The organism is Streptomyces sp. NPDC001410, assembly GCF_042895235.1.
In the GTDB taxonomy this organism is placed as follows: domain Bacteria; phylum Actinomycetota; class Actinomycetes; order Streptomycetales; family Streptomycetaceae; genus Streptomyces.
In genome coordinates, this window is record NZ_JBIAWE010000020.1 from 54,426 (window position 1) to 109,988 (window position 55,563).

The 55,563-nt window shown below is 71.7% G+C and carries 50 protein-coding genes (2 of these 50 running past the window's edge); 22 read left to right on the top strand and 28 right to left on the bottom strand.

Translation table 11 applies throughout. The features are described 5' to 3' along the window. Positions 1-527, top strand: partial view of a DUF2165 domain-containing protein gene (locus tag ACFY3C_RS35750; protein ID WP_390773775.1) — the 3' portion only. 10 nt of this gene lie to the left of the window's left edge; 527 of the gene's 537 nt are visible here — the last part of the coding sequence; its start codon lies beyond the left edge, outside the window; its stop codon occupies positions 525-527. Here ACFY3C_RS35750 and ACFY3C_RS35755 read toward each other — a convergent pair. From ACFY3C_RS35755 to ACFY3C_RS35765, 3 genes are read right to left on the bottom strand one after another with little or no spacing between them, the layout of a single operon-like run. Further along, positions 520-1,092 carry a hypothetical protein gene (locus tag ACFY3C_RS35755; protein WP_390773776.1) on the bottom strand — a complete coding sequence of 191 codons (573 nt, stop codon included), beginning with the start codon at positions 1,090-1,092 and terminating at the stop codon, positions 520-522. The two genes, ACFY3C_RS35750 and ACFY3C_RS35755, sit on opposite strands and share 8 nt — an antisense overlap. 60 nt (positions 1,093-1,152) lie before the next feature. After that, complete coding sequence (locus tag ACFY3C_RS35760; RefSeq protein WP_390773777.1) at positions 1,153-3,738, bottom strand: bifunctional FO biosynthesis protein CofGH; 2,586 nt, start codon at positions 3,736-3,738, stop codon at positions 1,153-1,155. Between the two features lie 40 nt (positions 3,739-3,778). Continuing rightward, on the bottom strand, positions 3,779-4,633 hold the full coding sequence (locus tag ACFY3C_RS35765) for an LLM class F420-dependent oxidoreductase (RefSeq protein WP_390773778.1): 855 nt from the start codon (positions 4,631-4,633) through the stop codon (positions 3,779-3,781). Positions 4,634-4,817: 184 nt separating this feature from the next. Here ACFY3C_RS35765 and ACFY3C_RS35770 point away from each other — a divergent pair, with 184 nt between their 5' ends. Continuing rightward, the gene (locus ACFY3C_RS35770; RefSeq protein ID WP_390773779.1) at positions 4,818-6,227 is read left to right on the top strand and encodes a CehA/McbA family metallohydrolase; all 1,410 of its coding nucleotides are present in this window, start codon (positions 4,818-4,820) and stop codon (positions 6,225-6,227) included. Here the strand turns inward: ACFY3C_RS35770 and ACFY3C_RS35775 are convergent. Beyond that, positions 6,220-6,732 (bottom strand): PadR family transcriptional regulator, encoded by a 513-nt coding sequence (locus ACFY3C_RS35775; protein ID WP_386573449.1) that lies wholly within the window; start codon positions 6,730-6,732, stop codon positions 6,220-6,222. The two genes, ACFY3C_RS35770 and ACFY3C_RS35775, sit on opposite strands and share 8 nt — an antisense overlap. Before the next feature lie 143 nt (positions 6,733-6,875). Here ACFY3C_RS35775 and ACFY3C_RS35780 point away from each other — a divergent pair, with 143 nt between their 5' ends. Continuing rightward, positions 6,876-7,436, top strand: a complete 561-nt coding sequence (locus ACFY3C_RS35780) for a hypothetical protein (RefSeq protein ID WP_386573450.1) — start codon at positions 6,876-6,878, stop codon at positions 7,434-7,436. Beyond that, on the top strand, positions 7,433-8,737 hold the full coding sequence (locus tag ACFY3C_RS35785) for a carotenoid oxygenase family protein (RefSeq protein ID WP_390773780.1): 1,305 nt from the start codon (positions 7,433-7,435) through the stop codon (positions 8,735-8,737). Before ACFY3C_RS35780 ends, ACFY3C_RS35785 begins: the two co-directional genes overlap by 4 nt. Here ACFY3C_RS35785 and ACFY3C_RS35790 read toward each other — a convergent pair. The 4 genes from ACFY3C_RS35790 to ACFY3C_RS35805 are packed head-to-tail and all read right to left on the bottom strand — an operon-like array spanning position 8,734 to position 11,651. Further along, the gene (locus ACFY3C_RS35790) at positions 8,734-9,159 is read right to left on the bottom strand and encodes a hypothetical protein (RefSeq protein WP_390773781.1); all 426 of its coding nucleotides are present in this window, start codon (positions 9,157-9,159) and stop codon (positions 8,734-8,736) included. The two genes, ACFY3C_RS35785 and ACFY3C_RS35790, sit on opposite strands and share 4 nt — an antisense overlap. A gap of 31 nt (positions 9,160-9,190) precedes the next feature. Beyond that, positions 9,191-9,676 carry a protease inhibitor I42 family protein gene (locus ACFY3C_RS35795; protein ID WP_390773782.1) on the bottom strand — a complete coding sequence of 162 codons (486 nt, stop codon included), beginning with the start codon at positions 9,674-9,676 and terminating at the stop codon, positions 9,191-9,193. A gap of 12 nt (positions 9,677-9,688) precedes the next feature. Continuing rightward, positions 9,689-11,266 carry a peptidoglycan-binding protein gene (locus ACFY3C_RS35800; RefSeq protein ID WP_386573454.1) on the bottom strand — a complete coding sequence of 526 codons (1,578 nt, stop codon included), beginning with the start codon at positions 11,264-11,266 and terminating at the stop codon, positions 9,689-9,691. Positions 11,267-11,276: 10 nt separating this feature from the next. After that, entirely contained in the window at positions 11,277-11,651 is a 375-nt protein-coding gene (locus ACFY3C_RS35805) for a hypothetical protein (RefSeq protein ID WP_386573456.1), read from the bottom strand. Positions 11,652-11,822: 171 nt separating this feature from the next. On the opposite strand from ACFY3C_RS35805, the gene ACFY3C_RS35810 reads away from it, so the two are divergent. Next, positions 11,823-12,221, top strand: coding sequence for a nitroreductase/quinone reductase family protein (locus tag ACFY3C_RS35810; RefSeq protein WP_390773783.1), 399 nt, complete (start codon positions 11,823-11,825; stop codon positions 12,219-12,221). A 6-nt stretch (positions 12,222-12,227) separates the two neighbouring features. On the opposite strand, the gene ACFY3C_RS35815 is transcribed toward ACFY3C_RS35810, so the two are convergent. From ACFY3C_RS35815 to ACFY3C_RS35840, 6 genes are all read right to left on the bottom strand, one after another. Then, positions 12,228-13,679 (bottom strand): aldehyde dehydrogenase family protein, encoded by a 1,452-nt coding sequence (locus ACFY3C_RS35815; protein WP_390773784.1) that lies wholly within the window; start codon positions 13,677-13,679, stop codon positions 12,228-12,230. Next, a complete protein-coding gene (locus ACFY3C_RS35820) occupies positions 13,676-15,406 on the bottom strand; it encodes an amidohydrolase family protein (protein WP_390773785.1) in 1,731 nt (576 codons plus the stop codon). The genes ACFY3C_RS35815 and ACFY3C_RS35820 overlap by 4 nt, the downstream gene beginning before the upstream one ends. 13 nt (positions 15,407-15,419) lie before the next feature. After that, complete coding sequence (locus ACFY3C_RS35825) at positions 15,420-16,538, bottom strand: LLM class flavin-dependent oxidoreductase (protein WP_390773786.1); 1,119 nt, start codon at positions 16,536-16,538, stop codon at positions 15,420-15,422. Between the two features lie 86 nt (positions 16,539-16,624). Beyond that, positions 16,625-17,395, bottom strand: coding sequence for an SDR family NAD(P)-dependent oxidoreductase (locus tag ACFY3C_RS35830; protein WP_390773787.1), 771 nt, complete (start codon positions 17,393-17,395; stop codon positions 16,625-16,627). Positions 17,396-17,413: 18 nt separating this feature from the next. Continuing rightward, entirely contained in the window at positions 17,414-18,331 is a 918-nt protein-coding gene (locus ACFY3C_RS35835; protein WP_386573864.1) for an LLM class F420-dependent oxidoreductase, read from the bottom strand. A 5-nt stretch (positions 18,332-18,336) separates the two neighbouring features. After that, complete coding sequence (locus ACFY3C_RS35840) at positions 18,337-19,587, bottom strand: amidohydrolase family protein (protein WP_390773788.1); 1,251 nt, start codon at positions 19,585-19,587, stop codon at positions 18,337-18,339. 189 nt (positions 19,588-19,776) lie between these two features. On the opposite strand from ACFY3C_RS35840, the gene ACFY3C_RS35845 reads away from it, so the two are divergent. The 3 genes from ACFY3C_RS35845 to ACFY3C_RS35855 all read left to right on the top strand — a co-directional run bounded on the left by ACFY3C_RS35845 (position 19,777) and on the right by ACFY3C_RS35855 (position 24,383). Next, a complete protein-coding gene (locus tag ACFY3C_RS35845) occupies positions 19,777-22,752 on the top strand; it encodes a BTAD domain-containing putative transcriptional regulator (RefSeq protein WP_390773789.1) in 2,976 nt (991 codons plus the stop codon). Between the two features lie 196 nt (positions 22,753-22,948). Continuing rightward, entirely contained in the window at positions 22,949-23,140 is a 192-nt protein-coding gene (locus ACFY3C_RS35850; protein ID WP_386573467.1) for a sigma-like protein, read from the top strand. A 307-nt stretch (positions 23,141-23,447) separates the two neighbouring features. Then, positions 23,448-24,383 (top strand): hypothetical protein, encoded by a 936-nt coding sequence (locus ACFY3C_RS35855; protein ID WP_390773790.1) that lies wholly within the window; start codon positions 23,448-23,450, stop codon positions 24,381-24,383. Positions 24,384-25,408: 1,025 nt separating this feature from the next. Here the strand turns inward: ACFY3C_RS35855 and ACFY3C_RS35860 are convergent. Next, complete coding sequence (locus ACFY3C_RS35860; RefSeq protein ID WP_390773791.1) at positions 25,409-27,028, bottom strand: FadD3 family acyl-CoA ligase; 1,620 nt, start codon at positions 27,026-27,028, stop codon at positions 25,409-25,411. An 84-nt stretch (positions 27,029-27,112) separates the two neighbouring features. Between ACFY3C_RS35860 and ACFY3C_RS35865 the strand changes: the two genes are divergently transcribed. From ACFY3C_RS35865 to ACFY3C_RS35875, 3 genes are read left to right on the top strand one after another with little or no spacing between them, the layout of a single operon-like run. Next, on the top strand, positions 27,113-28,276 hold the full coding sequence (locus ACFY3C_RS35865; protein ID WP_390773792.1) for a lipid-transfer protein: 1,164 nt from the start codon (positions 27,113-27,115) through the stop codon (positions 28,274-28,276). An 18-nt stretch (positions 28,277-28,294) separates the two neighbouring features. Then, positions 28,295-28,702, top strand: a complete 408-nt coding sequence (locus ACFY3C_RS35870) for a Zn-ribbon domain-containing OB-fold protein (protein WP_386573474.1) — start codon at positions 28,295-28,297, stop codon at positions 28,700-28,702. Beyond that, positions 28,699-29,472 (top strand): enoyl-CoA hydratase/isomerase family protein, encoded by a 774-nt coding sequence (locus tag ACFY3C_RS35875; RefSeq protein WP_390773793.1) that lies wholly within the window; start codon positions 28,699-28,701, stop codon positions 29,470-29,472. The genes ACFY3C_RS35870 and ACFY3C_RS35875 overlap by 4 nt, the downstream gene beginning before the upstream one ends. Here the strand turns inward: ACFY3C_RS35875 and ACFY3C_RS35880 are convergent. From ACFY3C_RS35880 to ACFY3C_RS35890, 3 genes are all read right to left on the bottom strand, one after another. Further along, positions 29,469-30,056 carry a hypothetical protein gene (locus ACFY3C_RS35880; RefSeq protein WP_386573478.1) on the bottom strand — a complete coding sequence of 196 codons (588 nt, stop codon included), beginning with the start codon at positions 30,054-30,056 and terminating at the stop codon, positions 29,469-29,471. The two genes, ACFY3C_RS35875 and ACFY3C_RS35880, sit on opposite strands and share 4 nt — an antisense overlap. Positions 30,057-30,132: 76 nt before the next feature. Next, on the bottom strand, positions 30,133-32,487 hold the full coding sequence (locus ACFY3C_RS35885) for a PQQ-binding-like beta-propeller repeat protein (RefSeq protein ID WP_390773794.1): 2,355 nt from the start codon (positions 32,485-32,487) through the stop codon (positions 30,133-30,135). A gap of 190 nt (positions 32,488-32,677) precedes the next feature. Continuing rightward, positions 32,678-33,400 (bottom strand): VOC family protein, encoded by a 723-nt coding sequence (locus ACFY3C_RS35890; protein WP_390773795.1) that lies wholly within the window; start codon positions 33,398-33,400, stop codon positions 32,678-32,680. Positions 33,401-33,534: 134 nt separating this feature from the next. Between ACFY3C_RS35890 and ACFY3C_RS35895 the strand changes: the two genes are divergently transcribed. After that, entirely contained in the window at positions 33,535-34,170 is a 636-nt protein-coding gene (locus ACFY3C_RS35895) for a TetR family transcriptional regulator (RefSeq protein WP_386573865.1), read from the top strand. Positions 34,171-34,217: 47 nt separating this feature from the next. Here the strand turns inward: ACFY3C_RS35895 and ACFY3C_RS35900 are convergent, their stop codons facing one another. From ACFY3C_RS35900 to ACFY3C_RS35910, 3 genes are all read right to left on the bottom strand, one after another. Next, entirely contained in the window at positions 34,218-38,348 is a 4,131-nt protein-coding gene (locus tag ACFY3C_RS35900; RefSeq protein WP_390773796.1) for a trypsin-like peptidase domain-containing protein, read from the bottom strand. A 3-nt stretch (positions 38,349-38,351) separates the two neighbouring features. Beyond that, positions 38,352-38,726, bottom strand: coding sequence for a CU044_2847 family protein (locus tag ACFY3C_RS35905; protein ID WP_390773797.1), 375 nt, complete (start codon positions 38,724-38,726; stop codon positions 38,352-38,354). Positions 38,727-38,858: 132 nt separating this feature from the next. Then, positions 38,859-39,320 carry an Lrp/AsnC family transcriptional regulator gene (locus ACFY3C_RS35910; protein ID WP_386573484.1) on the bottom strand — a complete coding sequence of 154 codons (462 nt, stop codon included), beginning with the start codon at positions 39,318-39,320 and terminating at the stop codon, positions 38,859-38,861. 82 nt (positions 39,321-39,402) lie between these two features. On the opposite strand from ACFY3C_RS35910, the gene ACFY3C_RS35915 reads away from it, so the two are divergent. Beyond that, positions 39,403-40,023 carry a LysE family translocator gene (locus ACFY3C_RS35915; RefSeq protein WP_386573485.1) on the top strand — a complete coding sequence of 207 codons (621 nt, stop codon included), beginning with the start codon at positions 39,403-39,405 and terminating at the stop codon, positions 40,021-40,023. Between the two features lie 3 nt (positions 40,024-40,026). Here the strand turns inward: ACFY3C_RS35915 and ACFY3C_RS35920 are convergent, their stop codons facing one another. Continuing rightward, positions 40,027-40,503, bottom strand: coding sequence for a nitroreductase family deazaflavin-dependent oxidoreductase (locus tag ACFY3C_RS35920; protein ID WP_386573486.1), 477 nt, complete (start codon positions 40,501-40,503; stop codon positions 40,027-40,029). Continuing rightward, the gene (locus ACFY3C_RS35925) at positions 40,503-41,687 is read right to left on the bottom strand and encodes an acyl-CoA dehydrogenase family protein (RefSeq protein ID WP_386573487.1); all 1,185 of its coding nucleotides are present in this window, start codon (positions 41,685-41,687) and stop codon (positions 40,503-40,505) included. Before ACFY3C_RS35925 ends, ACFY3C_RS35920 begins: the two co-directional genes overlap by 1 nt. A gap of 118 nt (positions 41,688-41,805) precedes the next feature. Between ACFY3C_RS35925 and ACFY3C_RS35930 the strand changes: the two genes are divergently transcribed. Then, positions 41,806-42,972 carry an acetyl-CoA acetyltransferase gene (locus tag ACFY3C_RS35930; protein WP_390773798.1) on the top strand — a complete coding sequence of 389 codons (1,167 nt, stop codon included), beginning with the start codon at positions 41,806-41,808 and terminating at the stop codon, positions 42,970-42,972. Positions 42,973-42,982: 10 nt separating this feature from the next. Here ACFY3C_RS35930 and ACFY3C_RS35935 read toward each other — a convergent pair whose 3' ends face one another. Then, positions 42,983-43,972, bottom strand: coding sequence for a CorA family divalent cation transporter (locus ACFY3C_RS35935; RefSeq protein ID WP_386573489.1), 990 nt, complete (start codon positions 43,970-43,972; stop codon positions 42,983-42,985). Positions 43,973-44,187: 215 nt separating this feature from the next. On the opposite strand from ACFY3C_RS35935, the gene ACFY3C_RS35940 reads away from it, so the two are divergent. Next, positions 44,188-44,865 carry a pyridoxal 5'-phosphate synthase gene (locus ACFY3C_RS35940; RefSeq protein ID WP_386573490.1) on the top strand — a complete coding sequence of 226 codons (678 nt, stop codon included), beginning with the start codon at positions 44,188-44,190 and terminating at the stop codon, positions 44,863-44,865. Between the two features lie 29 nt (positions 44,866-44,894). After that, positions 44,895-45,590 (top strand): hypothetical protein, encoded by a 696-nt coding sequence (locus tag ACFY3C_RS35945; protein ID WP_390773799.1) that lies wholly within the window; start codon positions 44,895-44,897, stop codon positions 45,588-45,590. A 21-nt stretch (positions 45,591-45,611) separates the two neighbouring features. On the opposite strand, the gene ACFY3C_RS35950 is transcribed toward ACFY3C_RS35945, so the two are convergent. The 3 genes from ACFY3C_RS35950 to ACFY3C_RS35960 are packed head-to-tail and all read right to left on the bottom strand — an operon-like array spanning position 45,612 to position 47,333. Beyond that, the gene (locus ACFY3C_RS35950; protein ID WP_390773800.1) at positions 45,612-46,475 is read right to left on the bottom strand and encodes a GNAT family N-acetyltransferase; all 864 of its coding nucleotides are present in this window, start codon (positions 46,473-46,475) and stop codon (positions 45,612-45,614) included. A 16-nt stretch (positions 46,476-46,491) separates the two neighbouring features. Next, entirely contained in the window at positions 46,492-46,887 is a 396-nt protein-coding gene (locus tag ACFY3C_RS35955) for a Zn-ribbon domain-containing OB-fold protein (RefSeq protein ID WP_390773801.1), read from the bottom strand. Continuing rightward, a complete protein-coding gene (locus ACFY3C_RS35960; RefSeq protein ID WP_386573494.1) occupies positions 46,887-47,333 on the bottom strand; it encodes a DoxX family membrane protein in 447 nt (148 codons plus the stop codon). Before ACFY3C_RS35960 ends, ACFY3C_RS35955 begins: the two co-directional genes overlap by 1 nt. Before the next feature lie 412 nt (positions 47,334-47,745). Between ACFY3C_RS35960 and ACFY3C_RS35965 the strand changes: the two genes are divergently transcribed. The 6 genes from ACFY3C_RS35965 (at position 47,746) to tgmC (ending at position 55,118) form a co-directional block, all read left to right on the top strand. Further along, entirely contained in the window at positions 47,746-48,933 is a 1,188-nt protein-coding gene (locus ACFY3C_RS35965) for a flavin-containing monooxygenase (RefSeq protein ID WP_390773802.1), read from the top strand. Between the two features lie 95 nt (positions 48,934-49,028). Continuing rightward, complete coding sequence (locus tag ACFY3C_RS35970) at positions 49,029-51,248, top strand: acetate--CoA ligase family protein (protein WP_390773803.1); 2,220 nt, start codon at positions 49,029-49,031, stop codon at positions 51,246-51,248. Continuing rightward, on the top strand, positions 51,245-52,039 hold the full coding sequence (locus tag ACFY3C_RS35975) for an enoyl-CoA hydratase/isomerase family protein (RefSeq protein WP_390773804.1): 795 nt from the start codon (positions 51,245-51,247) through the stop codon (positions 52,037-52,039). The genes ACFY3C_RS35970 and ACFY3C_RS35975 overlap by 4 nt, the downstream gene beginning before the upstream one ends. 32 nt (positions 52,040-52,071) lie before the next feature. Then, positions 52,072-52,713, top strand: a complete 642-nt coding sequence (locus ACFY3C_RS35980; RefSeq protein WP_390773805.1) for an HAD family hydrolase — start codon at positions 52,072-52,074, stop codon at positions 52,711-52,713. 105 nt (positions 52,714-52,818) lie between these two features. Continuing rightward, positions 52,819-53,916 (top strand): helix-turn-helix domain-containing protein, encoded by a 1,098-nt coding sequence (locus ACFY3C_RS35985; protein WP_390773806.1) that lies wholly within the window; start codon positions 52,819-52,821, stop codon positions 53,914-53,916. Beyond that, positions 53,913-55,118, top strand: a complete 1,206-nt coding sequence (gene tgmC, locus ACFY3C_RS35990; protein ID WP_390773807.1) for an ATP-grasp peptide maturase system methyltransferase — start codon at positions 53,913-53,915, stop codon at positions 55,116-55,118. The genes ACFY3C_RS35985 and tgmC overlap by 4 nt, the downstream gene beginning before the upstream one ends. 36 nt (positions 55,119-55,154) lie before the next feature. Here the strand turns inward: tgmC and ACFY3C_RS35995 are convergent, their stop codons facing one another. After that, positions 55,155-55,563, bottom strand: the final stretch of a protein-coding gene (locus tag ACFY3C_RS35995) for a hypothetical protein (protein WP_390773808.1). 521 nt of this gene lie beyond the right edge of the window; the window shows 409 of its 930 coding nt (coding positions 522-930); its start codon lies off the right edge, out of view — the gene reads right to left on this strand; its stop codon occupies positions 55,155-55,157.

Sequence of the window (55,563 nt, forward strand, 5' to 3'; positions counted from 1 at the left end):
CCCCCACCATCCCCACCACCGACACCAGCCGCACCTCTGGTAGCGCTGTCGCCCTGGCCGCCGGCGTGCTCACCGGCATACTCGCCCTCTACATCGCCCTGGTCGCCCTCGGGAACATCACCGACTTCGGGACGAACCAGCAGTTCGTGCGGCATGTGCTCGCGATGGACACGACCTTCAAGGACGACGACCTGATGTGGCGGGCGATCACCAGCACCGCGCTTCAGGACACCGCGTACGTCGCGATCATCGTGTGGGAGAGCGTCGCCGCGCTCGTCCTGATCTGGGGCACCTGGCTGTGGACGCGGCAGGATCACGACCGGGCCCGGCGCTGGTCCACCTACGGGCTGCTGATGCTGGTGCTGCTCTTCGGTGCCGGGTTCATCGCGATCGGCGGTGAGTGGTTCTCGATGTGGCAGTCGAAGACCTGGAACGGGCTGGACGCCGCCACCCGGGTGTTCCTGCTCAGCGGGGTCGCCTTGATCGTCAACCAGCTGCCGGGGGGTGGCCGGCGGGACGCTAGTTGACGACCGCCACCTTGGCGCCCTGCTCGCCGAAGGCCCACAGCGCGGCTCCGTCCTCCTTGTGGAGGCGGATGCCGCCCAGCTTCTGGCCGCTGGGCGCCGGCGGCGGCGAGGCGCCGTCGAGGGCGTTGGAGAAGGCTATGTTCACGCCCGACACCTTGGTGAAGTACATGACGTGCTCGATCTGGACCCCGTCCGAGCCCTTGAGGGACTGGATGCGCAGGGTGACCGAGTAGCGGCCGGGCTGCGGGTTCACCGTGCCCGGCCACACCGTGAACGTGCGGGTCGGCTTGCCGGTCGCGTCGACCAGCCAGACCCGCTTCTCACCGAGCGAGTAGACGATCCGGCGGCCCGTGCCGGACGCGTCCGGCAGGGTCGGCTCGGCCGGCGTCTTCGGTTTCGCGGGCGTGTGGGCGCCCGTCGACGCCGACGCCGACGCGCTGGGCTTGGCCGTCGCGGCCGTGGGACGCGGCCCGTGTTCCGCCTGCACGGCCAGGAAGACGACGGCCGCGGTCGCCCCGGCCGTCAGACCGGAGACCCAGGCCCACGAGGGCAGTCGGGCAGCCACGGGTACGCATCTCCTCCGCTACGGGTCCCCCTTCTCAGCACAGGGGTCGGATCATCGTACTCAGTCCAGGACGGGGAGCAGATCCGGCAGGTGCCCGTCGGAGGCCTCGGCCGCGCTCCGGCGCTCGTCCGAGACCGGCCCGTACAGCGTGGTGCGGGGCTTCGCCGGGCGGCCGGCCGCCTCGGCCACGGCCACCAGCTCCCTGATCGACTTGTACGAGCCGTACGACGAACCCGCCATGCGGGAGATCGTCTCCTCCATCAGCGTGCCGCCCAGGTCGTTCGCACCGGAGCGGAGCATCTCCGCCGCACCCTCCGCACCCAGTTTGACCCAACTTGTCTGGATATTGGGGATGTGGGGGTGGAGAAGGAGCCTTGCCATCGCCGTCACCGCGCGGTTGTCGCGCGTGGTCGGGCCGGGGCGTGCGATGCCCGCCAGGTACACCGGGGCGTTCGTGTGGATGAAGGGGAGCGTCACGAACTCCGTGAAGCCGCCCGTCCGCTGCTGGATCCCGGCCAGCGTGCGCAGATGCCCCAGCCAGTGCCGGGGCTGGTCCACGTGGCCGTACATCATCGTCGAGGAGGAGCGGATGCCCAGCTCGTGGGCCGTCGTGATCACCTCGATCCACGTGGCCGCCGGCAGCTTGCCCTTGGTCAGCACCCAGCGGACCTCGTCGTCCAGGATCTCCGCCGCAGTGCCGGGGATTGAGTCGAGACCGGCCTCCTTCGCGGCGGACAGCCACTCCCGGATCGACATGCCGGTGCGGGTCGCCCCGTTCACCACCTCCATCGGGGAGAAGGCATGCACATGCATGCCAGGGACCCGCTCCTTGACCGCCTTCGCGATGTCGAAGTACGCCGTGCCGGGCAGGTCGGGGTGGATGCCGCCCTGCATGCACACCTCGACCGCGCCCACGTCCCACGCCTGCTGGGCCCGGTCCGCCACCTGCTCCAGCGACAGCGTGTACGCGTCCGCGTCCGTCCTGCGCTGCGCGAAGGCACAGAAGCGGCAGCCCGTGTAACAGACGTTGGTGAAGTTGATGTTGCGGGTGACGATGTACGTCACGTCGTCGCCCACCGCCGACCGGCGCACGTCGTCCGCCACCCGGCACAGCGCGTCCAGCGCCGGGCCGTCCGCGTGGAACAGGGCCAGGGCCTCGGCGTCGGTCAGGCGGGTCGGGTCGTCGGCGGCCGTGCGCAGCGCCTGGCGTACGTCCGTGTCGATGCGCTCCGGCGCCATGCCGGGGACCGCCGCCTCACGCAGCGCCTCCCAGTCGCCGTACACCTCGTCGAAGTCGTCGCGCCGATCGGCCGTCCGGCCCTCGGTGTCGATCGTGCGGTGCAGCTCCGTGCGGCCGCTGGGCACGAAGACCTCCTCCGGCTCCTGCCACGGGCGCCCCTCGACCACCGCGTCCGGCAGCGCGAGGCCGGTCTCCGGGTCGGCCAGCGCGTCCACGTGCGGGCGCAGACGCGGGTCCAGCCAGGGCTCGCCGCGGCGGACGAACTCGGGGTACACACACAGGCGTTCGCGCAGCTCGAAGCCGGCGGCGCGGGAAAGCTCGGTGAGTTCCTCGATCAACGGCCAGGGGCGTTCCGGGTTGACGTGGTCGATGGTGAGCGGGGACACCCCGCCCCAGTCGTCGATCCCGGCGCCGATCAGCCGCTCGTACTCGGCGTCCACCAGGTTCGGCGGGGCCTGGAGGCAGGCGCTCGGGCCCATGATGTGCCGGGCCACCGCCACCGTGGCGACCAGCTCGTCCAGTTCGGCGTCCGGCATGCCGCGCATCGCCGTGTCCGGCTTGGCACGGAAGTTCTGGATGATCAGCTCCTGGATGCCGTGGTAGGCCCGCGACACCTTCCGCAGCGCGAACAGGGACTCCGCGCGCTCCTCGTACGTCTCGCCGATGCCGATCAGCAGGCCGGAGGTGAAGGGCACCGAGGAGCGGCCCGCGTCCTCCAGCACCCGCAGCCGTACGGCCGGTTCCTTGTCCGGGGAGCCGTAGTGCGGGCCGCCGGGCTCTGACCACAGCCGGGTCGCCGTCGTCTCCAGCATCATGCCCATGGAGGGGGCCACGGGCTTCAGCCGCTGGAAGTCCGTCCACGTCATCACGCCCGGGTTGAGGTGGGGCAGCAGGCCCGTCTCCTCCAGGATCCGGACCGAGATGGCGCGGACGTAGGCGATGGTGTCGTCGTAGCCGTGCGCGTCCAGCCACTCGCGCGCTTCCGGCCAGCGGTCCTCCGGCTTGTCGCCGAGGGTGATCAGGGCTTCCTTGCAGCCGAGGGCGGCACCCTTGCGGGCGACGTCGAGCACCTCGTCGGGGGACATGAACATCCCGTGGCCCGCCCGGCGCAGCTTGCCCGGGACGGTGACGAAGGTGCAGTAGTGACACTTGTCCCGGCACAGCCGGGTCAGGGGAATGAAGACGCTCTTCGAGTAGGTGATGACACCGGGCCGGCCCGCCGCCTGAAGGCCCGCGTCACGCACCCGGGCGGCGGACGCGGCGAGGTCGGTCAGAGCCTCGCCACGGGCCTGGAGGAGCACCGCCGCCTCGGAGACGTCGAGGGCGACGCCGTCCCGGGCACGTTTGAGGGCGCGACGCATGGAGTTCTCGGTCGGGCCGGTCCCGGAGGTCGCGGAAGTCGTCATTCCCTGAGCATACGTTCGGGCTGATCACGCCAGTGGGGACTCATCGCGGCTCCAGGAAGCTCGCGTACGCGTCGAGCACCCGCAGCACCTCCGCCTCGCCCGCCGGGGGCAGTTGGACGACCGTCTCCTCGATGCCCAGCTCCGCGTAGTGGGCGAGCTTGCCGGGGGTGGGGTGGACGGCGTACGGGACCACCTGGAGGGCGGCCGGGTCGCGGCCGGCGTCCGCCCAGACGGACCGCAGCACGGGCAGCGACTCGCTGAGCCCGCGGCCGCCGATCGGCAGCCAGCCGTCGGCGTACTCGGCGATGTGCGCGAACAGCTTGGGCCCCGCCGCCCCGCCGACGAGCGTGCGCGGGCCGACGACCGGCCCGCGCGGCTTCTGCGCCGGCTTGGGGAACGCGAAGCTCGCCCGCACGCTGCCGAACTCGCCCTCGTACCCCACCGGTTCCTCGGACCACAGCGCCCGCATCAGGCCCATCCGGTCCCGGACCAGCTCCCGGCGGCCGCGCCACTCGACACCGTGGTCGGCGGCCTCCTCGACGTTCCAGCCGAAGCCGAGGCCGAGGGTGAAGCGGCCGCCGCAGAGGTGATCGAGGGTGGCGATCTGCTTGGCCAGGCCGATCGGGTCGTGCTGGGCGACCAGCGTGATCCCCGTACCGAGGCCCAGCCGCTCGGTCACGGCCGCGGCCTGGCCCAGGGCGACGAAGGGGTCGAGGGTGCGGCCGTACTCGCGGGGGAGGTCGCCGCCGGCGGGGTAGGGGGTGGTCCGCTCTACGGGGATGTGGGTGTGCTCGGGCAGGTACAGCCCGGAGAAGCCGCGCTGCTCGAGTTCTTGGGCGAGACGGGTGGGGGTGACTGTCTCGTCGGTGAGGAAGATTGTCACGGCGATGCGCATGGGGCATCTGTATCGGGTGCTGTCCCATATGTCCATGCCGAGCGGTTGGGACTTTGGGCGCCTGTTGTGGGGGCTGGTTGGTCTTCGTTGGCGGGTGCGGGTGGGATGTGGCTTGTCGCGCCCACGCGGCGGAGCCGCAAATTGATACTGTCCCGCGCCCCTGGAGTTGGCTTACGTTGAGGGTGTGACGACGTTGCGCGGCACTATCGCTCCCGGCTCGCCTGATTACGTCTACCTTCCCTTCGAAGTGGGCCCCGGGATAAGGGAGTTGCACGTCTCCTACACCTACGATCGGCCCGCCGTTCCGGCCGGTACCCCTGGCAACGCCCTCGACATCGGCCTCTTCGACGTGCGCGGTGTCGGGCTGGGCGGGCGGGGCTTTCGGGGGTGGTCGGGCGGTGCCCGTACGGAGTTCTTCGTGCGGGCGGACGAGGCGACGCCGGGGTATCTACCCGGGCCGCTGCATCCCGGGACCTGGTACATCGCGCTCGGGCCGTACACGGTGGCGCCGCAGGGGCTGTCGTACGAGGTGACGGTCACCCAGGCGGAAGGGGAGCCCGGGGAGACGCCCCGGCCGGTCTATCCGCCGTCCCGGGCCCGGGCCCGGGGGCGGGGGCGGGGGCGGGCCTGGTATCGCGGTGACTGTCACCTTCACTCCTGGCACTCCGACGGGCGCCGCACCCCGGCCGAGATCGGGGCGCTGGCGCGGGCGGCGGGGCTGGACTTCATCAACAGTTCCGAGCACAACACGTCGTCCTCCCATGCCCATTGGGCCGACGTGGCGGGCGACGACCTGCTGGTCATGCTGGGCGAGGAGGTCACCACACGGAACGGGCACGTGCTGGCCCTCGGGACCGAGCCGGGCACGTTCGTGGACTGGCGGTACCGGGCCCGGGACGGGCGCTTCGGGCACTTCGCGCGGCAGGTCCGGGAGGCGGGCGGGCTGGTCGTACCGGCCCATCCGCACGCCACGTGCGTCGGGTGCGGCTGGCGGTTCGGGTTCGGGGAGGCGGACGCGGTCGAGGTGTGGAACGGGCCGTACACGCCCGACGACGAGGTGACCCTGGCCGCCTGGGACGCCCAGCTCGTCGCATGCGTACGGGAGGGACGGGAGGGACGGGAGTGGTTGCCGGCTATGGGCAACAGCGACGCCCACCGTGACCCGGACGCGGTCGGCATGCCCCAGACGGTCGTCCTCGCCGAGGACCTCACGCGGGCGGCGATCCAGCAGGGCCTGCGCGCGGGGCGTTCGTACGTGGCCGAGTCGCGGCACGTGACGCTCGCCTTCACCGCTGCAGGTGACGGCCGGGAGGCGGGTATCGGCGAGCGGCTCGGCGTGCCGGACGACACCCCGGTGGCCGTCCGCCTGGAGGTCTCCGGCGCCCCTCGCTGCTCCGTTCGCTTCGTCACCGACCAGGGCACGCTGTTCACCAGTGAGCCGCTGCCGGTGTCCGGGGAGGGAGTGGTCGAGTGGCGTACGACACCGGCGTACGCGGCCTACGTCCGGGCGGAGTTGCGCCACGAGACGGCGCTCGGTCCGCTGCCGGGGGCGATGGCCGCCTTCACCAACCCCGTCTTTCTCGGGGCTACTTGATCTGGGCGGCGGCCCACTCGGCCCACTCCCGGCGCATCGCGTTGAAGCGCAGGCCGTACTCCAGGGCGATGCGGCCGTAGACCGAGAGGTTGTCGTCGTCCCAGTCGATGGCCTCGTCGAGCTGTTTCAGCTGCTCGTGCTCGCGCGCGGACATCTCGACCAGCTCGGTCAGATAGGTGCGGGCCTGCTCGGGGCGCAGCACGCCGAGGAAGAAGACGCGCAGGAGCAGGTCACTGCGAGTGTTGCGCTGGGGCCTGGTCTCGGTCAGCCAGTGGCGCAGCTCGGCCAGGCCCTCGTCGGCCAGGGTGTACTCCTTGCGGCCGCGCGGCCCCTCGGCGGCCACCGTGATCAGTCCGGAGCCCGCCAGCTTGGTCAGCTCGGTGTAGATCTGGCTCTGAGTGGCCGGCCAGACGTTGGCCAGCGAGGTCTCGAACCGCTTCAGCAGGTCGTACCCGCTGGCGGGGCGCTCCGAGAGCAGGCCGAGCAGTGCGTGTTTGAGGCTCATGACCCCAGCTTACCTTCCACTCTTGACATGTCACGACCCGACCTTCTACTTTTGACATGTCGGATGAGGAAGCAAGACCGCAAGACCGCACCAGACCAAGACCACATCCCAGACCAAGACCACATCGAAAAACGGGGAACCCAATGTCGTACCTGCGCACGTTCCTGCCGTGGATCGTCTTCGCCGTCTTTCCCTCCGGGGACTGGCAGTGGGGCGCACTGGCCGCACTGTTGGTCGCCGTCGCGATCATCGCCAAGGAGAAGCAGTCCGGCACCGGATTTGACGCACTCATCATCGAATCCGGCTCGGCGGTCTTCTTCGCCGTCCTCGCAGCCATCGCCTTCGCCGACCCGCACTCGGGCGTGCACGACTACTCCGCGTCGCTCTCCTCCGGCACCCTCGCCCTCATCGCCGGCGTCTCGCTGGCCATCGGCCGGCCGTTCACCCTGGGTATCGCCAAGCGCACCACCCCGCCCGAGGTCTGGGGTCTGAAGCCGTTCATCCGGACCAACGTCGTCATCACCGCCGTCTGGACCGCCGCCTTCGCGGCCACCGCCGTCGCCCTCGCCCTGGTGGCCCACGCCGGTCATGCCCACTCCACCGCGGCCACGGTGCTCCAGATCGCCGGCTTCGCCGTCCCGATGGTCTTCACCGTCCGCTACGTCGCCCACGTCCAGGCCAAGGCCGCGCAGGTGGCCCGGTGAACCCGAAGCACCTCAGCGGCAACTACGCCCCGGTCACCGAGGAACTCACCGCGCACGACCTGCCGGTGACCGGCACGATCCCGCCCGAGCTGGCCGGCTGGTACCTGCGCAACGGCCCGAACCCGGCCGACGCCGCCTCCGGGCACTGGTTCTTCGGCGACGGCATGGTGCACGGCGTCCGCCTCGACGGCGGGCGGGCCGTCTCCTACCGCAACCGGTGGGTGCGCACGACCCGGTTCACCGACCGGGCCCGGATGTACGACGACCAGGGCCGGCGGGACCTCACCTCCGGCCCGGCCAACACCCACGTGGTCCGGCACGCCGGCCGCACCCTCGCCCTGGTCGAGACGGCCCTGCCCTACGAGCTGACCTGCGACCTCGACACCAAGGGCCCCTACGACTTCGACGGTCGGCTGGGGACCGCGATGACGGCCCACCCGAAGACCTGCCCGGTCACCGGCGAACTGCACTTCTTCGGCTACGGCATGGTGGAGTCCACCCACCTCACCTACCACCGGGCCGACGCCGCGGGCGAGTTGGTGATCAGCAGGCCCGTCGAGGTGCCGGGCCCGACGATGCTGCACGACTTCGCGCTCACCGCCGAGCACGTCGTCTTCATGGACCTGCCCGTCGTCTTCGACGTCGAACTCGCCCTGACCGGCGGAACGATGCCCTACCGGTGGGACGACGGATACGGCGCCCGGCTCGGCGTCCTGCGCCGCGACGACCCGTACGGCGAGGTCCGCTGGTTCACCGTGGACCCCTGCTACGTCTTCCACTCGCTCAACGCCTACGACGCGCCGGACGGCACCATCGTCCTGCACGTCATGCGCTACCCGGAGATGTACCGCCGCACCGCCGACGGCAGCACCGCGCCGCAGCGGGCGGTGCTGTGGAAGTGGACCGTCGACCCGGTTCGCGGGACGGTGCACGAGGAGCAGGTCGACGACCGACCGGGCGAGTTCCCGCGCGTCGACGACCGCCTCACCGGCCTCGACTCCCCCTACGGGCACGTGACCTGCGGCAGCTCACTGGTCCGCTACGACCTGACGACCGGCTCGGCCACCGCGCACGACTTCGGCCCCGGCCGCACCCCTGGCGAGGCCGCGTTCGCCCCGGCCGACGACAGGCCCGGCGGCCCCGGCTGGCTCATGACGTACGTCCACGACGCCGGCACCGACCGCAGCGACCTGGTCGTCCTGGACGCCGACGACCTTGCCGGGCCGCCGGTCGCGACGGTCCACCTGCCGACCCGGGTGCCGTTCGGCTTCCACGGCAACTGGCTGGCCGACCGAACCTAGGGGGTACCGGGGGCGCCGGGGGCGCCGGGGGTGTCCTTGCTCCGGGCGCGGGCGTCGCGGCGCAGGCCCAGGATCTCGGCGACCGTGTCCAGCCAGCGGGCGGTGCGTGCCTCGCCCTCGGGCGTGTCGGCGAGCTGCGCGGCGGCCTCCAGCCAGTCGCGCAGCAGCTCGGACGCCTCCCGGGAGGGCAGCGGCTCGGGCAGCTCTGCGGCGTAGCGCAGCCCGCCTGCACGGACGATCTTCGCGACGTACGAGACCGAGCGCGGCACCACGCCGAGCCGGTCGAGGGTGACGGCGGCCGCGACGGCGCCGTCACCGAACAGGGCGGTGCGGAAGGCGTCCTGGGTGAGGCCGTAGCGGAGCAGGACGGTCACGTCGGTGGTGGCGAGGACCTCGTCGTCGGTGCGGGGTGCGGAGGGCATGAGGAACGCTTCCGGTTCTCGGGTGGGTGGGTCAGCGGACCGTGATCGTGTAGACGAAGAACGCCGGCCTGTCGTCCGGTGTGCTCGTCGCGGTCGGGTACGGGCTCGTCGATGCCGTGCCGGAGGCGGTCGCGCTCGGGATCGGAGCCGCCGACTGGGTGCCGCTGTGACAGCTGCCCATGGGGCAGTGCAGGAGCTTCACAGTGGCCTTGCCGGGCTTGCGTGCCGTGAAGTCGAAGAACTGGGTGCCGTCGCCGCCACCGGTGTTGTCGCTGCCCTCCTCCTCTTCCCGCTTGCCCCGGTACTTCACCACGTTCGCGTCGGGCTGGGGCTCGGCCAGGTACCAGTTCTGCCCGAGCGCGGGATTCGCCGGCACCTTCAGGGTGAACTCGTCCCCGGCGTCCACCGTGATGGCACGCTTCTCGGTGCCGTACTCATCGGCTCCCCCCGAAGAACCGCAGCCGGCCAGGAGGAGGACTCCGGCCGCGGCGGCCAGCGGGGTCAGTATGGTGCGCATGTTCACGGTTGCTCAGTTCTGCTGGATGTAGACGGTGTCGACATTGCCCTTGTGCGCGGCCGAGTAGCGGTCGTCCGCGGCCGCGCTGAGGTCTCCCTTGATGAAGTCATCTTCGCTGACCCAGGTGGTGACGCCCCAGGGGTTGTAGATCTGGAGCCTGTCCCCCTCCTGGCCGACGATCATCATGCTGTGGCCGTGCCGGTCGCCGTTCTCGTCGTACCGCTCGATGTTGATGGGGACGGGCTTGCCCTCGGCGACGGACTTCTCGATGTCGGGCAGAACGTTGCGCCGGTCGTCCTCACCGCCCATGCCCTGGGCCTCGTAGTGGTCGCCGGTGTGCGGGCTCAGCTCCTTGTTGGAGATCTCCTCCTGCCCGTCCTTGTCCATGCCGTCCGGATGCTCGTCCCACCACCAGCCGGCGTTGTCGCCGTCGCCCTCCTCGTGCATGCGGAGCTGTTCGTCGGTCAGGCGCTTGCGGAAGTGCTCCGGGTCGTCGTCCGTGCCGTCGGGGCCGCCGGTCAGTTCCAGGGCGTACACGGGGTCCACGATGGCGCGCGCGGTGACCGTGGAGGAGGGCACGCAGGTCTCGCCGTCCTGGTCCCAGAGCTTGCCCTTGAAGTCCTGGTTCTCCTGGCTCGTGGCCGACGAATCGACGTTCGTCGACACCGGCGCCAGGTGCTCCCGCAGCCACACCTCGTCCTTGCCGTGGATCTTGCCCCCGAACGTGGCGATCTCGTCGACGGAGTTGCCCGCGGCGAGGGCCTTCATCAGGTACGCCTTCTCCTGCGGCGTCGAGGCGTCGGCCAGGAGCTTCTCCATGCGTGCGCGGTCGGCCGGTGAGAGCTTCTCCATGGCGCGCCCGGACCGCTCCAGGTCGTTCGCCGTGAGGATCTCGTTCAGCTCGGGATCGCCGCCCACGTTGCTGGTGTCGGCCAGCATCAGCCGGTCGACCGCGGACAGCTCGTCGGTCTTCATCTTGCCGGCGCGGGCCTCGGCCGCCCACTTGTTCAGCTCGCGGGCGGCATGGCGCGCGGCGTCGTCGGCGGTGACGGCGGCCTGGTGGACCAGCTGGACGCCGGAGGAGGCCACGGAGCGGGCCTTCAGCCGCGTCGACTCCTCCTCGTCGTCCTCGTGCCAGTCGTCGAAGAAGCCGTCCTTGCCGCCCAGCATGCCGCGCGCCTCGCGCAGCTTGGCGCGGCCGTCGCCGTCGCCCTTCTGCGCGACCTTGAGCCAGTCGGCCAGGTTCAGCAGGGCGTTGCCGCCGCCCCGGAGCGCCTCGGACATCTGCACGGCGTCCCGCGAGGCGGCGGAGATCGCGTCGGCGGCGAGGACGCTGGTGTCGCCGACCCACACGTCCGGCAGGCCCTTGCGTGCCACCTTGTCGACCCGCTCGGAGACGGCGAGGGCGTTGTCCGCCTGGCCCCGGTACTGCTTGCCCAGTGTCTCCAGCGTGGCCGGGTCGCCCACCGGGGCGGACACGGCGAGCGCGGAGTCGATCGCGTCGATCAGGTCGTTCTTGCTGCCGGCCGAGGCGATGTCGTCGCTCAGCTCAGCCAGCCGCTTGCGGCGGTCGGTGGTGGATTCCGTCATCGGGCGCTCCTCAGTAATCCGAGAGAGCCGAGGGGCGCTCGGCGTACGCGGGCATCGTGCTGACGGTGGCGTCGCCGACCCGGACATGGGCGGCCTGCGTCGAGACGAGTTGGTCGCTGCCGCCGTAGGCGCCCTTGGACGCACGGACCTTGTCCGCGAGTTCGTGCAGCGCGTCCGTGAGCGTCTTGGACTCCGCCTCCCAGGCCGCGGCGTACGCGTCGAACGCCGGCCCGGAGTCGGAACCCCCCAGCGTGTCCTGCGGGTAGCAGGCCAAGGGGCCGATCGCCTTGGCGATCTTCCCGGCGTCGTTGCCCGCGCCGTCCAGTTCGTTTGCCTGGCCGGTCATGCCGGCCTTGACCTGATAGCCGTCCGAAGACGCGCCCATCACTGACCCCCGTTGCCATCGATCGCGATCGCGAGGGAGGCTAACACGCGCCAGCCGTAAGCCTGTCCACGCACCACACGCCCTCCACAGGGCTGCCGCAGCACCCACGCGAGGCATACCGAGGCATACGGCCGGATACCGTTTTCGGGGGAGAACAGGAGAGCCCGACAGATGTCCCGCAAGGCCGCCGACCTCAAGCACCGGATCGTCACCCGCTTCCAGCGCCACGTGGCCAACCCGCTCAACCGGCGCCTGCCGTTCCAGACCGTCCTGGAGACCACCGGCCGCACCTCCGGCCTGCCCCGGCCCACGCCGGTGGGCGGACGCCGGGTCGGCGACTCCTTCTGGATCGTCTCGGAGTTCGGGTTCAAGTCGCAGTACGTGCGCAACATCCAGGCCGACCCGAGGGTCCGCGTCCGCATCGGCGGCCGCTGGTACCACGGCACCGCCCATCTCCTGCCGGAGGACGACGCCGTGGCCCGCCTGCGCGCCCTGCCCCGTTTCAACAGCGCGGCCGTACGGGCGTTCGGCACCGACCTGCTGACGGTGCGGGTGGATCTCACGGACTGAGCGCGCTCACCCCGGCCACACGATCGCCTGGACCTCGCTGTAGGCGTGCAGCGCGTAGGAGCCCACGTCCCGGCCGACCCCGCTCTTCTTGAAGCCGCCGAAGGGCGCCTCCATGTTGCGGCCGACCGTGTTGATGCCGACGCCGCCGGCCCGCAGCTGCCGGGCCACGCGGAAGGCGCGGGCCACGTCGCCCGACCAGACGTAGTCGATCAGCCCGTAGTCGGAGTCGTTGGCGAGGGCCACGCCCTCGTCCTCGTCGTCGAAGGGGACGACCGACACCACGGGCCCGAAGATCTCCTCCCGTGCCACCCGCATGTCGTTCGCGCAGTCGGCCAGCAGAGCCGGGGCGACGTAGAAACCCCGCTCCAGGGAAGGGCGTTCACCGCCGACGACCACCGTCGCGCCCTCCTTGCGGCCCAGCTCGACATACGACTCCACCCGCGCCCGGTGCTCGGCGGAGATCAGCGGCCCCACGACCGTGTCGGCCTCCCTCGGGTCACCGATCTTCAACCGACGTGCATAGGCGGCGAGTTGCTCCACCAGCCGCTCGTACACCCCCCGCTGGGCCAGCACCCGGGTCGGCGCCGTACAGATCTGCCCGCTGTAGAAGGAGAACGTCGTCCCGATCCCGGCCACCGCCGACGTGAGGTCGGCGTCGTCGAAGACGAGGGCCGCGCCCTTCCCACCCAGCTCCATCAGCTGGCGTCTCATGTCCCGCCCGCACACCTCGGCGATGCGCTGCCCGACGGCCGTGGAGCCGGTGAAGCTCACCATGTCGACGTCGGGCGACGCGACCGCGGCCGCACCGACGTCCGTGGCCCGCCCGGAGACCACGTTCACCACACCCGCCGGTGCGCCCGCCTCCTGCAGCGCCTCGGCCATCCGGTAGACGGACAGCGGGTCCTGCGGAGCCGGCTTCACGACCACCGTGTTGCCCATCGCCAGGGCCGGGGCGACCTTGCCTGCCGGGTTGGCCCACGGGTTGTTGTACGAGGTGATGCAGGTGACCACGCCGACGGGCTGCCGTACCGCCAGCGCCCCCATCACCCCCGCCCGCCCCATCGGCCCGGCCTCGTTGATCTGCGGGGCGATCGCCCACTCGGCCGGCTCCACGGTGGCGTACCGGCGGAAGCGGGCGGCGGCCACCCCGACCTGCATCGCCCGGGCCGTCCCGGTCGTCGCCCCGGTCTCGGCCCGCGCCAGCTCGGCGTACGGGCCGAGCCGGCCGCGGATGATCTCCGCGGCCCGCCCGAGCACCGCGGCCCGCTCCGCCGGGCCGGTCCGCGACCAGGTCCCGAACGCCTCCCGGGCCGCGGCACAGGCCGCCCGCACCTGCTCCACCGAGGCCTCCGGCGCCTGCCCGACGGTCTCCTCGGTGGCCGGATCGATCACCGGGTAGTACCCGGCGTCCGGCTCCGCCCACTCCCCGCCGACGAACAGCCGCTGCCCCTCGCTCACCTGGTGCTCACCGTCCCGGTGTCCCGCCCGGACCGCAGCACCCGGCCCGGCACGGCACCGCTCACCACGTCGTCCCGGATCGCCTCGACCCCGTTGACCCACACGGCCCGTATCCCGAACGCCCGGGAGTCCAGCCGCGGGCTGTCACCCGGCAGGTCGTGCACCAGGGTGGCCTGACCTGCGTCGATCCGCTCCGGGTCGAACAGCACCAGGTCCGCATGCCAGCCCTCCCGCACCCGGCCCCGCTCCCGCAGCCCGAAGAGCCGCGCCGGGTCGTCGGTCAGCATCTTCACCGCCTGCTCCAGACCGACCAGCTTCCGGCCGCGCAGACAGTCACCGAGGAACCGGGTGGTGTACGGCGCCCCGCACATCCGGTCCAGGTGCGCACCCGCGTCCGAACCGCCGAGCAGCACGTCCTCGTGCTGCCAGGTCTCGGCGCGCAGGGCCCAGGAGGCGGGGTCGTTGTCGGTGGGCATCGGCCACAGGACCGTACGGAGTTCGTCGTTGGCGCAGATCTCCACCAGGCACGTGAAGGGGTCCTGTCCGCGCTCGGCGGCGATGTCCCGCACCACCCGCCCGGTCAGCCCGCGGTTGGCCTCGCTGTACGTGTCCCCGATGACATACCGGCCGAAGTTCGCCAGCCGCCGGAAGACACCCGCCTCCTTCGACTCGGCCCGCCGCAGCATCTCCTTCCTGACCTCGGGGTCCCGCAGCCTGGCGATCCGCTCCGGCACCGGCAGACCGAGGATCGGCCCCCACCCCGGGATGAGGTTCAGGGCGCAGAACGTACCCAGGGACATGTTCATCGGCGTCAGGATCGGCATGGTGAGCGCCACGACCCGCCCGCCGGCCTTCCGTGCCCGCTCACTGGCACTGAGCTGCCGGGGCACCCGCTCCGGAACGGCCGCGTCGATGGTCAGGACGTTCCAGTTCAGGGGCCGTCCCGCCACCGCGCTCATCTCGACGAACAGATCGATCTCTTCGTCGCTGAACTGGTCCAGGCACCCGGCGACGATCGCCTCGATCTGCGTGCCCTCGTGCTCCCCGACGGCCCGCGCCAGCGCCAGCAGCTCCGCCGGCCGCGCATGCCGGGAGGCCACGGGCTGCCCGTCACCGTCGGAGTGCGTACTGGACTGGGTGGTGGACAGCCCCCAGGCCCCCGCGTCCATCGCCTCGTGGAACAGCCGCAGCATCTCCTCCAGCTGCTCCCCGCTCGGCTGCCCGCCGACCGCGTCCGGCCCCATCACATACCGCCGGAGCGCGCAATGCCCCACCATGAACCCGGCGTTGACCGCGATCCGACCCTCCAGGGCGTCCAGATACTCCCCGAAGCTGCTCCAGCTCCACGGCGCCCCGTCCTCCAGCGCCACCAGGGACATCCCCTCCACCTTGGACATCATCCGCCGGGTGTAGTCGGCGTCCTCGGGGCGATCGGGATGCAGCGGCGCCAGCGTGAACCCGCAGTTCCCCGCGGCCACGGTCGTCACCCCGTGGTTGAGCGAGGGCGTGGCGTACGGGTCCCAGAAGAGCTGGGCGTCGTAGTGGGTGTGGGGGTCCACGAAGCCGGGGGTGAGGACGAGGCCGTGCGCGTCCTCGGTGGTGCGGGCGTCCTCGGTGGCCTTGCCGACGACGGCTATCCGACCGCCGCGTATGCCGACGTCGGCGGTGAAGGCGGGGGCACCCGTGCCGTCGACAACGGTCACTGCCCTGATCAGGTGGTCCAACATGCCAGGAGCCCCCTTACACGGCCTGACGGAACCGCGACGTCCGATGCACCGGATCCGTGTCGATCTTCGGAATCACGTGCTCACCGATCAGCCGGATCGTCTGCAGCGTCTCCTCCTTCGGCACCCCCACCGGCAACCCGAAGCTCAGCTGATCCGCCCCCGCCTGCTCCCACCGCTTGCACTGCCGCAGCACCTCGTCCGGATCCCCGCAGATCAGCAGCTCCTCCTCGATGAGCAGCTCCACGAACTCCGGCGTGTACCGAGGCAGCGTCTCCGGCCACACCGGGAAGCCCTCGGGCCGCGGGAACGTGTCGTGGTACCGGAACACCAGCGAGGGCAGATAGTGCAGCCCCCCGTTCACCGCGATCTCGATCGCCTCGGCGTGCGTGGGCGCACAGATCGCCGTGGTCGTCACCATGACGTTGTCGTTGACGAAGTCCCCGACGGGCTCCGCGTTCACGACAGCCGTCTTGTACTGCTCCAGCACCCACTCCATGTCGGAGACCTTCTGGATGCTGAAGCCCAGCACGCCGAGCCCCTTCTTCGCGGCCATGGCGTACGACGGCGGCGACCCGGCCGCGTACCACATCGCCGGATGCGACTTCCCGTACGGCTTGGGGAGCACCTTCCGCGGCGGCAGCTGCCAGTGCTTGCCCTGGAAGCCGACGTACTCGTCCTGGAGCCACATCTTCGGGAACTCCGCGATGGTCTCCTCCCAGATCTCCTTCGTGTAGTTCATGTCGGTGATGCCGGGCAGGAAGCCGAGGATCTCGTGGCTGCCGGCGCCCCGCCCGCTGCCGAACTCGAAGCGGCCCTCGCTGAGGTGGTCCAGCATGGCGACCTTCTCGGCCACCTTCACCGGATGGTTGACCTGGGCCAGCGGGTTGAAGATCCCGGAGCCCAGGTGGATGCGCTCGGTCGCGTGGGCGAGGTAGCCGAGGAAGACGTCGTTGGCGGAGAGGTGCGAGTACTCCTCCAGGAAGTGGTGCTCGGAGGCCCAGGCGTACTTGAAGCCTGACTTGTCCGCCTGGATGACGTACCCGGTCTCCTCCATCAGTGCCTTGTGCTCGGCCAGCGGGTCGGTCTCGGCGCGCTTGCCCACGTATCCCTGTACAAAGAGCCCGAATTCCACGGCGGTTCACCTTCCCCGGTTCAGGTTCTTACGAGTGCTACGAACTTTCTGACGTTGCGTCAGATTCGTCAATAGGTGACGGACTGTCAGATCACGCTGACCCCCGCCAGCCAGCCCCCGTCGATCACGAACGGCTGCCCGGTGATGTAGGACGAGTCGTCCGAGGTGAGGAAGAGAGCCAGCCGGGCCACCTCCTCCGGCTGCCCGACCCGGCCGAGCGGCACGAGCCTGCGGTACAGCTCGTCCAGGGCCCGGCTCATCTCCTCCGGGTCCGCGTCCGGGTCGAGGCGGGCCGGGTTCGACATCGCGGTGTCGATGGCACCCGGGCAGATGGCGTTGACCCGGATCCGCCGGCCCGCCAGCTCCAGCGCGGCCACCCGGGTCAGCCCGAGCACCGCGTGCTTGGTGGCCGCGTACGTCCCCACGGCCGCCATCCCGGTGAGCGCGGTGTAGGAGGCGGTGTTGACGATGGTCCCGCCGTCCGTCATCTCCGGCGCGACAGCCTTCATACCCAGGAAGCAGCCGACCTGGTTGACCTGCACGACCTGCATGAACTCGTCCAGCGGGGTGTCCACCAGCGCGTTGAAGCGCAGGATGCCCGCGTTGTTGACCAGCCCGTCGATGCGCCCGTACGCCTGCTTGACCGCGGCGACGGCCTCCCGCCAGCCCTCCTCCGTGCCCACGTCGAGATGGACGTAGAGGGCCCCTATCTCCTTGGCCAGGGCCTCCCCCTGGTCGTCCAGCACATCGGCGACGACCACCCGCGCACCCTCCGCCCGGAAGAGCCGCGCCTCCTGTTCGCCCTGTCCGCGCGCCGCCCCGGTGACGATGACGACCCGCCCGTCCAGCTTGCCCATGTCTGCTCCGTCCGCTTCTCAGTCCAGCCGGGGCGCGACCTCCGCCCCGAACACGCCGATCTGGTCGATGAGTTCGCTGCGGCTCCGGCTGCGGAACCGCACCTGGATCTGGTGCACGCCCAGCGCGCGGTACGCCCGCAGCGACTCGGCGATCTCCTCAGGCGCCCCGGCGAGGGTGCGCCGCCCGACGTGCCAGTCGGCCCGGCCGATGTACAGCGGCTCGGTGATGGCGCCGATGGTGCAGGGCGCCTCGACGCCCGCTTGCTCCCGCAGTGCCTTGAGGCGGCCGATCTGCGCGGGCAGCCGGTCGCGCGGATCCCCCTGCGGCAGCCAGCCGTCACCCTTCAGCGCGGCCCGGCGGACGGCGGCGGGCGAGGAGCCCCCGATCCAGATCGGGACGTGCTCCTGCGCGGGCCGGGGCCGCTGGCCCAGATCGGCGAAGTCGTAAAGCTTGCCGTGGTGTTCGGGGAACTCCTCGGGCCCGAGGGCGGCCCGCAGCGCGTCGATCGCCTCGTCCAGCACGGCCCCGCGCCGCTCGAAGTCCACCTGGAGGACCTCGAACTCCTCGCGCACATGCCCGGCGCCCACACCGAGGATCAGCCGCCCGCCGGAGAGATGGTCGAGGGTCGCGTACTGCTTGGCGCTGAGCAGGGGATGTCTGAGGCCCACGACGGCCACATGGCTGAGCAGCCGGACGCGCTCGGTCACGGCGGCCAGATGGGCGAGGGTGGCGACCGGGTCGTACCAGACCGTGCTCATCGCCGGGGCCAGCCGGCGCGGGATGACCACGTGGTCGCAGCAGGCGAGGTAGTCGAACCCGGCCCGGTCCACGGCCCGCGCGATCTCGACCAGGTCGGCGGGCCCGCCGACGGCCTCCCAGCCCTCCGCGTAGAGGGTGCTCTGGGACTGGACGGGCAGCTGGATGCCGTACGACAGGGCTGTCACTGCCAGAGCCCTTCAGGGGTGAGCCCCAGCAACTCGATGGCGTTCCCCCGGACGATCCGCTCGACCACGTCCGCCGGCAGATGCCCCATCTGGGCCTCGCCGACCTCGCGGGACTTGGGCCAGGTGGAGTCGGAGTGCGGATAGTCGGTCTCGTACAGGACGTTGCCGACGCCTATGGAGTCGAGGTTGCGCAGCCCGAAGGCGTCGTCGAAGAAGCAGCCGTAGACGTGGTCGGCGAAGGACTCGGACGGGGGCCGGTGGACCTTGTCCGCGACCCCTCCCCACCCGCGGTTCTCCTCCCAGACCACGTCGGCGCGCTCCAGGATGTACGGGATCCAGCCGATCTGGCCCTCCGCGTACATCACCTTCAGGTTCGGGTAACGCTCGAACTTGCCGCTCATCAGCCAGTCCACCATCGAGAAGCAGCAGTTGGCGAAGGTGATGGTGGAGCCGACGGCGGGCGGGGCGTCCTCGGAGGTGGAGGGCATCCGGCTGCTGGAGCCGATGTGCATCGCGACGACCGTGCCGGTCTCGTCGCAGGCCGCGAGGAACGGGTCCCAGTCGTCGCCGTGGACCGACGGCAGGCCCAGGTACGGTGGTATCTCGGAGAAGGCGACGGCCCGGACGCCACGGGCGGCGTTGCGCCGGACCTCTTCGGCGGCGAGGCGGGCGTCCCAGAGGGGGATGAGCGTGAGCGGGATGAGCCGCCCGTGCGCCTCGGGCCCGCACCACTCCTCCACCATCCAGTCGTTGTAGGCGCGCACGCAGAGCAGGGCGAGGTCGCGGTCCCGGGCCTCGGTGAAGGTCTGGCCGCAGAAGCGCGGGAAGGTCGGGAAGCACAGGGCGGACTGGACGTGGTTGACGTCCATGTCGGCGAGCCGCTGCGTGACGTCGTACGACCCGGGCCGCATCTGCTCGTAGGTGATGACTTCGAGCTTGATCTCGTCCCGGTCGTACCCGACGGCGGTGTCCAGCCTGGTCAGGGGCCGGTGCAGATCCTCGTAGACCCACCAGTCGCCGATGGGACCGTCGTCGCCCGGCTCACCCATGACGGGCTTGAACCGCCCGCCCAGGAAGGTCATTTCCTTCAGTGGGGCGCGGACCGTCCGTGGCCCGGTGTCCAGGTACTTCTTCGGGAGCCGGTCCTGCCAGACGTGCGCAGGCTCCACGGTGTGGTCGTCGACGGAGATGATCCGCGGAAAGTCGCTCTGGATGTTCTGGGTGCTCTGGGTGCTCTGGGTCTCCATGGCGCTCACGGTAGCGCCGATCTGACGGTCCGTCAGCTATGGAGTCCGGCCTACTGTGTGCGAAGACCATGTGAGGGCCTTGTGTACTGAGGTGTATCGGTCTGTGATCGGCATCTCCCCCGGCTGACGCAACCGCCCGGAACAAGGCAAACTGACGGGGTTGTTCGTGATGCCTAGGGGGGCGAACGCATGGACGGTGGGCCGCGAGTACCTGAGCAGCGGCGTTCCGGCTCCGCGGCCAGTGCCATCGCGGAACCGGCGGCGTTGCGCTTCAGCGTGCTCGGTCCGGTGCGGGCCTGGCGCGGCGAGGAGACGCTGAACACCGGCTCCCCCCAGCAGCGCGCCCTGCTGGCCGCCCTGCTGCTGCGCGAGGGCCGTACGGCGACGGCGGCGGAGCTGATCGACGCGCTCTGGGGCGCCGAGCCGCCGTCCCAGGCGCTGGCGGCGCTGCGGACGTACGCGTCCCGGCTGCGCAAGATCCTGGACCCCGGGGTCCTGGCGAGCGAGTCCGGCGGCTACGCGGTGCGCTCGCTGGGCGAGGGTGCGCTGGACCTGGCGGTGGCGCAGGACCTGGCGGCGGAGGCGGAGAAGGCGCGCAGTGCCGGGGACCTGTGCCATGCGCGCGAGCTGCTGAACCGGGCCCTGGCCCGCTGGGACGGCGAGCCGCTGGCCGGCGTACCGGGCCCGTACGCCGACGCGCAGCGCGTCCGCCTGGAGGAGTGGCGCCTCCAACTCCTGGAGTCCCGCCTGGACATGGACCTGGAGCAGGGCTGCCACGCGGAGGCGGTCTCGGAACTCACGGCCCTGACGGCGGCACATCCGTTGCGTGAGCGCCTGCGCGAGTTGCTGATGCTGGCGCTGTACCGCAGCGGGCGACAGGCGGAAGCCCTTGCCGTCTACGCGGACACGCGGCGCCTGCTCGCGGAGGAGCTGGGCGTGGACCCGCGGCCCGGCCTGCGGGAACTGCAACAGCGCATCCTCCAGGCGGACCCCGCCCTCGCGGAACCCTCCACCCCCGCCGCCGAACCCGCCGTGGTCCCGGTCCGCCCGGCCCAGCTTCCGGCCTCCGTCCCCGACTTCACGGGCCGCTCGGCCTTCGTGTCCGAGCTGAGCGCGGTACTGGCGTCGGCGTCGGAATCGTCGGCGGAGGGCCGCGTGATGGCGGTCTCGGCGCTCGCCGGGATCGGCGGCGTGGGCAAGACCACCCTGGCGGTCCACGTCGCCCACCGGGCACGCCCGGCGTTCCCGGACGGCCAGCTGTACGTGGACCTGCAGGGGGCTGGGCCGCGGCCGGCGGAACCGGAAACGGTGCTGGGGTCGTTTTTGAGGGCCCTGGGCACGGCGGACTCGGCGCTCCCGGACTCCCTGGAGGAGCGCGCGGCCCTGTACCGCTCGGTCCTGGACGGCCGCCGGGTCCTGGTCCTGCTGGACAACGCGAAGGACGCGGCCCAGGTACGACCACTCCTGCCCGGCACGGAGGGCTGCGCGGCACTCGTGACCTCCCGAGTCCGGATGCTCGACCTGGCGGGCGCCCACCTGGTGGACCTCGACGTCATGTCCCCCGACGAGGCGCTGGCCCTGTTCACGAAGATCGTGGGCGAGGAGCGCGTGGCGGCGGAGAGGGAGGCGGCCCTGGACGTGGTGGCCGCCTGCGGCTTCCTCCCCCTGGCCATCCGCATCGCGGCCTCCCGCCTGGCGGCCCGCCGCACCTGGACGGTCTCGGTCCTGGCGGCCAAGCTCGCGGACGAACGCCGCCGACTCGACGAACTGCAGGCCGGCGACCTGGCGGTCAAGGCCACCTTCGAACTGGGCTACGGCCAACTGGAGCCGGCCCAGGCCCGCGCCTTCCGCCTGCTGGGCCTGGCCGACGGCCCGGACATGTCGCTGGCTGCGGCTGCGGCGGTCCTGGATCTGCCTGCGGAGGACACGGAGGACCTGCTGGAGTCCCTGGTGGACACGTCGCTGCTGGAGTCGGCGGCACCGGGCCGGTACCGCTTCCATGACTTGGTACGGCTCTACGCGCGCGCTTGCGCGGAGAGGGATGAGCAGCAGCCGCGTGAGCGGGAGGCTGCGATGTCGCGGTTGCTGGACTTCTATCTGGCTACGGCGACGCGGGTGTACGCCATAGAGCGTCCCGGTGACCGCACGGTGGATCACCTCGAGAGGGCGGAGCATCCCGGCCAGGAGTTCGTGGACGACACCAGAGCCCTGGACTGGCTGCATGCCGAAGCCGGTTGCATCCTCGCCTGCGTCCAGCAGTCACTCGCCGCTGCCACCCTGCGCAGGGCTGTTGATCTGCTGCTCGCGTCGAAGGACCTGGCCGAGTCCGGAGCAAGCGCCTTGCGCTACGGAGGGGCGACCCAGGCCGCTCGTGATGCCGCGGCCGGTCTGGGTGACGCATACGCGGAGGGCAGGGCTCGAACGACCCTGGCTCAAGTGCTCAGCCATGCCGGACGGTTCGAAGAGGCGGGTGTCGAGGCGGAGCGCGCCATCGAACTCGGCCGCAGCACAGGCGATCCCTGGACCTATGGCAACGCCCACAACGAGCAGGGCATCATCGCCAACTGCCGCAACCAGCGCTCCGTCAGCGAGACCCACCTGCGCGAGGCGATCAAGGCGTTCAGGACCGATGGCAATCGCCCGGGTGAGGCCAGCGCCCTGTGCAACCTCTCCCGTGTCCTGGTCTCTTTGGGCCGTGTCTCGACCGCCATCGACCTGGTCCGTAAGGGCATCGCCATCTACGACGAACTCGGGCTCACATTCCGTCTGGCCAACGCGCGGTACGCGCTGGGCATCGCGCTCGGACACGGCGGACGCCACGACGAGGCCCTGGAGGAACTCGGCGCGGCGTTGGAGACGTTCACCGTGAACCGGCAGCGCCTTTGGGAGGGCACCACCCAGTTCCGCATCGCCCAGGTCCACCTGGCCGGGGGGCACCCGGCCCGAGCCGCGACGCATGCCGAGCAGGCGCTGACGACCGGCTACATCGGAGGCGAGTGGATGCGCGCCAACATCCTGACCCTTCTGGGGCACTCGCTCGAGAGGTTGGGCCAGACAGACCGGGCCAGGGCGTGTTGGCGCGACGCACTCCCCATCTACGAAGACGCAGGCTCACCCGAGGCCGACGAGCTCCGCCGCCTGCTTCCCCCGGTCGCCCTGCTCTGACCTCGGCGGCTTCCGCGTTCATCGAACGTTTATGGCTGCCTGCCATCCTCAAGTCATCGATCCGCCGCGACCGGGGGGAACCGGTGGATCGTGTGGGACTCACGGATAAGGTGGGCGCCCCGGAACGCCCGTTCAACAGCTCGCGGGGGAGTTGCTGAACGGGCGTTCCCATCAGCTCTGGCACAGGGGAGTTTTCATGAGCAACACCGGAGAGCCCAAGATCACGGACGAGGTCACGACCCTCGACAGCCACATGCCGGCTCCGCCGAAGGACGAGACCATCACCACGATGGACAGCCACATGCCGGCTCCGCCGGAGGACGAGACCATCACCACGATGGACAGCCACATGCCGGCTCCGCCGGCTCTGGACCTGAACGGAAAGTAGCCCACACCTCGACGGGGGATCGGCCGCGGCGGCGCGGAGGGGGAGCCGCCGCGGCCGAGGTGTGTCCGGATCGTCTGGTGCTCGGTACTACCGCCGCCGCGAGCCCACTCTGGCCTACGCCCGCTGCCGCAAGCCGTACCTAACCCCGCCGCGACCGACTCGCACCACACCGTCTTGCCAACGCCAAGTCCCGTACTCCTCTTCCGGCCCCTCGCCTGGAACATCTTTCTCAACTCCCATGAGGACTGACCTCGCCCGGTTATCCACAGGGCAAGCGGCAGATCTCGGATTCTGCGATCTTGCCCGGGTGGAGCGAAGGGACTTGAGGGCGCTGGCGGACAGGGGCGTCCTGCTCACCTCACGCGCCGTCGAGGCCGGCCGGCCCCGGCGCAGTCTCACGCGTGCGCTGCGGGCAGAGGGCTGGACCCAGCTTCGGCACGGCGCCTGGGCCGAGCCGGGGCGGGACCCGGATCTGCTCACTCACCTCCGGGCCGTGCTGTTCCGCGAACCCCGGCTCATCGTGAGTCATGGCTCAGCGGCTGCCCTCTGGCGGATCGAGATGCTCGGTGGTAGCCGCAAAGCTCCGTTGGAATTCATCGACCCGCACCTCACCATCCGCCGCGTGGGCAGTGGCGTACGCGTCCACCGGATGACGCTCAGCGCGAGAGACGTGCTGGAACGACAGGGGCTGCGGCTCACCACCCCGACCCGCACGCTCGCCGACCTGCTCCGATGCAGCCCGAGGGACGAGGCGATCGTCGCCGTGGAATCGGCGCTGACCTACCGCCGGGTCGGGCGGGTTCGGCGCGCACCGCTCACCAAGCCGGACGAGATCGCCGCCGCACTGCAGCCGGCCTCGCAGGGATCGGTCCGGGCCCGGGACTGGCTGAGCCTGAGCGATCCCCTTGCCGGCTCTCCCGCGGAGACCGTTGCCCGACTGCGCATGTACGACGCCGCTCTCCATCCCGAGAGCCAAGCCGAACTACGCACCCCGGACGGCCGCCGCCGCTTCGTCGACTTCCTGTTCCGGGCGGCAGGGCTGGGGGTGGAGATCGAGGGACACGCCTATCACGGCACCCGTGACGCCCACCGCCGGGACATCACGCGCTACAACCAGCTCCTCCGATGCCCGGAGATCCGCAGCCTCCTCCGCTTCAGCGCCGAGGACGTCTTCCACCGACCCGCTTACATGGTCGAGGAGATTCGGGCCACCCTCGCTGCCCTGTCCGGCGATTCCCCGTGACCGTGGGGGCCGCCCGCTTCCTCTCAGTGTCGTGCTTCCACGAGGAAGAAGCGAGCGAACGGCCCGGAAAGGCGGGGTCCCGACCGTCGTTTCCCCGACTGTCGGCTGCGTTGCGGCCCGGTGCGGAGGAGACGCGACCGCGCCTCGCCTGCACGCCGGGCCGGTTCGGCGGCTTGCGGCCCGTGGGAGGGAGAGGGGGAAGGGAGGGGGAGGGGGGAGGGTGCGGCTGCGATCGGTGTGGAGGAGGGCGATGGCTAATTGCGGAGGTCCGCAGCCGGGAGGAGGGAGCGAATTTCCCGAGCCGCCGTTTGGGCTGGGAACGGGCGGGCCAGGAACGAGGGTTGGGCCCACTGATCGAAAGAGCGATCGGAACAGCGACCGGAAGACTTGGGCCACACCCCCTGCCACCGCCCCTACGGCAAGCCCTCCCCCTCTGGCCCAGATCTTCCAATCACCCAGCTCGTGTGACTGATGGGACGGGTGGGACTGTCTCGCGTGGCCGATGGGGCTGGTGGGACCGGTGAGGGGCGCCAACTCGCCGGCCGCAGCCGCCGTCCGCCGTCCGCCGTACGGACCGCCCCCACACCCCGCCCGCGCCCCGCCCACCGGCCGTGACCCGCTAAGCCACCCGGCTTGCCCCAACCCAGCCAGTGCGCCCCACCCACCGGCCGCAAGCCGCCAACCCCACCCGGCCTGCCCCAACCCAGCCAGTGCGCCCCACCCACCGGCCGCAAGCCGCTATGCCAGCCCGGCGTGCAGGCGAGGCGCGAACGCGCTCCTCCGCCAACGGCACAAGCGCAGCCCGCTCAAGGGCAAACAAACCCAAGCCGCCCACTGCTCCCCCAGCCGCCCGCTCGCTTCTCACCCGTGCTGGAGCGGACCGGGTCAAGGGTGGGCCGCAGGTCCATCGCCGAAGGCGACGCGCAGCGCCCTCGACGCGGGCCGTGGAAGCACGACAATCGCCGAGAAGCGGGCGGCCCCACAGCAACTTGGCAACACCGGGCCCTGAAGCACCGGCCCCACGGTCACTTCACAGCGCCGTCCCTCCTCAACTCCCCCTTCACCACCTTCCCGCTCGCATTCCTGGGCAGCTCCCCCACGAACTCCACCGCCCTCGGCACCTTGTAGTTGGCCATCTCGCGGCGGGACCAGGCGATCAGGTCGTCGGAGGTCAGCAAGGACCCCGGCCTGCGCACCACGTACGCCTTGCCGACCTCGCCCAGGCGGGTGTCCGGTACGCCGATCACCGCCACGTCGGCCACGTCCGGGTGGAGGCCCAGGAGTTGCTCGATTTCTGCCGGGTACGCGTTGAAGCCGCCGACTATGAACATGTCCTTGAGGCGGTCTGTGATGCGGAGATTGCCTGAGGGGTCGAGGATGCCGATGTCGCCCGTGCTCAGCCAGCCGTCCGGGGAGATCGTCTCCGCCGTCGCCGCCGGGTCCTCGTAGTAGCCCCGCATGACGTTGAAGCCCCGGACCTGGACCTCTCCGGGTGTGCCGGGCGGTAGCGGTGTGCCTCCCGCGTCGACCACAGTCACCTCCGTACCGGGGATCGGCCGGCCCGAGGTCGACGCGACCACCGACGGGTCGTCGCCGCGGCGGCACATCGTGACTATGCCGCTCGCCTCCGAGAGGCCGTACGCCGTCAGGACGGTCCCCACGCCGAGTTCGCCTCTCAGGCGTTCCACCAAGCGCAGCGGTACCACCGCAGCCCCGGTCACCACGAGCCTCAGTGCCGAGAGGTCGTGGGTGTTCCGGGACGGGTGGTCCAGGAGGGACTGGTGGAGGGTGGGCGGGCCCGGGAGGACCGACACCCGTTCCGCCGCGATGTTCGCCAGCGCCGTGTCCGCGTTGAACACCGGCTGGGGGATCATCGTCGCCCCGCGCATCAGGCAGGCGATCACCCCGGCCTTGTAGCCGAAGGTGTGGAAGAAGGGGTTGATGATCAGGTAGCGGTCGGTGGTGCGCAGGCCGGCCAGGTCGGCCCAGATCTCGTACGCCGTCAGCGTCTGCTCGTGGGTGATCATCGCGCCCTTGGGGCGGCCCGTGGTCCCGGAGGTGAAGATGATGTCCGACAGGGAGCCGGCTTCCAGCACATCACCGCGCGCACGCACTTCGGACTCGCTCACGCCCTCGCCCGCCGCCAGGAAGTCCTTCCAGGTGTGGAAGTCCTGGGGGGCGTCGTCCGCGAGGACCACCACCTGTTCCAGTGCCGGCAACCCCGGCAACCCCGGCAACGGAGGATGGCCCACGCCATCGCCGGGCGTCCCTGCCGCTCGCCGCAGCGACGCCACGTACGACGTGCCCAGGAAGGTCCCTGTCACGAACAGCAGCCTCGCCCCGCTGCGGCGCAGCACATCCGCCGCCTCGGTGCCCTTGAAGCGGGTGTTGAGCGGGACCAGGACCGCGCCCGCCGACACCGCGCCCAGCGCCGAGACGATCCAGTCGAGGGAGTTGGGGGCCCAGACCGCAACCCGGTCGCCGACCTGGACTCCGCTCGCCAGGCAGGCCGCCGCCGCGCGTTCCACGCGGGCGCCGAGTTGCGCGTACGTGATCCTCGTACGGCCCTCGACCACCGCCTCGGTGTCCGCGTACCGCTCGGCCGACCATCGCACCAGACCCGGGATGGTGCCCCAGTCACTCATAGCAGCCCCCTGCGCTCTAGCTGACTGACCGTCAGATTAGCTGTAACCTGACGGACTGTCAGCAGAGGAAGGGGTGGGTGCACCATGGCAGCCATGGCAGGAACGGGGCTGAAGGACGCCACCGCCATCGTCGGGATCGGGCAGACCGCCTTTGCCAAACAGCTCCCGGAGGACGAGAAGACCCTCGCCTGCCGGGCCGTGCTCGCCGCCCTGGAGGACGCCGGGATCGCGCCCGGCGAGGTCGACGCCCTCGCCTCCTACACCATGGAGGAGACCGATGAGGTGGAGCTGGCCAAGGCGGTCGGGTTCGGGGACCTCACCTTCTTCAGCAAGGTGGGGTACGGGGGCGGCGGGTCCTGCGCGACCGTCGCTCACCTCGCCGCCGCCATCGCCGCCGGGCAGGCCACCGTCGGGGTCGCCTGGCGGTCGCGGAAGCGGGGCAGCGGACCCCGGCCCTGGACCAACACCGCCGTCCAGCTGCCCACACCCGCCCAGTGGACCCGACCCTTCGGGCTGCTGCGGCCCGCCGACGAGATCGCCATGCTCGCGCGCCGTTACATGCACGAGTTCGGCGCCACCCGGGATCATCTCTTCAACGTCGCTCTCGCCTGCCGGAACCGGGCCAACCAGAACCCGGCGGCGGTGATGTACGAGCGGCCGCTCACCCGCGAGATGTACATGACCTCCCGCTGGATCAGCGAGCCCCTCTGCCTCTTCGACAACTGCCTGGAGACGGACGGCGCGCTGGCCTGTGTCGTCGTCAGCAGGGAGCGGGCCCGGGATTGCCGGCAGAAGCCCGTGTACGTCCACTCCGCCGCCCAGGGGCTGCCCGCCCAGCACCACGGCATGGTCAACTACTGGAACGACGACCCGCTCACCGGCCCGGCCTGGACCGCCGCCCGGCATCTGTGGAAGCACGCCGACTTCACGCCGGAGGATGTCGACGTGGCGCAGATCTATGACGCGTTCACGGCCCTGATACCGCTCTCGCTGGAGGGGTACGGCTTCTGCGGGCGGGGTGAGGGCGGCGCCTTCACCGAGCAGGGCGCGCTGGAGATCGGGGGGCGGCTGCCCGTCAACACCGGGGGCGGCGGGCTCTCCGAAGCCTATGTGCACGGCTTCAACCTCATCAACGAGGGGGTGAAGCAGCTGCGTGGCACCAGTACCGCGCAGGTTCCCGGGGCTGCCACCTGTCTGGTCACCGCCGGCGAGGGTGTCCCCACCTCCGCCCTTCTGCTGAGGAGTTGAGTGAGGAGTGAGCCAGCCATGCTGAACCCCGTCACCGACACCGACGGCGCTCCGTTCTGGGAGTACGCCGCCCGTGGCGAGCTGCGCGTCCAGGCCTGCGGCGAGTGCGGCGAGTTCCGGTTCCCGCCCCGGCCGTGCTGCCCGCACTGCCAGTCCTTCGCGAGCGAGTGGCGGGCGGTGTCGGGGCGCGGGCGCGTGTGGTCGTACGTCCTGCCGCATCCGCCGCTGCTGCCCGAGTACGCGGAGCAGGCGCCGTACAACGTGGTCGTCGTGGAGCTGGAGGACGCGCCCCGGATACGGCTCGTGGGGAATCTGGTGAGCCGTGCCGGTGCTCCTCTCAACTCCCTTGATCCTCGGCGCATACGGATCGGCGGCCGGGTCCAGGTCGTCTTCTCCGACGGGTTTCCGCAGTGGGTGCCGGCGTGAACACCCTCCGGTTCTCCGCGGACAAGGACACCGGCGTCGCCGTCGTCACGCTGAACCGGCCCGAGCGGCTCAACGCCGTCGACGGGGAGATGGTCGAGGAACTCGTCGGCTTGTGGGGCGAGTTGCGCTTCGATGAGTCCGTTCGGGCCGTCGTCCTCACCGGGGCCGGGGAACGCGCCTTCTGTACGGGCATCGACCGGGACTTCGTCGTGCCGCAGCCCTCGTCGCCGTACATGCAGGACGATCCGCTGCTGCGGATCGGGCCGAAGGCGAACGACCTGTGGAAGCCGGTGGTGGCCGCGGTGCGGGGCATGGCCTGCGGTGGGGCCTTCTATCTGCTGGGCGAGAGCGAGTTCGTCGTCGCGGACACGACGGCAACCTTCTTCGATCCGCACACGACGTACGGGATGGTCAGCGCCTACGAGTCCATGCTGATGGCCGCGCGGATGCCGTACGGGGAGGTGGCCCGGATGATGCTCATGGGGGCCGCCGAGCGGATCTCCGCCCGGCGGGCCCATGAGATCGGGCTCGTGTCCGAACTGACCCAGCCGGGCGGGGCGTTGCAGGCGGCCGTGCGCTGTGCCGCCGTCATCGCCGGGTATCCGACGGAGGGCGTGCAGGGGACGGTACGGGCCCTGTGGGCGGCCAGGGAGGCGGGCCGCGCGCAGGCGTTCGCGCAGGCGCCGCATCTCATCGCGCTGGGCAATCTGCCGGCCGAGCGGCAGGCGGAGCTGTTCGCGGGGCGGCCGCGGGAGTACCGGGTGCGTTAGGGCCTGACCTGGGCCTCCGGGTGCGCCTGGCAGTGGTCGACCTTCAGCCGGAGGCGCTCGCCGACCGTCACTTGGGTGGTCGCCTTGCCCTTCGCGGGCACCTTGACCGTGTAGGAGGCATTGTCGAGGATCTGGGTACCTTCGTCGTCGTAGAAGGTGACCCAGGCCTGGAACTCGGCCTCGCGGTTGTTCGGGTTCGTGATCTCGACCGTCGCATACGGCTTCTTCTCGGTCGCACAGCTGATCAGCTTCGCCGTCCCGTCCTCCAGCCGCCTGCCGCTGCCACCGGAAGGGGTGGACGTGGCCCGGTGGGTCGGGCGCCGGGTGTAGTAACCCCCGCTGGTGCTGCCGCTCGTACTCGTACCGCTGCTGCCGTAACTGTCGTCGTCCGAGTCGTCGTACGACCCGCCACCCGAGGTGGACGAGGACGAACTGTCATGGTCCTGGTGGGAGCTGCTGCACCCTCCCCCACCGCCTCCGCCGCTGTGGCGGCTGTGGTGCCTGCCGGTCGAGAAGCCGGTCAGGCTGAGGACCACGAAGGTCAGTACGGCCGTGAACTTGAGTGCGCGCCCCCGTGTTCTCATGCAATCACCCTAACGGCGGAGCGGTCACCGCGAAGCAGTGCTCCCGCACCCGGGGGCAGCGTCTCTCGTCACGTGGTCAAGCCGTTCGGGCCGTTCCCGTCCCCTTCTCCGCGTCGAGCGCGTACACGCAGCGGTCCTTGCTGCACGCGTACACCACCCCGTCCTTGACGACCGGCGAGCCGGTGATCTCGCCGCCGGTGGCGAGCTTCCACCGGAGCCGGCCGTCGTCGGCCTTCAGCGTGTACAGCAGGTGGTCGGTGGAGCCGAAGTGGATGCGGCCCTCGGCGACGGAGGGGGCGCCCACGACGTCGCCGCCGGCCTGGAAACGCCACTTGGGGGTGCCGGTGACCGCGTCCAGGGTGTACAGGCCCTTGCCGCTGCCGACGTGGACATGGCCGGCGGCGACCAGGACCGGTTCGACGGAGGAGCGGGCCTCGGTGGCGATGCGCCAGCGGTCGCGGCCGTCGGTGGCGTCCAGGGCGTAGACCGTGCCCAGGTAGTCGGCGAGGTAGATGCCGCCGCCGGTGACGGCCGGGCCCGGGGCGAAGGCGGGCGGGCAGAGGAAGACCGCCGGGGCCTCGAAGTGCCAGCGCACCATGCCGCTCGCCACCTCGATGGCGAGGACGCGGGTGCCGGCGGAAACGTAGACGTAGCCGTCGGGGGCCGGGGTGATGCGGACCGGGACGCCGCCGCAGGAGGCCGCGTCGCCGATGGGGTACGACCAGCGCTCCTCGCCGGTGCGGGCCTCCAGGGCGCGCAGCCGGGCGTCCTGCCAGACGTAGACGGTGCCGTCGTGGACGGCGGGGCCGGCCTCGGGGGACTCGAAGTCGGTCTGGCAGCCGGAGATCTCCCACAGTTTCTGGCCGCCGGAGGCCTCCCAGGCCTGGACGCCGCCGCCGCGGGTGCCGGTGACGACCGTGCCCCGGTCGGCGTGCAGGGAGTACACCCAGGCGTCCGTGGACAGCCGCCACAGGTCGGCGCCCTCGCGGGCGTCCAGGGCGAACAGGGTGGGGCCGTCGGAGGCGTGGATACGGCCGTCCGCCACAGCCATCGACCAGGCGACGTCCCGGGTCTTGAAGCGGCGGCGGCCGGTGCCCACGTCCAGGGCGTGCACCTCGAAGGAGGTGACGTAGACGAGGTCGCCGTCGACGGACGGGGTGCCCCAGACGTCGTTGGACATGCGGAACCGCCAGGGACGCCAGCCGGACGCGGTCTCCGGGGGCGCGGGCGGTACGGCGGGGTCGGCGCCGTTGACGCCGGGGCGGGGGCGGGACCAGCTGGCGACCAGGCCGGCCTCCGGCGGGGGTGCCTTGACGGCGGCGGCGCGGGCGTCGGCGACCCGGGGGCCGGGGCCGATGGGCACCTGGGCGCCGGCCAGCCGGACCGGGCCGGTGTCGGGCGCGCCCGCCGCGCCGACCGGTGCGGGGGCGCGGACGGCGGGGTCGTAGGACGGCGGCGGGGGTACGGCCCCTCGGCCGCCGCTGCGGGGGCCGGGCGGGGTGGGGGCGGGCTTGGCGGCGGGGCGGCCGCCGCTGCGGGCGCCGCGGCGGGCCTCGATGAGGGCGACGGCCTTCTCCGGCAGCCAGGCGGAGGCGGTGCCGCTGTCGTCGGAGCCGGAGCCGAAGAGGTGCGGGGCGAGCTGGGCCTGGAGGTCGGCCGGGGAGGGGCGGCCGGCTGCCTCCATCTGCATGCAGACCTCGATGAGCGGGCGCAGCTCGTCGGGCAGGCCGGTGAGGTCCGGGCCCTCGCGCAGCAGCATGAAGACGGTCTCGACCGGGTTGGCGCCGTGGAAGGGCGGGTGGCCGGTGGCCGCGAAGACCAGCATGGAGCCGAGCGAGAAGACGTCGCTGGCGCCGGTGACGCTGCGGGAGTCCTTGGCCTGCTCGGGGGACATGTAGGCGGGGGTGCCGACGGCGACGTTCGTCATCGTCAAACGGGTGTTCGAGACGCCGGAGGCGATGCCGAAGTCGATCACCCGGGGGCCGTCCTCGACCACCAGGACGTTGGACGGCTTCAGATCGCGGTGGACCAGGCCGGCGCCGTGGATGGACTGCAGGGCCTCCGCCACGCCCGCCGCCAGCCAGCGCACCGCCTGGGCCGGGAGCGGCCCGCAGTCGTTCACTATCTCTTCGAGGGAGGGCGCGGGGACGTAGGCCGTGGCGAGCCAGGGCACGGCGGCGCGCGGGTCGGCGTCGACCACGGCAGCCGTGTAGAAGCCGGAGACCGCCCGGGCCGCCTCCACCTCACGGGTGAAGCGGACCCGGAAGAGCTGGTCCTCGGCCAGCTCGGTGCGGACCGTCTTGATCGCCACGCGCCGGCCGGACGCCGAGCGTGCCAGATAGACCAGCCCCATGCCGCCGGCGCCCAGCCGGCCCAGCACCTCGAACGGCCCGATCCGCCGCGGATCGTGCTGCGTCAGCTGATCCACCACTTGCCTGCCACCTCCCCGTACGAGCCGCGCCACCCACATATGTACGCGACCGAAGTGCAGCGTCTCACCACCGCACCGCAATGGCGGCACGCACCCCGATTCTTCCTGGCCGGGCGGCTTGTTGCGAACCGGGTGACGAATCGGGGTGTCTCATGCCGAATACGGTCATTTCATCGCCTCGGCGCCTGCCTCACCGCTGCAGCACCGCGAACGACGCCCCCTGATTGTCGGTGACGACGGCCACTCGTCCGTACGACGTCTCGAAGGGTGGAGCCTGCACCCGCCCGCCGAGCCGCTGTACGGCCCCGACGGCGTCCTCCAGGTCCGTGACCCGGAAGTGGGTGAGGAAGTGCGAGGGCATCTCGGCCGGGAAGACGTCGGAGACCTCCGCACGGCCGAAGTCGGGCTCGGCGTCGGCGCCGAACAGAGCGTCGTGGAAGAGACCGCCGTAGAAGGTGTTCGCGGCGGCGGTGTCACTCGTGTACAGCTCGACCCAGACGAAGGTGTTCGGCTCGTGCCGCCGCCCGAAGCCGGGGTGGCTCGCGGACTGCCACAGGCCGAACACGGCGCCCTGGGGGTCGGCGGCGAGGGCGGCGATGCCCAGGTCGCCCACCGGGAAGGGGGCCATGACCACCTGCCCGCCCGCCGCGACGATCCGCCGGCCGAGGGCCTGGGCGTCCGGGGTGGCGAAGGACACCGTCCAGACGGTGGGCATCCGGCCGTCCATCTTGGGGGCGAGCGAGGCGACGGGCTCGCCGCCCAGCTGGGCCCACACGGAGGAGCCGAGGGCGTCCTCGAAGGTCCACCCGAAAAGTTCACCGTAGAACCGCTTGCCCGCCTCGACGTCGGAAAGCTGGGCGTCCACCCAGCAGGGGACGCCCTCTGCGTACACCGATGCCCTGTTTTCGGCCATGTCGTCAAAGTAACCGCGCCGCGCGCACCCCGCAGACCAGCCACACCACCCCCGATGCACCCGTGCACCCCATTTGCAGTCGGCCGAATAGCGCTCCGATCACCCCTCGGTAAGCTGACGGCATGACAGGACAAGTGCGTACCGTCGACGGCCGCGTGGCCGGCCGGCGTGGGCAGGCGACCCGGCAGAAGCTGCTCGACTGCCTCAGCGAGATGCTCAGCTCCTCCCCCTACCGGGACGTCAAGGTCATCGATGTCGCCCGGAAGGCGGGCACTTCGCCCGCGACCTTCTACCAGTACTTCCCGGACGTCGAAGGTGCCGTCCTGGAGATCGCCGACCAAATGGCGGCCGAGGGTGCCGGGTTGACCGAGCTGCTGGAGGGCCGGAGCTGGGCCGGCAAGGCGGGGTGGCAGACCGCGCAGGAACTCGTGGACGGGTTCCTCGAGTTCTGGCGGAGGAACGACGCGATCCTGCGCGTGGTCGACCTCGGCGCCGCCGAGGGGGACAAACGGTTCTACAAGATCCGTATGAAGATCCTGAACTCGGTGAACAACTCCCTCGTGGACTCCATCAAGGAACTCCAGTCCAAGGGCAGGGTCGACAAGGACGTGAACCCGGCCGCGGTGGCCGGCTCACTGGTCGCGATGCTCGCGGCGGTGGCCGCGCACCAGAAGGGCTTCCAGACCTGGGGCGTCAAGCAGGCCGAACTCAAGCCGAACCTGGCGCTGTTGGTGCACCTCGGCGTGACAGGCAAGAAGCCGACGAAGTAGCACCCGGCCCTTTTCCAGGTCCCAAGTCCTGTCTCGCAGGCGGTGGTTCACCCGAGTGGACCGCCGCCTGCTTTCTCTTCCGGCCCGGGTGTGCCGCCCACGGCCTCGGCGACATCCGCCCAGCTCCAGTGCCCGGGCCCGTTCCCCGCAAGCCACTCGTGCGCGTACCCGAGCACCTCGGCCCGGCGGTCCAGGGGCGGCGCCGGGTCGCGCAGCAGGGCGAGGAGCACCTCGGCCGCGATGGGCCGGGAGGCGTTCTCGGCCAGCCAGGCGAGCGCACGGGTCACGGCGGCCGCCCGCCAGGGGGCGGGTCCGGTGTGCTGGAGCAGTTCGGCCAGCGGGCGCCCCACCACCGCGCGGGTCGCCCGGTGGTCCAGCCAGGCCAGGAACAGCCCGGCCGCGCGGGCCAGTTGTTCCTCGCTGAGGTCGCGCAGGGCCAGCAGGTGCGCGTACACCGCGCTGGGGTTGCCGGTGCCGGGCGGGCCGAACTGGTCCAGCCAGGTCAGCGTGTGGTCGATCAGCGCAGCCCGCTGCCGCGCGCCGGCCGGCACCGAGTGCAGCAGACCGATGAGGTGGGAGGCGGCGGCCGTACGGCCCTTCCTCGTCCGGTTCACCACGTACGGGACCAGCCGGGCCGCGATCTCCGGGGCGGGACCCGGCCGGGCCAGCAGCGTCGCCAGCAGGGCGACGCCGCCGTCGGCCTCCGGGTGCCGTTCGAGCCACACCACCGCCAGGCCCTCGGCCACGGCCCGCAGGTCGCCCACCACGTCGGCGCGGGTCAGCAGCGGGCCCAGCACCCGGTCGGCGCCGGGGCTCGTCGCGTGGTCCCGCAGCCACCGGGTGGTCGCCCGCAGGGTGGCGGTGACCTCGTCCGGGCCGAGGGTGCGCAGGAGGAGCAGCGGCTCGATGACGAACCCCGCCTCGTCGCTCTCGGCCTGCCCCGCCAGCCAGGCCAGGGCACGGTCCACCGCCTGCCCGGCCTGGTCCTCGGGGAGGGCGTCGTGGTGCAGCAGCAGGGGCCTGAGGACGTAGCTGGCGTACGGATCGGTGCCGGGCTGGGCCAGCCAGTCCAGGGCGAGACGGGTGGTGTCCGCGCGGCCGGGCTCGGCGGTGAGGAGGTCGTCCAGCAGGAAGCTGGCCTCGGCGGCGGTGCCGTGCCGCTTCAGCCACCGTACGGCCCGCTCGGACGCCTCGGCCCAGGCCTCGCCGCCCGGCGGGAGCCGGCGCAGCAGCCAGTGCAGCAGCGCGGAGTCCGGCCCCTGGCCGTGGATCCGCAGCCAGCGCAGGGTCGCGTCGACGACCTCCTGGAGGACCGGCTGCGGCAGGTCGCCGCGCAGGAGGTCGGCCAGCAGGTGCTGCTGCGACTCGGTCACCGGCTGCTGCCTGAGCAGCGTGCCGACGCGCTCGGCGGCCGAGCCGTCCCAGCGCACCAGGGCGCCGAGGACGAACTCCTGCGCTTCTCCGGCGTTGCGGGTCAGCCACTTGTTCGCGTGCCCGACGGCCTGCTGGGCCTCCTCCTCGGTGAGGTCGAAGCGCAGCAGGGGCCGCAGGACGAAGGAGGCCTGCGGGCGCTCGCGGTGATCGCGCAGCCACTTCAGGGCCTGGCCGACCGCCCGGTCCCGGTGTCCCCCGAGGTCGGTGCGCCGCAGCAGACGCGGCAGGACGAACGAGACGCCGGGGTTGCCGTTCTGCCGGACGACCCAGGTCAGCGCGGCGTCGAGCACGGATTTGGCGTGGGGTCCGAGGTCGTCGCGGTCGAGCAGCGGGCCGAGCACCACGGAGCCGGCCGAGTGCCCCGGGTTGCGGCGTATCCACTCCCGGGCCGCCTCCACCAGCCGCCGGGCGGTCCCGGGGGTCAGCTCGGGGCGGCCGAGGGCGGCGGCCAGCAGCTGGACGGCGCGCCGTTCGCCCTGGTGGCGCCGCACCCAGGCCAGGGCGCGGTCGGCGACCACGTCCAACCGGTCCGGCGTCAGGCCCTCGGCGTACAGCAGGGCTTGCAGGAGCAGGCCCGTCTCCGGGGCGTGGCGACGGGATTCCAGGCAGGTCAGGGCGCTGCCGAGCAGCTGGGGCGGCAGCGGTCCGACGATGCTGTCCACGGCCTGGGCGAGTACAGCGGGCAGGGCGCGGGGCCGCTCGCGCTCGATCTGGTCCAGCCAGGGTCCGACCAGTTCGTCCCAGAGCCGGAGCATCCCGGCCTGCCAGGGGGTGCGGGCCATCAGGTCGAACGCGGTCTCGCCGAGCGCGTCGGCGGCGAGCAGCTTGCCGATCGGGTCGGCCCGCGCCTCCAGCCAGCGGGCGCAGGCGTCCTCGATCCTGGCCCGCCGGGCCGTGTCCTGGTCGGTGGTCCAGCGGGAGAGGTGCCGTACGGCCTGGGTGAAGGCCGGGCCCCGGTCGAGGAGCGCGTCCAGGAGTTCCTCGGCGGTGCCGCTCTGGACGGTCTGCCCGGGGACGAGTGTGGCGCCGAGCAGGCCGTCCGCGACGATGTCGTGGACCAGTTCGAGCCGGTCGGCGCCGCCCACCAGCCAGCCCTGGTCGCGCAGCAGGGCGAGCACGTCACTCCCGCGGAGCCCGAAGTCGCTGTCGGCGCGCTGGTCGAGGGCCCGGTCCACGGCCTCCCGCACGGCGGCGGAACGGTCCTGCGGGCAGGCCAGCAGGGCCACCGTGGAGGCCAGCAGCGCCACCCGCGGACGGGACAGGCCCGCCTCGCGGTCCGCGGCGGTCGGGACGCCGAAGTCGCGTTCGAGCCGCCGCCGCAGCCAGTCGAAGAGGCTGCCCCGGCGCAGGTCCGAGAGGTCGGGGGCGTCCTGCCCGGCCCGGGCCTGCTCCTCCAGCGCCCGCGCGATCAGCAGGGCGAGGACGGGCCGGTCGCTGCACGCGGCCACCAGCCGGTCCTCGCCCCAGCGCCGCCAGGCCTCCGGGGCGACCTTCTGGAAGATCGCTGCGGCCACCCGGGCCCGGTACTCCTCCCCGTCCTCCAGGGCCACCTGGCCGAAGACGCCCTGCACCTCCGCTGCGTGGAGCGCGCCGGGCCGGGCGGAGGCCAGGCAGGCCACCCGTCCCTCCGGGTCGAGGGTCTGCAGTTCCCGGCCCAGCTCCGTCAGCCCGAGCTGCGAGTAGCTGTCCAGATAGTCGAGGACGAGCAGGACCCGGGCCGCGTCGGCGACCGGCGCGTGTGCCAGGGCCGCCTGTACGAGGTGCTCGGCGGTCACGGCGGACCCGGGTGTGACGTGCAGGACGAGCCAGGCGCCCGCCGGTTCCTGTGCTGCCAGCTTCGCCACCTCGAAGCAGGTACGGGTCTTGCCGGCCCCGGCCACGCCCTCCAGCAGCACCCCGCGCCGCGGCTCCGCGTACCCGCCGGGCTCGTACTGCGCGTCGAGCCGGTCCAGCAGCCGGACCGGGGCGGCGCCGCTGCCCGGCCCGGGGCTGACGAACTCCAGCTGCTCCGCGGTGAGGTACTGCTCCTTGTCGTCGAGGTCCCGCAGCACCTGCCCGTGCGTGCGCAGGTAAGGGGAGAACCAGGACAGCTCCCGCGGGGCGAGCACGGCGAGATCCTCGGTCCTGGCCGTCCACACCGAGTCGCGCAGCCAGCCGTCGGTGCTGTTGTAGCGGGCGCTGACCACGCCGAGGACGGCGTCGTCGGAGGTACGGCGCACGGGGGCGCCGCTCATGCCGCGCAGCAGGTCCTTCGTGCTGAGGCGGCCGAGCCGGACGCCGTCGTCCCGCTCGGTCGTGTGCTCCCAGCGCCCGCCGGCCCTCAGGTACCGGTAGGTGTGCCGGTCGTCGTAGGCGGGGACCTCCCCGAAGCCCTCGATGACCAGCTCGGTGCCGGGTTCCACGCTCTCCGTCGCCATCGCGCGGGTCACGGACGCGGGGAGGGGGCTGTCGGTGCGCAGAACGGCCAGATCGTGCGCCTGGTCCACCCGTTCGACCGTGGCCGTGCCCGCCGGGCCGCCCGCCAGCGGGGCGAAGCGCACCTGCGCGCCCGGGACCGCAAGGCCGAGGCTCTCCAGGACGTGGCAGGCGGTGGCGAGGACGCCGGGCGAGAGCTGGAAGCAGGTGCCCACCGGGTCGTCGGCGGCGGGGGGCAGGACGCTGCCCAGATATCCGGGGACGCCGGAGGAGGGCGAGGGGGACGAGGGGGATGAGAAGGACGCGGAGGACTCGGAGGGCACTGGCATCAGTCAGGAGGCCTCGTCGTCGGCGTCCTCGTCGCCGGCCGCTTGGTCTCGCCTCCCGTCGTACGTCAGCTTCACCTTGAGGGTGACCTCGCCGCTCGCGCCGGCCACGATGATGTCGCCCTTGGCGGAGAACTTCACCCCGAACTCCACCTCCAGGGCGTCCGGCCTGGCCGCCCGGCCCGCCTGGCCCAGGGCCGCCGCCGTGGAGGTCGCGATCTCCACGATCGTCGACTGCGCCTGCTCGAAGGCGTCCTGGACGCGCCCGGTGAGGTTCCCCGGCCGCGTGGCCGTCGGCTCCGATCCCGGCAGCCGCACATCGGTGGCCTCCACCAGGACCTGGACACCGCCCACGTCGACCGGAATGTACATGCCGTTCATGTCCGCCCCCGTCTCCCGGATCCGCTGATCGCGTTCTCGGTGTACCACAGGTGACTCCCGCCCCACAGGGGTCAACACCCTGTCCGCACAACGCATTTGAGCCATCGGGCCATCGGGCGGGCGCCCGCCGGGCTACCCCCGTGTCGCGGGCAGCGGCCGGTCCTGCACCACGTGCTTCATCACCAGCGTCGAGGTCAGCCGCTGCACCCCCGGCAGGGTCGCGAGCCGCTCGTCGTACAGCCGCTGGAAGGCGGCGAGGTCGGCGGTGGCCACCCGCAGCAGGTAGTCGGGCTCGCCGAACAGCCGCTGGGCGTCCAGGACGTGCTCCAGCTCGCTGACCGCCCGCTCGAACTCGGCGACCGTCTCCCGGTCCTCCTGCCGCATGGAGACGAAGACCAGCGCCTCGAAGGTGAGCCCGAGCGCGGCCGCGTCCACCACCGCCCGGTAGCCCTGGATGGCTCCGGAGCGCTCCAGCTCGCGCAGCCGCCGGTGGCAGGGCGAGACGCTCAGGCGCACCCGGGCGGCCAGCTCGGTCACGGTCAGTCGCCCGTCCTGCTGCAGCTCGGCAAGGATTTTCCGGTCTACGTCGTCCATGAAGAAGATAATTGCCCAGATCTCGCGATCACGGGCAAATTTCAGGAACACTTTCGGGCCATTCACGCCTAATGTCCCCAGCATGGACTCGGGACTGCTCTTCTCCTTCCTCGCCGTGGACCTGCTGCTGGTGTGTGTGCCGGGCGCGGACTGGGCGTTCGTCATCGCGACCGCCCTGCGCGGCCGCTCGGTGCCGCGCGCGGTGGCGGGCCTGGTCTCCGGCTACGCCCTGCACACGGTCCTGGCGACGGCGGGGCTCGCGGTCCTGGTGGCGGGCTCGCCCCGGCTGCTCACGGCACTGACGGTGGCGGGCGCCGGATATCTCCTGTGGCTGGGCTGGGGGGTGCTGCGCCGCCCGGCCGTCCCGGGGGCGGCGGACGAGGCCCCCGGCGCCGACCGGCGCCTCTTCCTGCGGGGCGCCACGATCAGCGGCCTGAACCCCAAGGGTCTGCTGCTCTACCTCTCCGTGCTCCCCCAGTTCCTCACCCTCCGCGGCGCCCACCTGCCCGTACCCGCGCAGACCGCGACCCTCGGCCTGCTGCACATGGCGTGCTGCGCGGCCGTGTACCTCAGCGTCGGCGCCACGGCACGCATCCTGCTGGCGGCCCGCCCGGCGGCGGCCCGCGCGGTCACCCGCACATCGGGCGCGGCGATGCTCGGAATCGGCGCGTTCCTGCTGGTGGAACGCCTGGCCACGCTGTGACGATCACTTTCTCAGGAGCCGGAAGATCCTGATCTCCCGCTCCACCCGCGCCTGATAAGTCGCGTACGGCGGCCAGAACGCCAGCAGTGCCTTCCAGGCGGCGGCCCGTTCCTCGCCCGCCAGCAGCCGGGCCGTGACGGGGATGTCCCGGCCCTTCCAGCTGATCGAGGCGTCCGGATGGGCGAGCAGGTTGTGGGTCCAGGCGGGATGGCCGGTCCGGCCGAAGTTGGAGCCGACGAGGAGCCAGCCGTGACCGTCCTCCTCCGGCATGCAGGCCAGCGGGGTCCGGCGCGGCAGCCCGCTCCTCGCCCCGGTCGACGTGAGGATCACGCCGGGCAGGAGCTGTGCGCTGAGCAGCATCCTTCCCCGGGTGAGCCGGTGGACGGCGCGGTCGAGGGCCGGGATCACGTGCGGGGCGACCTTCGCGAAGGCCCGGGTGGCGGACACCTTCTGCACGAACCGCACGCCGACGCCGGGCATCAGACGGCCACCTCTCCGCGCGCGAACAGCCCGGCCTCCTCGGCGGCCCGGTCCCGCAGCCGGTGCACGGGCCCGAACAGCAGCTCGTCCCCGGCCGCCCGTTTGAAGTACAGGTGGGACTCGTGCTCCCAGGTGAAGCCGATCCCGCCGTGCAGCTGGATCGCCTCCCCGGCCGCACACCGCAGCGCCTCCAGCGCCTGCGCGAGCGCCAGCCTTCCCACCCGTTCCCCGTTCACCGTCGCCCAGGCGGCGTAGTACGCGGCCGAGCGGGCGGCCTGCACGCCCACGTACACATCCGCCAGCCGGTGCTTGACCGCCTGGAAGGAGCCGATGGCCCGCCCGAACTGCTCCCGCTGCCCCACGTACTCCACGGTCCGTTCCAGTGCCCGGTCGGCGGCGCCGACCGCCTCGGCGGCGAGCACGGCGGCGACGGTGTCGCCGAGTCCGGCGAGGGCGGGAAGCACGTCCTGGCCGGCCTGACCCAGCAACTCGGCCGGTACGTCCCGAAGTTGGATCCGACCCTGTGGCCGGGTGGCGTCCAGCGCGGTCTGCCGGGCCCGTACGACCCCCACGGCGTCCCCCGCGACCAGGAACAGCAGGGTCCGGGACCGCGCGTACCCGCCGGTGTGCGCGGCGACGACCAGCAGCCCGGCGCTGTGCCCGTCCAGCACCTGGTCGACCTGCCCGTACAGCCGCCAGCCGTCCCCGCCCTGCCGGGCCTGCACGCCGCCCGCCCGGCCCCCGCCGGCCCACTGGCCGCCGTTGTCGCCGGTCAGGGCCAGGGCGGCGGTGAGGGCGGGGCCGGGGACGGCGAGGGCGGCGGTGAGGGTGCCGGCGGCGAGGCGGGGCAGCAGATCCGTGCGCTGGGCCTCGGTGCCGAGGGCGAGGATCAGCGGGGCGGCGAGGACGGAGGTGGCCAGCAGCGGGGAGGGGGCGAGCGTCCGCCCCATCTCCTCGCAGGCGAGGGCGAGTTCGGTGACCGAACAGCCGACGCCGCCGTGGGCCTCGGGGAGGGCGAGCCCGGGCAGGCCGAGCCGGCCGGCGAGGGCGGACCACAGGGCGGGGTCGTACCCGGCCGGGCTGTCGACGGCGGCCCGCAGCGCTTCGGCGCCACAGTGTTTGTGGAGCAGTTCGCGCAGGGTGCGGCGGATCTCGTCCTGCTCGGCGGTGAGACGCGTGTCCATGGCTGATCCGATCCCTCCGACCTGATCTGACGGTGCGTCATATTAGGGCGGGCAGGGAGTGAAGCCCAGAGGCGCGACACCTGCCGCACCCCGCCATATCTGATGTACCGTCAGATTCATGAGACCCGGGAACCGGAAAGTCGCCGTGGCCGGGGTGGCCCTCTCGGACTGCGGCCGCGTGGACGACACGACCCCGTACGCCCTGCACGCCCAGGCGGCCCGCCGCGCCCTCGCGGACGCGGGCCTGGACCGCGCCCTGGTGGACGGCTTCGCCTCGGCCGGCCTCGGCACGCTGGCCCCGGTGGAGGTGGCCGAGTACCTGGGCCTGCGCCCCACCTGGGTGGACTCCACCTCCGTCGGCGGCTCGACCTGGGAGGTCATGGCGGCCCACGCGGTGGACGCGATAGCGGCGGGCCACGCGAACGCCGTCCTGCTGGTCTACGGCTCGACGGCGCGGGCGGACATCAGGGCGGGCCGCAGGACGGGAAACCTGTCCTTCGGCGCGCGCGGCCCGCTCCAGTTCGAGGTCCCCTACGGCCACACGCTGATCGCCAAGTACGCGATGGCGGCCCGCCGGCACATGATCGAACACGGCACGACGATCGAGCAGCTGGCCCAGGTGGCGGTCCAGGCCCGCGCCAACGCCGCCCTGAACCCCGAGGCCATGTTCCGGGACCCGATCACGGTCGACGACGTCCTGTCCGGCCCGATGATCGCCGACCCCTTCACCAAGCTGCACTGCTGCATCCGCTCGGACGGCGGGGCGGCGGTCCTGCTGGTGGCCGAGGAGTACGTACGGGACTGCCGCACCGCCCCCGTCTGGATCCTCGGCACCGGCGAGCACCTCTCCCACGCCACGATGTCCGAGTGGCCGGACTTCACGATCTCCCCGGCGGCGGTGAGCGGCAGGCTCGCCTTCGAGCGGGCCGGAGTGCGCCCCGCCGAGATCGACTTCGCCGAGATCTACGACGCCTTCACCTACATGACCCTGGTGACCCTGGAGGACCTGGGCTTCTGCGCGAAGGGCGAGGGCGGGGCGTTCGTGGAGAAGGGCCGGCTGCTGGTCTCCGGGGACCTCCCCGTGAACACGGACGGGGGCGGCCTGTCCGCCCAACATCCCGGCATGCGCGGGCTGTTCCTGCTGGTGGAGGCGGTACGGCAACTGCGCGGGGAGGCGGGCGAGCGGCAAGTGCGGCGTCCGGGCGGGGAGTTGCCACACCTCGGTGTCGCCTCCGGCACGGGGGGCTGGTTCTGCTCCTCGGGGACGGTGGTGCTGGGCCGGTGACGGAGTCGGCTCAGCGGTCGCCCATGCCCTCCTCGTCGCGCAGGCTGCGCCAGATGCGGGTGCGGTGCAGGACGTAGAGCGCGACGAACACGGCGACGACCTGCAGCCCGATGGCGAGCAGCCAGAAGACGGCCCGGCTCTCCAACTCGTCGGTCAGATAGGTGAAGTTCATGCCGAAGAACCCCGTCAGGAACGACAGCGGCAGGAAGATCACCGACACGATGGCCAGCCGGTTGATCACGGCGTTCTGCTCGCCGGAGACGAGGGTGGAGTAGCTGGCGAAGGCGCGCCGGGAGGCGTCCTGGAGGGACTCGATGTCCGTGTGCACCAGACTCGCCATGTGCTGGAACTCCTGGGTGAGCAGCTGGCGCTCCTCCGGGAAGCCGCGGTTCATCATCCTCCGGGTGAACATCTGGTCCATCACCTGGAGGTAGGGCAGGAGCGTGCGGTGCAGGAGGGCGGAGTGCCGTCGCAGCTGTGACAGCCGATAGATCTGGTCGGGGCGTCGCCCCTCGAACATCTCGTCCTCCAGGTCCTCCACCAGCAGCAGGTCCTGCACGGCGGACCGGCGGTAGGTCTCCAGGGCCTCCTGGAGCAGCAGGAAGAGCATGGCCACGGTGTCGGAAGGCTGCTCGCTCCGCAGCTGCCCGATGAGGCTCTCCCGCAGGCCGGCCTGCCCTCGGTGCACCGTGAGGAGATAGCGCGCGGTCACCAGGGCATGGACATGAACGACCTCGTTCCCCTTGGCCACGGGCACGACGAAAGCGGCCTGGTCTCCGAGGAACTCGGCCCGCGCGGGTTCGCCCATCCTGCCGAGCCAGATGAGGTCCTCCGTCTCCAGGCCGAGCTGGTGCGAGACCGGCGGCACCCCGGTGGACGGTTCCTCGGGCAGCTCGACGTCTACGAGCAGGAAACCGGCCGTGGCGAGCCGCTCACGTGCCTCCGCCACGTCCGTACGCGTGATGCCCCCCTCCGGCATCGACACCACCGTTACGATCATCGCCCCTCACCGCCGGTCCCGAAGCCCGCAGGTCCCAGCCTGCGCACACTCCGGCGGCCCCGCATGCGGAGGCAGTCCGGACGGCGTACGGGATCCGCGCGAGACTCCGCCGTCCCACCCCCCGCCGTTCCACCCCCGCCGTTCCACCCCCGGCGGCCGGAGCCGGTCGGCCCACCGCGCCAGGGGGATCCGCACGCGGGCCCATACTCGTGGACATGGAAACGGATCTTCACGGGCTGCTGCGGTCCCTGCGGGTGTGGTCACCCGAGGAGACCGAGCTACGGCCCTTCGACCCGGACAAGGCCCCTTCGGCACCGCTGCAGCTGTTCACGAGCTGGTTCGCGGAGGCGGTGGAGGCGGGTCAGCCGGAGCCGCACACCATGGCGCTGGCGACGACGGACGAGGACGGCCTCCCCGACGTACGGATCGTGATGCTGCACGGCGCGGACGCGGACGGCTGGTCCTTCGCGACGCACGTCACGAGCCGCAAGGGCCGGGCCCTGAGCGCCCACCCGTACGCGGCGCTGGCGTTCTACTGGCCGGTGCTGGGACGGCAGGTGCGGGTACGGGGTCCGGTGACGTCGGCGCCGTCGCGGGAAAGCCAGGCAGACCTGCACGCCCGCTCGACCGGGGCCCTGGCGGCTGCGCTCACCGGGCGGCAGAGCGAGCAGCTGTCCTCGCTGGACGAGCTGCGGCAGGCCTCGGAGGCCGCCTGGGAGCGGGCCCGGCAGAACCCGGCAGAGCCGTCCGAGACCTGGACGCTGTACCGCCTCCAGCCGGAGGAAGTGGAGTTCTTCCAGGGAGACGCGGCCCGCAGACACGTACGTCTGGCCTACCGTCGGACAGCGGCCTCGGACGCCTCCGGCTGGTCCAGGCACCTGCTGTGGCCGTAAGAGGCTGAGGGGCGCATGAGGGGGACGACATGACGTGGCTGATGCGGGGCCGCAGGTCGCGCGCGCAAGAGGTGCCGGGAGCGGGGCCGGTGGCGCTGAGCGGTGTGGCCAAGACGGCCGGGCCGGCCCCGGTCGCGCCCTCGGCCCCGCCGCCGCTGCTCAGGGCGGGCGGGCCGGTGGTGCAGCGGGTGTCCGGCGACGGGAGCCGGGTGGTGGAGCCGGCCACCGGCGCCGAGCCGGTGATCCTCGGCATCACGCACCACGGCCCGGGCCACTTCGTGGTGGACGCCCTGGACGGCAGGATGCGCTCCGGCAGCCAACTCGTCTACACCGACGGCCCCTTCGCCTGCCGGGCCCTGGCCAATGCCGACGGCCGTCCCGTGCGTGCGCTGCGGATCCAGGCGGACGGTCCGTGGACGGTCGAGGTGACCGGCCTCGCCGACGCCGTCGTCCTCGACGGCCACGCCGAGCGCGAGGCCTCGGACGTCCTGCGCCACGAGGGCGGCCCGGCCATCGCCCAACTGCGCTACACGGGTACTGCGCGCTCCGCCGACGGCGGCTACTTCCTCGCCGACGCCTTCGAGCCCGACGGCTCCGGCTTCCTCGACGAGCTGGCCAACCACGTGGGCCCGTGGACGGGTGAGGTCCCGCTGCCGGGGCCTTGCCTGGTGTACGCCCGGTCCGACGGGCCGTGGTCGATCACCCTTCGTCCTCTGAGGTCGTAGACCGCCCGATGCCGTAGACCGTCATCGCCCGAACTCGTAGACCGCGAAGTCCGCGACCCCCCGGTAGCCGATTCGCTGATAGAGGCCGTTGCTGGTGGGGTTCGCGAGGTCGGTGAAGAGGAGGATCTCCGCCGCGCCCCGCTCCAGGGCGGCCCGGCTCACCTCGGCCGTCACCGCGCCCGCGTAGCCCCGGCCGCGCAGGGCCGCCGGGGTGTACACCGGGGCCACGCGGACCTGGCCTGCGATCTCCGGGGTCGCGCCGGCCATGGAGACCGGGGTGCCGTCGGGGGTCTCCCAGAGGGTGATGCCGCCGTAGGCGAGGCGGGCGTCGGCCCACGCCGCCGGGTCCTGGACTCCGAGCAGCCCCGCCGCCTCGACGAACTCGACATGCCAGCGCATCATCAGCTCCCGGTCACCGGCCCCGGCAACCCGCGCACGGCCCTCCGGAACCGGCTTCGGCACGGTCAACTCATCCAGGCGGTAGAGCCTTTGACGCTCATGAAGCTTGCCCGTCGCCCCGGTACGCCGCTGCCACGCCTCCGCGACCGCCGCAGCCGTGTCCCGTTCGGCGGAGACACCGGGCATCGGATACCCCAGGCCGGCCAAGCGGTCCGCCAGGCCCTCGGCGTCCTCTGAGGTGAGCTGCGTGAGGTACACGCGGTGCGGCGGGGTGTGGACCAGGACCGCCCGCACCCCGCCCTCCGCCTCCCCGAGCGTCCCGAAGAGCGGGGCTTGGTCGCCGTACGCATACAGGCCACGCCTGCGCAGCGCGTCCGTCACCGTCAGCGGCACCGTGTGCAGCGCCGGACGGGAGCGCAGGAAGTCTCCGGCGCGGGAGAGGAAGTCGTCAAGGTCTTCGGTCAGGTGACAGGCAGCGGAATGCATGCACGCATGATCCCGTTCAACTCCTCGGCCTGAAAACCGGTTTCCCTTCCAGGAAGCTCACCTCCAGCTCCATCCCGGCGGTCGGCTCGCTCCCCTCGCACCCGACCAGCTCCGTCATCATCCGCGGGCCCTCCGCCAGGTCCACCACCGCGGCGACGTACGGGGTGCGGTCGTCGAAGGGCGGGAGGTCGTTGCGGTGGACCGTGGACCAGGTGTAGAGGGTCGCCCGACCGCTCGCCTCCTCCCAGATCACGTCCTCGCTCCAGCAGTGCGGGCAGAACTCGCGGGGGTAGTGGTGGGCCCGGCCGCAGGTGGCGCAGCGGCGGATCAGCAGCCGTCCCTCGGCCGCCGCCGTCCAGTAGGGGCGCGTGAAGGAGTCGATCTCCGGCTCGTCGAAACGCGCCGCGCTCATCAGAACCACCCCAGTGCCGCGTCCACCGACCATGCCTGCCCCGCCATCCCGAAGAAGCCGACCAGCGAGATCAGCGCCATCATCGAGTTCTGCCCCTGTTCCGCCCAGTCGTGGATCATGAGGACGAAGTAGAGGACGTTCAGGGCCAGGCCGCCCAGCAGGGCCACCGGGGTCAGGAAGCCGAGGATCAGGCCGAGTCCCAGGGCGAGTTCGGCGTAGGCCACCACGTACGCCATCGCCTTCGGCCGCGGTGTCACCACCGTCTCGAAGCCCGCCCGCACCGGGGCCCAGCGGTGCTTCTGCGCCACCCCCGCCGCCCAGGCGATACCGCCGCCCTCGAACCACGTCTTCTTGTCCTTGTGCCGCCAGCTCTCCAGCCACCACAGGCCGAGGCCTATGCGCAGCACCGCGAGCCACTCCGCGCCGTCGAGCCAGATCGCGTCCATGGATCTGACGGTACGTCAGATAGCCGGAAAAGCCGAGGGGGCGGGTTTGGAACTGCTGGCTCTCAATTGAGTTCAAGCGCGTCCTAGCGGGCATGGGTGAGTACCGCCCGCCGGCGCCGGCTGAGTTGGCAGGCATCTCCTGAAAGCGAACACACGGGAGCCCCGGCGTGCCGGCAGGCCCGGCAGAGGACCGCGCTGTCCGTCTCCCGTCATCCTTCGGGCACCGCCCCGCCACGACGCCCGGCCCCTGCGCACCGGGGCCGGGCGTCCCGGTGTCCGTGCACCACTTCCGCCCATCCGAGACACCTACGACACCTGTCCCACCCGCACCCTCCACCGATGTGATCAATCCGCAACCGATTCCGGTCTTGACCGAGACCCATCAACGGGGTGGGTGATTACGCTCGCGCTCATGGCCGTCTCCCGCCCCTCCCCCGCGCACCTCTCCGCGACCCCCGCCGACCGTCCCGTGTACGTCATCGGCGCCGGCCCCGGCGGACTCGCCGCCGCGTACGCGCTGCGGGCGCGGGGCATACGGGCCGTGGTGCTGGAGAAGGCCGACCAGGTGGGCGCCTCCTGGCGGCGCCACTACGACCGGCTCCATCTGCACACCACCCGCCGGCTGTCCGCCCTGCCCGGGCTCGCGATGCCGCGGCGGTTCGGTCGCTGGGTGTCCCGGGACAACGTGGTGCGGTACCTGGAGAAGTACGCCGAGCACCACGAGCTGGAGATCGTCACCGGTGTGGAGGTGTTCCGTGTCGAACGGTCGGCGGACGGGACGGGCTGGCTGCTGCACGCCTCCGGCGGGCGGGAGCTGACCGGCAGCGCGGTGGTCGTCGCCACCGGCTACAACCACACCCCGCGCGTGCCCGATTGGCCGGGCCTGGACGGTTACGGCGGGGAGTTCCTGCACGCCGGCCGGTACCGGAACGCCGAACCGTACACGGGCCGGGACGTGCTCGTCGTCGGCGTCGGCAACACCGGCGCCGAGATCGCCGTGGACCTGGTGGAGGGCGGAGCCGCGCGGGTGCGGCTCGCGATGCGGACCGTTCCGCACATCGTGCGCCGCACCACCCTCGGCTGGCCCGCGCAGTACTCGGGTGTGCTGGCACGGCGGCTGCCGGTGCGGTTCGTGGACCAGGCGTCCCGGATCCAGGCCAGGATCGGCGTCCCGGACCTGTCCGCCCACGGCCTGCCCCGCCCGGACACCGGCCTGTACAGCAGGGCCAGGCAGGGCGCCGTCCCGGTCCAGGACGTCGGCCTGATCGACGCCGTACGGAAGGGGAAGGTGGAGATCGTGGCCGCCGTCGAGTCCTTCGAGGACGGGAAGGTGGTCCTCGCCGACGGCAGCCGCGTCGAGCCGGACGCCGTGATCGCCGCGACGGGGTACCAGCGGGCACTGGAGGGGCTGGTCGGGCATCTCGGGGTACTGGACGACCGGGGCAGACCGACGGTGCACGGCGGCCGTACGCCCGCCCAGGCGCCGGGGCTCTACTTCACGGGGTTCACCAACCCGATCAGTGGGATGTTCCGCGAACTGGCGCTGGACGCCGAGAAGATCGCGAAGGGCGTGACCAAGGAGTTCCGCACCGGACGGTAACTTTGCCGTTCCGACCCATTCCTGACACTCCGTCAGTTCAAGTAATCTGACAGTGCGTCAGTTGATGTGGCTGTCTCACAGGAGCGGGCGGAACGATGCTTGGATCAACCCACGGCACCCTCACCACCGACTCCCGCCGGGCCCGGGTCATCGCCTGCGGTGAGCAGCGGCCCGGACCCGTCGTCCACGATCAGGTCGACGACCTCGACGTCGGCGGGCGGCCGCTGTACGCGGACGTACCGGATCTGGCGCGGTTCTTCCGGCCCGGCTCGGTCGCCGTCGTCGGCGCCTCGGACGCCGAGGGGCGGCCGAACACCGGGATCACCCGGCAACTGCTGGGCTGGGCCGAGCGGGTGGGGGCGCGGGTGCATCCGGTGCATCCGACCCGGCCGTCGGTCTTCGGCATCCCGTGCTCCGCCTCGGTCGCCGACCTGCCGGAACAGGTCGACCTGGCCGTCCTGCTGGTGGCCGATCCACTGCCGGTGATCGAGGAACTCGCCGAGGCGAAGGTGAAGTTCGCGGTCGCGTTCGCCTCCGGGTTCGCGGAGACCGGCGAGGCGGGGGCCGAGGCGCAGGAGCGGCTCACGGAGGCCGTACGGCGCTCGGGGCTGCGGCTGCTCGGACCGAACACCAACCTGAACGCCTTCGAGCGCTTCCGGGACGACCTGGAAGGGCCGGCGATAGCGCTGATCACCCAGTCGGGACACCAGGGCCGCCCCGTCTTCGCTCTCCAGCAGCTGGGCATCCGGCTCTCCCACTGGGCGCCGACCGGCAACGAGGCCGACCTGGAGACCGCCGACTTCATCTCCTACTTCGCCGAGCAGCCCGAGGTCGGCGCCATCGCCTGCTACGTCGAGGGCCTCAAGGACGGCCGCGCCTTCCTGCTGGCCGCCGACCGCGCCGCCCGCCGCCAGGTGCCGGTGGTCGCGGTGAAGGTGGGCCGCACGGAAGCGGGGGCCCGTACGGCCGCCTCGCACACCGGCAAGCTCACCGGCGCCGACGACGTGGTGGACGCGGCCATGCGGCAGTACGGCGTCATCCGCGTCGACGGCCTCGACGAACTCCAGGACACGGCCGCCCTGTTGGCCCGAGCACGGACTCCGCAGGCCGAGGGCGTCGTCATCTACTCCATCTCCGGCGGCACGGGTGCGCATGCCGCCGACCTGGCCGCCGGGGCAGGGCTCCGGCTGCCGGCGCTGTCGTCGGACAAGCAGGCCGAGCTGCACCAGTGGATCCCGGAGTACCTGAGCGTGGCCAACCCGGTGGACAACGGCGGGCATCCGGTGGGCGACTGGCGCGGCCGGAAGATCATCGACGCGATCCTCGCCGACCCGGAGGTCGGGGTGCTGATCTGCCCGGTCACCGGCCCCTTCCCGCCCCTCAGCGACAAGCTCGTACGCGATCTGGTCGAGGCGGCGGAGGAGACGGACAAGCTGGTGTGCGTGGTGTGGGGGTCGCCGGTCGGCACGGAGCCGGCGTACCGGGAGGTCCTGCTCGGCTCCTCCCGTGTGGCCACCTTCCGCACGGTCGGCAACTGCCTCACCGCCGTCCGCGCCTGGCTCGACCACCACCGCTTCGTCAGCGACTACCGCTCCCCCTTCGACGAGGCCCCGCGCATCCCCTCCCCCTCCTTCCGCAAGGCCGACGCCCTGATGCGGCCCGGGCAGCAGCTCAGCGAGCACGCGGCCAAGCAGCTGCTGCGCGCCTACGGCATCCGGGTGCCGCGCGAACAGCTGGTGACCAGCGCGGCGGCCGCCGTCCGCGCGGCCGGGCAGGTCGGCTACCCGGTGGTGATGAAGGCGTCCGGCGCCCAGATCGCCCACAAGACGGAACTCGGCCTGGTGAAGATCGGCCTCACCTCGGCCAGCCAGGTCCGGGACGCCTACCGCGAGCTGACCGACATCGCCCGCTACGAGGGCGTCTCGCTGGACGGTGTCCTGGTGTGCCAGATGGTCGAGCAGGGCGTCGAGATGGTCGTCGGGGTGACCCATGACGAGTTGTTCGGGCCGACCGTGACCGTGGGGCTCGGCGGGGTGCTGGTCGAGGTGCTGCGCGACGCCGCCGTACGGGTGCCGCCGTTCGGCGAGGAGCAGGCCCGGGACATGCTCGCCGAACTGCGCGGACGGGCCCTGCTGGACGGAGTCCGGGGCCGCCCGCCGGCCGACCTCGACGCGCTGGTGGAGGTGGTCCTGCGGGTCCAGCGCATGGCCCTCGAACTCGGCGAGCAGATATCCGAGCTGGACATCAACCCGCTGATGGTGCTGCCCCGTGGGCAGGGCGCGGTGGCGCTGGACGCGCTGGTGGTGTGCCGGTGAGCAACCTCGACCTCATACACGATGTCCGGGAGCAGGTCTCGCACATCACCCTCGCCCGCCCCGAGGCCCTCAACGCGCTCACACCCGCCATGCGGGACCGCCTGATCGCACTGCTGGACGAGGCGTCGGCGGATCCTGATCTACGAGCCGTCGTCCTGACCGGAACCGGCCGGGCATTCTGCGCGGGAGCGGACCTGCGGGGCGGCTCGGGGGGCACCGGGCAGCGGATCCCCGGCGACGTGGCCCGCGTCCTGCGCCTGGGCGCCCAGCGCCTCGTCTCGGCCGTACTGGACTGCGAGAAGCCGGTGATCGCCGCAGTGAACGGCACCGCGGCCGGGCTCGGCGCACACTTGGCCTTCGCCTGCGACCTGATCCTTGCGGCCGAATCGGCCCGCTTCATCGAGGTGTTCGTCCGGCGCGGACTCGTACCCGACGGCGGCGGCGCCTATCTCCTGCCCCGGCTGATCGGTCCACACCGGGCCAAGGAGCTGATGTTCTTCGGGGACGCGCTCTCGGCGGCGGACGCGGAACGGCTGGGTCTGGTCAACCGGGTGGTCCCGGACGGAGAGCTGGAGAAGACCGCCCGGGAGTGGGCAACCCGGCTGGCGACCGGCCCGACCCGCTCCCTCGCCCTGACCAAACAGCTGGTGAACGCCTCCCTGGACGGCGACCGTTCCTCGGCCTTCGCGGCGGAGGCAGCCGCCCAGGAGATCAACATGACGACCGAGGACGCCGGGGAGGGGCTGCGGGCGTTCGTCGAGCGCAGGAGTCCGGAGTTCCGGGGGCGATGATGCTGAGGGCAGCGTGCCCATAGGCTCTCAGAGTGATTGAGACCATCGTGTTCGACGTCGGAGAGACGATCACGCGGGACGACCGCTACTGGGCCTCGTGGGCGGACTGGTTGGACATTCCCCGTCACACCCTGTCCGCTCTCGTGGGCGCGGTGGTCGCCCAGGGTTTCGACAATGCGGAAGCCCTCCGGCTCGCCCGGCCAGGAATCGACGTGGCCGCTGAATATCATGCGCGCGAGGCCGCCGGCCGCGGTGAACACCTCGACGAGAGCGACCTGTACGACGACGTTCGCCCGGCCCTCGCCGCACTCCGGAAAGCCGGCGTGCGCGTCATCATCGCGGGCAACCAGACCTCCCGGGCGGGTGAACTCCTGCGCGGCCTGGACCTCCCGGCGGATCTCGTCGTGACATCCGGGGAGTGGGGGGTGGCGAAGCCGAGGCCGGAGTTCTACCAGCGGGTGCTGGAGGTGGCGCGATCAGCGCCGGAGGCGACGCTGTACGTCGGTGATCACCCGGCCAACGACATCTTTCCGGCGAAGGCGGCAGGGCTGCGCACGGCGCATCTCCGTCGCGGTCCGTGGGGGTACCTGTGGGCGGGCGACCCTGAGGTTGTGGCGGCGGCGGACTGGCAGGTCGACAGCCTCACCCAGCTGGTAGAGATCGTCGGCGGCTGAACAGGCCACAGCGTTACCCGCCCGAGGGCTGTTCAGCCAAGGTGTGTACACGCTGCGTCTCGGTGTGGGTACGGTTCGGATGGGATGCACCGAACTGGAGCCGGAATGCCTGCACTTGTGTACGGCCGGGTAGGGCGACGGATCGCCTACTACCGCAGGCTGAGGCGCATCACGCAGCAGCAGCTCGCCGATGCGGCCTGCGTCGCCCTGGGAACGATCCGCAAGATCGAGCGCGGTGAACGGGGTGCCAGCGATGCCACGCTCGAAGCAATCGCCGCAGCCCTCGGTGTGGACCCGACTCAACTGCGAACGGACCGCGGCCCGGCTCACACGCCGGTTCATGATGCGCTACCCGTCCTCTCGGCAGTGATCGCAGCGTACGACGTCCCGGACGAGGGCCCGGCCCCTGTGGCCGGGCAGCTCCGTACCCGGTCGAGAATCGTCAGGTTGGAACATGCGCAGGCTGTGTGCTGGAGACGCCCGGTGTGGCCGCAGTTCGAGTACTTGGACACGCCGGACGCTCGCTATGCGGCCGCGCAGACCCGCCACGGCCTCGGTGGCATCCTCCACAGCTTGAAGGACGTCAGGTGGGTCAACCAGCCGATGCGGGACGCTGCCGCTGACTACAAGCCCCGCCAACTCGCCGTCGCACAGCGGCTCGGCCTCACCATCCCGGCCACACTGGTCACCAACAGCTTCGATGACGCACGCGAGTTCATCGCATCCCACGGTCAAGTGATCCACAAAACGCTGTGCTGGACCCCGTATGAACGCGATGGCATCGGCCTGACGAGCTGGGCCGAGCCAGTCACCGCAGACGAACTGGACGAGTCGATCGCGGTGACACCACACCTGTTCCAAGCCATCGTGGACAAGACTGCCGACCTGCGTGTCCTGGTCGTCGGCGAGCAGGTGTTCGCCGTGCGGATCGAATCCGGGCTGCTGGACTGGCGCAGGGACTACTCGGCACTGTCGTACAGCGTGGTAGATCTGCCGTGCCAGGTGCACAAGCAGTTGCTCGCCTTCCTTGATCACTTCGGTCTGGTGTGGGGCAGCTTCGACCTGGCCGTCGGCCGGGACGGCGAACCGTACTTTCTGGAGCTGAACCCGAACGGCCAATGGGGCTGGCTGCAACAGGCCACCGGTCTGCCGATGGCCACCGCGTTCGCCGACCTGCTCGCCGAGGGGAGCACCCGACGATGACCCCGGACACCGCAGTCGCGCGACGAAGCCTGGCCGACCGCCTTGAAAGGGCCGGAATCCTCACACCTGCCTGGCGGTCGGCGGTCGAAGCCGTGCCGCGCGAACTGTTCCTGCACCCGGGGGTGTTCCTGCCGACCGAGGACGGCGATTGGCGACCGGTGACCGCACTTGGCACGGCCCCGCAGGAGTGGGCGCGGATCGCCTACCGGGAGGAGTCGCTGGTCACCCAGCTCGACGGGCACCTGACCGCCGACCAGGCTGGGGGAGTTGTCGACGGCAACCCCACCTCGTCGTCCACCACACCGACGACCGTCGTCGCGATGATCGAGCACCTGGATGTCGACAACGGGCACACCGTGCTGGAGATCGGCACCGGCACGGGCTACTCCACCGCCCTCATGTGCCACCGGCTCGGCGAGGACAACGTCACCACGGTCGAGGTGGACCCGGATGTTGCGGCCCGTGCCGACGCCGCCCTGGAGGCCGCCGGTTACTCGACGTGGACCGTTACCGGTGACGGGCTCCTGGGGCACCCCCTTCGGGCGCCGTACGACCGCGTCATCGCCACCTGCGCCGTGCGCCGCATCCCGTACACCTGGGTGCGGCAGACCAGGCCGGGCGGGATCATCCTGTCCACCGTCGGCTCATGGCCGTACGGCACGGGCCTGGCCAAGGTCACGGTCCGCGAGGACGGCACGGCCGAAGGCCGGATCCTCGGCCGCTCGTCCTTCATGCAGGCCCGCTCCCAGGCCGTAGGTCACGAGGGCGTCGACCTGTCGGCGCGGACGGCGTACGCGGACTCCGAGCGGCCCACCCGCATCCCGCCGTCGCTGCTGGACGAGTGGATGCCGGCCTTTCTGGCCCAGCTCACCGCCCCCGGCGCCCACCTTCTGCGCGCCTCCGCCAACGGGGTCCACAGCGTCTACCTGTTCGATGACGAACGTGAGTCCTTCGCCGCGTTCACCGGGGACGGCGTGGACTGGACCGTGCGGCAGGGCGGGCCGGTCGCTCCGTTGGACGATATCGAGGAGATGCTGATCGCCTGGCAGAACGCCGGCGAGCCAGGCATCAGTTCAGTACGGCTGCACATCACCGACCGCTCGCACAGGTACTGGGTCGGAGGCCGGCAGGTCACCGGTCCGGGCCGGACCGCGTGGATTACCGACGAGCGTGAGCTGCGATGGGAACACCGCGTTGCCTGACCTCTTCTGGTGGCCCGGAGTCCTGTGGTGTGAAACTCAGGACGCGGCGGCCCGCCCCAGCTTCCACAGGGTGCCCCCGTCCGGGTCGCCGAAGAGGACGAACAGTTCGGGGCTGTCCTCGCTGCCGGTGATCGACCAGTGGGTGTCCTCGCCGCAGTCTCCGTCGAGTTTGAGCAGCACGCCGTCCCGGTCGGTGTTGTCCGAGTCGTCGTCGGGCTCCCAGGTGCCGGATCCCTGGCACCGGACGTAGTCCCGGAAGTGGTCGTCGTCGAACGGGGGCTGTGTGGGGAGCTTGACGGCCTCGGCGCTGCCGTCGGGGTGCAGCCGCAGCTCGGCCCCGGTGTCGCCCCGCCAGACCCCGGCCAGCTGGGCGGGGGCCAGCTTCGGGGGCTCGTACTCCTGGATCAGACCGGTCTCGGTGGCGAACACCCCGCCGCCGATGGCC

Excerpts from the sequence above, each read along its gene's own strand:
- ACFY3C_RS35760 (WP_390773777.1), bottom strand. The coding sequence starts at position 3,738 with ATGACGACTTCCGCGACCTCCGGGACCGGCCCGACCGAGAACTCCATG.
- ACFY3C_RS35765 (WP_390773778.1), bottom strand. The coding sequence starts at position 4,633 with ATGCGCATCGCCGTGACAATCTTCCTCACCGACGAGACAGTCACCCCC.
- ACFY3C_RS35775 (WP_386573449.1), bottom strand. The coding sequence starts at position 6,732 with ATGAGCCTCAAACACGCACTGCTCGGCCTGCTCTCGGAGCGCCCCGCC.
- ACFY3C_RS35780 (WP_386573450.1), top strand. The coding sequence starts at position 6,876 with ATGTCGTACCTGCGCACGTTCCTGCCGTGGATCGTCTTCGCCGTCTTT.
- ACFY3C_RS35790 (WP_390773781.1), bottom strand. The coding sequence starts at position 9,159 with ATGCCCTCCGCACCCCGCACCGACGACGAGGTCCTCGCCACCACCGAC.
- ACFY3C_RS35795 (WP_390773782.1), bottom strand. The coding sequence starts at position 9,676 with ATGCGCACCATACTGACCCCGCTGGCCGCCGCGGCCGGAGTCCTCCTC.
- ACFY3C_RS35800 (WP_386573454.1), bottom strand. The coding sequence starts at position 11,266 with ATGACGGAATCCACCACCGACCGCCGCAAGCGGCTGGCTGAGCTGAGC.
- ACFY3C_RS35805 (WP_386573456.1), bottom strand. The coding sequence starts at position 11,651 with ATGGGCGCGTCTTCGGACGGCTATCAGGTCAAGGCCGGCATGACCGGC.
- ACFY3C_RS35810 (WP_390773783.1), top strand. The coding sequence starts at position 11,823 with ATGTCCCGCAAGGCCGCCGACCTCAAGCACCGGATCGTCACCCGCTTC.
- ACFY3C_RS35820 (WP_390773785.1), bottom strand. The coding sequence starts at position 15,406 with ATGTTGGACCACCTGATCAGGGCAGTGACCGTTGTCGACGGCACGGGT.
- ACFY3C_RS35830 (WP_390773787.1), bottom strand. The coding sequence starts at position 17,395 with ATGGGCAAGCTGGACGGGCGGGTCGTCATCGTCACCGGGGCGGCGCGC.
- ACFY3C_RS35840 (WP_390773788.1), bottom strand. The coding sequence starts at position 19,587 with ATGGAGACCCAGAGCACCCAGAGCACCCAGAACATCCAGAGCGACTTT.
- ACFY3C_RS35845 (WP_390773789.1), top strand. The coding sequence starts at position 19,777 with ATGGACGGTGGGCCGCGAGTACCTGAGCAGCGGCGTTCCGGCTCCGCG.
- ACFY3C_RS35850 (WP_386573467.1), top strand. The coding sequence starts at position 22,949 with ATGAGCAACACCGGAGAGCCCAAGATCACGGACGAGGTCACGACCCTC.
- ACFY3C_RS35860 (WP_390773791.1), bottom strand. The coding sequence starts at position 27,028 with ATGAGTGACTGGGGCACCATCCCGGGTCTGGTGCGATGGTCGGCCGAG.
- ACFY3C_RS35865 (WP_390773792.1), top strand. The coding sequence starts at position 27,113 with ATGGCAGCCATGGCAGGAACGGGGCTGAAGGACGCCACCGCCATCGTC.
- ACFY3C_RS35870 (WP_386573474.1), top strand. The coding sequence starts at position 28,295 with ATGCTGAACCCCGTCACCGACACCGACGGCGCTCCGTTCTGGGAGTAC.
- ACFY3C_RS35880 (WP_386573478.1), bottom strand. The coding sequence starts at position 30,056 with ATGAGAACACGGGGGCGCGCACTCAAGTTCACGGCCGTACTGACCTTC.
- ACFY3C_RS35890 (WP_390773795.1), bottom strand. The coding sequence starts at position 33,400 with ATGGCCGAAAACAGGGCATCGGTGTACGCAGAGGGCGTCCCCTGCTGG.
- ACFY3C_RS35900 (WP_390773796.1), bottom strand. The coding sequence starts at position 38,348 with ATGCCAGTGCCCTCCGAGTCCTCCGCGTCCTTCTCATCCCCCTCGTCC.
- ACFY3C_RS35905 (WP_390773797.1), bottom strand. The coding sequence starts at position 38,726 with ATGAACGGCATGTACATTCCGGTCGACGTGGGCGGTGTCCAGGTCCTG.
- ACFY3C_RS35910 (WP_386573484.1), bottom strand. The coding sequence starts at position 39,320 with ATGGACGACGTAGACCGGAAAATCCTTGCCGAGCTGCAGCAGGACGGG.
- ACFY3C_RS35915 (WP_386573485.1), top strand. The coding sequence starts at position 39,403 with ATGGACTCGGGACTGCTCTTCTCCTTCCTCGCCGTGGACCTGCTGCTG.
- ACFY3C_RS35920 (WP_386573486.1), bottom strand. The coding sequence starts at position 40,503 with ATGCCCGGCGTCGGCGTGCGGTTCGTGCAGAAGGTGTCCGCCACCCGG.
- ACFY3C_RS35925 (WP_386573487.1), bottom strand. The coding sequence starts at position 41,687 with ATGGACACGCGTCTCACCGCCGAGCAGGACGAGATCCGCCGCACCCTG.
- ACFY3C_RS35930 (WP_390773798.1), top strand. The coding sequence starts at position 41,806 with ATGAGACCCGGGAACCGGAAAGTCGCCGTGGCCGGGGTGGCCCTCTCG.
- ACFY3C_RS35935 (WP_386573489.1), bottom strand. The coding sequence starts at position 43,972 with ATGATCGTAACGGTGGTGTCGATGCCGGAGGGGGGCATCACGCGTACG.
- ACFY3C_RS35940 (WP_386573490.1), top strand. The coding sequence starts at position 44,188 with ATGGAAACGGATCTTCACGGGCTGCTGCGGTCCCTGCGGGTGTGGTCA.
- ACFY3C_RS35945 (WP_390773799.1), top strand. The coding sequence starts at position 44,895 with ATGACGTGGCTGATGCGGGGCCGCAGGTCGCGCGCGCAAGAGGTGCCG.
- ACFY3C_RS35950 (WP_390773800.1), bottom strand. The coding sequence starts at position 46,475 with ATGCATTCCGCTGCCTGTCACCTGACCGAAGACCTTGACGACTTCCTC.
- ACFY3C_RS35955 (WP_390773801.1), bottom strand. The coding sequence starts at position 46,887 with ATGAGCGCGGCGCGTTTCGACGAGCCGGAGATCGACTCCTTCACGCGC.
- ACFY3C_RS35960 (WP_386573494.1), bottom strand. The coding sequence starts at position 47,333 with ATGGACGCGATCTGGCTCGACGGCGCGGAGTGGCTCGCGGTGCTGCGC.
- ACFY3C_RS35965 (WP_390773802.1), top strand. The coding sequence starts at position 47,746 with ATGGCCGTCTCCCGCCCCTCCCCCGCGCACCTCTCCGCGACCCCCGCC.
- ACFY3C_RS35970 (WP_390773803.1), top strand. The coding sequence starts at position 49,029 with ATGCTTGGATCAACCCACGGCACCCTCACCACCGACTCCCGCCGGGCC.
- ACFY3C_RS35985 (WP_390773806.1), top strand. The coding sequence starts at position 52,819 with ATGCCTGCACTTGTGTACGGCCGGGTAGGGCGACGGATCGCCTACTAC.
- tgmC (WP_390773807.1), top strand. The coding sequence starts at position 53,913 with ATGACCCCGGACACCGCAGTCGCGCGACGAAGCCTGGCCGACCGCCTT.